52 protein-coding genes and 1 pseudogene (1 of these 53 cut by a window edge) are annotated in these 57145 nt (G+C 64.5%); 33 read left to right on the forward strand and 20 right to left on the reverse strand.

Annotated features, from left to right (window positions below; genetic code table 11):
- A pseudogene (locus M2320_RS12905) lies at positions 1–674 on the forward strand (beta strand repeat-containing protein); the annotation flags it as partial.
- 137 nt (positions 675–811) lie between these two features.
- Positions 812–2881 (forward strand): glycosyl transferase, encoded by a 2070-nt coding sequence (locus M2320_RS12910; RefSeq protein ID WP_425540684.1) that lies wholly within the window; start codon positions 812–814, stop codon positions 2879–2881.
- 69 nt (positions 2882–2950) lie between these two features.
- Here M2320_RS12910 and M2320_RS12915 read toward each other — a convergent pair whose 3' ends face one another.
- Positions 2951–4693: a hypothetical protein gene (locus M2320_RS12915; protein WP_264597631.1), complete on the reverse strand. Its 1743-nt coding sequence runs from the start codon at positions 4691–4693 to the stop codon at positions 2951–2953.
- Between the two features lie 158 nt (positions 4694–4851).
- Here M2320_RS12915 and M2320_RS12920 point away from each other — a divergent pair, with 158 nt between their 5' ends.
- Both M2320_RS12920 and M2320_RS12925 read left to right on the forward strand, forming a co-directional pair.
- A complete protein-coding gene (locus M2320_RS12920; protein ID WP_264597632.1) occupies positions 4852–6777 on the forward strand; it encodes a glycosyltransferase in 1926 nt (641 codons plus the stop codon).
- A gap of 15 nt (positions 6778–6792) precedes the next feature.
- Complete coding sequence (locus M2320_RS12925; protein WP_264597633.1) at positions 6793–7584, forward strand: glycosyltransferase family 2 protein; 792 nt, start codon at positions 6793–6795, stop codon at positions 7582–7584.
- A 38-nt stretch (positions 7585–7622) separates the two neighbouring features.
- Here the strand turns inward: M2320_RS12925 and M2320_RS12930 are convergent, their stop codons facing one another.
- Positions 7623–8498: a radical SAM/SPASM domain-containing protein gene (locus M2320_RS12930; protein WP_264597634.1), complete on the reverse strand. Its 876-nt coding sequence runs from the start codon at positions 8496–8498 to the stop codon at positions 7623–7625.
- A 190-nt stretch (positions 8499–8688) separates the two neighbouring features.
- Here M2320_RS12930 and M2320_RS12935 point away from each other — a divergent pair, with 190 nt between their 5' ends.
- The 4 genes from M2320_RS12935 to M2320_RS12950 all read left to right on the forward strand — a co-directional run bounded on the left by M2320_RS12935 (position 8689) and on the right by M2320_RS12950 (position 11820).
- The gene (locus M2320_RS12935; RefSeq protein ID WP_264597635.1) at positions 8689–8952 is read left to right on the forward strand and encodes a DUF2249 domain-containing protein; all 264 of its coding nucleotides are present in this window, start codon (positions 8689–8691) and stop codon (positions 8950–8952) included.
- Positions 8949–10205 (forward strand): hypothetical protein, encoded by a 1257-nt coding sequence (locus tag M2320_RS12940; protein ID WP_264597636.1) that lies wholly within the window; start codon positions 8949–8951, stop codon positions 10203–10205. The genes M2320_RS12935 and M2320_RS12940 overlap by 4 nt, the downstream gene beginning before the upstream one ends.
- A gap of 10 nt (positions 10206–10215) precedes the next feature.
- The gene (locus tag M2320_RS12945; RefSeq protein ID WP_264597637.1) at positions 10216–10689 is read left to right on the forward strand and encodes a hemerythrin domain-containing protein; all 474 of its coding nucleotides are present in this window, start codon (positions 10216–10218) and stop codon (positions 10687–10689) included.
- A 69-nt stretch (positions 10690–10758) separates the two neighbouring features.
- Positions 10759–11820 (forward strand): DMT family transporter, encoded by a 1062-nt coding sequence (locus tag M2320_RS12950; RefSeq protein WP_264597638.1) that lies wholly within the window; start codon positions 10759–10761, stop codon positions 11818–11820.
- Between the two features lie 2 nt (positions 11821–11822).
- Here the strand turns inward: M2320_RS12950 and M2320_RS12955 are convergent, their stop codons facing one another.
- From M2320_RS12955 to M2320_RS12970, 4 genes are all read right to left on the reverse strand, one after another.
- A complete protein-coding gene (locus tag M2320_RS12955) occupies positions 11823–11969 on the reverse strand; it encodes a hypothetical protein (protein WP_264597639.1) in 147 nt (48 codons plus the stop codon).
- 137 nt (positions 11970–12106) lie between these two features.
- A complete protein-coding gene (locus M2320_RS12960) occupies positions 12107–12886 on the reverse strand; it encodes an energy transducer TonB (protein ID WP_264597640.1) in 780 nt (259 codons plus the stop codon).
- Positions 12883–13338: an ExbD/TolR family protein gene (locus tag M2320_RS12965; protein WP_184430565.1), complete on the reverse strand. Its 456-nt coding sequence runs from the start codon at positions 13336–13338 to the stop codon at positions 12883–12885. The genes M2320_RS12960 and M2320_RS12965 overlap by 4 nt, the downstream gene beginning before the upstream one ends.
- Positions 13339–13349: 11 nt before the next feature.
- On the reverse strand, positions 13350–13952 hold the full coding sequence (locus M2320_RS12970; protein ID WP_264597641.1) for a MotA/TolQ/ExbB proton channel family protein: 603 nt from the start codon (positions 13950–13952) through the stop codon (positions 13350–13352).
- A 235-nt stretch (positions 13953–14187) separates the two neighbouring features.
- Between M2320_RS12970 and M2320_RS12975 the strand changes: the two genes are divergently transcribed.
- The 5 genes from M2320_RS12975 to M2320_RS12995 all read left to right on the forward strand — a co-directional run bounded on the left by M2320_RS12975 (position 14188) and on the right by M2320_RS12995 (position 19901).
- Positions 14188–15411 (forward strand): DUF763 domain-containing protein, encoded by a 1224-nt coding sequence (locus tag M2320_RS12975; RefSeq protein WP_264597642.1) that lies wholly within the window; start codon positions 14188–14190, stop codon positions 15409–15411.
- Between the two features lie 51 nt (positions 15412–15462).
- Positions 15463–16449: an ABC transporter substrate-binding protein gene (locus M2320_RS12980; RefSeq protein WP_264597643.1), complete on the forward strand. Its 987-nt coding sequence runs from the start codon at positions 15463–15465 to the stop codon at positions 16447–16449.
- Positions 16450–16673: 224 nt separating this feature from the next.
- Positions 16674–17417, forward strand: a complete 744-nt coding sequence (locus M2320_RS12985; RefSeq protein ID WP_264597644.1) for an ABC transporter ATP-binding protein — start codon at positions 16674–16676, stop codon at positions 17415–17417.
- A complete protein-coding gene (locus M2320_RS12990; protein WP_264597645.1) occupies positions 17414–18175 on the forward strand; it encodes an ABC transporter permease in 762 nt (253 codons plus the stop codon). Before M2320_RS12985 ends, M2320_RS12990 begins: the two co-directional genes overlap by 4 nt.
- A 517-nt stretch (positions 18176–18692) precedes the next feature.
- On the forward strand, positions 18693–19901 hold the full coding sequence (locus M2320_RS12995) for a DUF2778 domain-containing protein (RefSeq protein WP_264597646.1): 1209 nt from the start codon (positions 18693–18695) through the stop codon (positions 19899–19901).
- Between the two features lie 58 nt (positions 19902–19959).
- Here M2320_RS12995 and M2320_RS13000 read toward each other — a convergent pair whose 3' ends face one another.
- The 4 genes from M2320_RS13000 to M2320_RS13015 all read right to left on the reverse strand — a co-directional run bounded on the left by M2320_RS13000 (position 19960) and on the right by M2320_RS13015 (position 27498).
- Positions 19960–20397 (reverse strand): iron-sulfur cluster assembly scaffold protein, encoded by a 438-nt coding sequence (locus M2320_RS13000; RefSeq protein WP_264597647.1) that lies wholly within the window; start codon positions 20395–20397, stop codon positions 19960–19962.
- A gap of 849 nt (positions 20398–21246) precedes the next feature.
- Positions 21247–24345 (reverse strand): leucine-rich repeat domain-containing protein, encoded by a 3099-nt coding sequence (locus tag M2320_RS13005; protein WP_264597648.1) that lies wholly within the window; start codon positions 24343–24345, stop codon positions 21247–21249.
- 352 nt (positions 24346–24697) lie between these two features.
- A complete protein-coding gene (ligA, locus tag M2320_RS13010) occupies positions 24698–26776 on the reverse strand; it encodes an NAD-dependent DNA ligase LigA (protein ID WP_264597649.1) in 2079 nt (692 codons plus the stop codon).
- On the reverse strand, positions 26773–27498 hold the full coding sequence (locus tag M2320_RS13015) for an NUDIX hydrolase (RefSeq protein WP_264597650.1): 726 nt from the start codon (positions 27496–27498) through the stop codon (positions 26773–26775). The genes ligA and M2320_RS13015 overlap by 4 nt, the downstream gene beginning before the upstream one ends.
- Before the next feature lie 79 nt (positions 27499–27577).
- Here M2320_RS13015 and M2320_RS13020 point away from each other — a divergent pair, with 79 nt between their 5' ends.
- The 5 genes from M2320_RS13020 (at position 27578) to M2320_RS13040 (ending at position 30749) form a co-directional block, all read left to right on the forward strand.
- On the forward strand, positions 27578–29332 hold the full coding sequence (locus M2320_RS13020; RefSeq protein ID WP_264597651.1) for a cation:proton antiporter: 1755 nt from the start codon (positions 27578–27580) through the stop codon (positions 29330–29332).
- Between the two features lie 65 nt (positions 29333–29397).
- Entirely contained in the window at positions 29398–29658 is a 261-nt protein-coding gene (locus M2320_RS13025; protein ID WP_264597652.1) for an antitoxin, read from the forward strand.
- Between the two features lie 8 nt (positions 29659–29666).
- Positions 29667–30077, forward strand: coding sequence for a type II toxin-antitoxin system VapC family toxin (locus M2320_RS13030; RefSeq protein ID WP_264597653.1), 411 nt, complete (start codon positions 29667–29669; stop codon positions 30075–30077).
- Between the two features lie 58 nt (positions 30078–30135).
- Positions 30136–30396 (forward strand): type II toxin-antitoxin system ParD family antitoxin, encoded by a 261-nt coding sequence (locus tag M2320_RS13035; protein WP_264597654.1) that lies wholly within the window; start codon positions 30136–30138, stop codon positions 30394–30396.
- A complete protein-coding gene (locus tag M2320_RS13040; RefSeq protein WP_264597655.1) occupies positions 30393–30749 on the forward strand; it encodes a type II toxin-antitoxin system RelE/ParE family toxin in 357 nt (118 codons plus the stop codon). Before M2320_RS13035 ends, M2320_RS13040 begins: the two co-directional genes overlap by 4 nt.
- On the opposite strand, the gene mfd is transcribed toward M2320_RS13040, so the two are convergent.
- Both mfd and M2320_RS13050 read right to left on the reverse strand, forming a co-directional pair.
- The gene (gene mfd / locus M2320_RS13045) at positions 30750–34262 is read right to left on the reverse strand and encodes a transcription-repair coupling factor (RefSeq protein WP_264597656.1); all 3513 of its coding nucleotides are present in this window, start codon (positions 34260–34262) and stop codon (positions 30750–30752) included.
- Positions 34263–34355: 93 nt separating this feature from the next.
- Positions 34356–34652 (reverse strand): succinate dehydrogenase assembly factor 2, encoded by a 297-nt coding sequence (locus tag M2320_RS13050; RefSeq protein ID WP_184425252.1) that lies wholly within the window; start codon positions 34650–34652, stop codon positions 34356–34358.
- 255 nt (positions 34653–34907) lie between these two features.
- Between M2320_RS13050 and M2320_RS13055 the strand changes: the two genes are divergently transcribed.
- Positions 34908–35402, forward strand: a complete 495-nt coding sequence (locus M2320_RS13055) for an Hsp20/alpha crystallin family protein (protein WP_264597657.1) — start codon at positions 34908–34910, stop codon at positions 35400–35402.
- 60 nt (positions 35403–35462) lie between these two features.
- Here M2320_RS13055 and recG read toward each other — a convergent pair whose 3' ends face one another.
- The gene (gene recG, locus M2320_RS13060) at positions 35463–37556 is read right to left on the reverse strand and encodes an ATP-dependent DNA helicase RecG (protein ID WP_264597658.1); all 2094 of its coding nucleotides are present in this window, start codon (positions 37554–37556) and stop codon (positions 35463–35465) included.
- Positions 37557–37758: 202 nt separating this feature from the next.
- On the opposite strand from recG, the gene M2320_RS13065 reads away from it, so the two are divergent.
- Positions 37759–38547, forward strand: coding sequence for a hypothetical protein (locus M2320_RS13065; RefSeq protein ID WP_264597659.1), 789 nt, complete (start codon positions 37759–37761; stop codon positions 38545–38547).
- Positions 38548–38655: 108 nt separating this feature from the next.
- On the opposite strand, the gene M2320_RS13070 is transcribed toward M2320_RS13065, so the two are convergent.
- Complete coding sequence (locus tag M2320_RS13070; protein WP_264597660.1) at positions 38656–39909, reverse strand: SAM-dependent methyltransferase; 1254 nt, start codon at positions 39907–39909, stop codon at positions 38656–38658.
- A gap of 196 nt (positions 39910–40105) precedes the next feature.
- Here M2320_RS13070 and M2320_RS13075 point away from each other — a divergent pair, with 196 nt between their 5' ends.
- From M2320_RS13075 to M2320_RS13100, 6 genes are all read left to right on the forward strand, one after another.
- The gene (locus M2320_RS13075) at positions 40106–40942 is read left to right on the forward strand and encodes a cytochrome c oxidase subunit II (protein ID WP_264597661.1); all 837 of its coding nucleotides are present in this window, start codon (positions 40106–40108) and stop codon (positions 40940–40942) included.
- A gap of 1 nt (position 40943) precedes the next feature.
- Positions 40944–42695, forward strand: coding sequence for a cytochrome c oxidase subunit I (locus M2320_RS13080; RefSeq protein WP_264597662.1), 1752 nt, complete (start codon positions 40944–40946; stop codon positions 42693–42695).
- Positions 42692–43384, forward strand: a complete 693-nt coding sequence (locus tag M2320_RS13085; RefSeq protein WP_264597663.1) for a cytochrome c oxidase subunit 3 — start codon at positions 42692–42694, stop codon at positions 43382–43384. The genes M2320_RS13080 and M2320_RS13085 overlap by 4 nt, the downstream gene beginning before the upstream one ends.
- Before the next feature lie 11 nt (positions 43385–43395).
- On the forward strand, positions 43396–44100 hold the full coding sequence (locus tag M2320_RS13090) for a cytochrome c oxidase subunit 3 (RefSeq protein WP_264597664.1): 705 nt from the start codon (positions 43396–43398) through the stop codon (positions 44098–44100).
- Positions 44101–44106: 6 nt separating this feature from the next.
- Positions 44107–44442: a cytochrome C oxidase subunit IV family protein gene (locus tag M2320_RS13095; protein ID WP_264597665.1), complete on the forward strand. Its 336-nt coding sequence runs from the start codon at positions 44107–44109 to the stop codon at positions 44440–44442.
- A 207-nt stretch (positions 44443–44649) separates the two neighbouring features.
- Complete coding sequence (locus M2320_RS13100) at positions 44650–45540, forward strand: radical SAM protein (RefSeq protein ID WP_264597666.1); 891 nt, start codon at positions 44650–44652, stop codon at positions 45538–45540.
- Here M2320_RS13100 and M2320_RS13105 read toward each other — a convergent pair whose 3' ends face one another.
- The 5 genes from M2320_RS13105 to hemB form a co-directional block, all read right to left on the reverse strand.
- On the reverse strand, positions 45541–45723 hold the full coding sequence (locus M2320_RS13105; RefSeq protein WP_184425366.1) for a hypothetical protein: 183 nt from the start codon (positions 45721–45723) through the stop codon (positions 45541–45543).
- Between the two features lie 101 nt (positions 45724–45824).
- Positions 45825–46826 carry an NAD(P)H-quinone oxidoreductase gene (locus M2320_RS13110; protein ID WP_264597667.1) on the reverse strand — a complete coding sequence of 334 codons (1002 nt, stop codon included), beginning with the start codon at positions 46824–46826 and terminating at the stop codon, positions 45825–45827.
- 7 nt (positions 46827–46833) lie between these two features.
- On the reverse strand, positions 46834–47580 hold the full coding sequence (locus tag M2320_RS13115; protein WP_184425276.1) for a sulfite exporter TauE/SafE family protein: 747 nt from the start codon (positions 47578–47580) through the stop codon (positions 46834–46836).
- Positions 47581–47831: 251 nt separating this feature from the next.
- Complete coding sequence (locus M2320_RS13120) at positions 47832–48440, reverse strand: GNAT family N-acetyltransferase (RefSeq protein WP_264597668.1); 609 nt, start codon at positions 48438–48440, stop codon at positions 47832–47834.
- Positions 48441–48507: 67 nt separating this feature from the next.
- On the reverse strand, positions 48508–49530 hold the full coding sequence (gene hemB / locus M2320_RS13125; RefSeq protein WP_184425280.1) for a porphobilinogen synthase: 1023 nt from the start codon (positions 49528–49530) through the stop codon (positions 48508–48510).
- Positions 49531–49707: 177 nt separating this feature from the next.
- Between hemB and M2320_RS13130 the strand changes: the two genes are divergently transcribed.
- The 6 genes from M2320_RS13130 (at position 49708) to M2320_RS13155 (ending at position 55374) form a co-directional block, all read left to right on the forward strand.
- Complete coding sequence (locus M2320_RS13130; RefSeq protein ID WP_264597669.1) at positions 49708–50253, forward strand: hypothetical protein; 546 nt, start codon at positions 49708–49710, stop codon at positions 50251–50253.
- Positions 50254–50425: 172 nt separating this feature from the next.
- Positions 50426–50926, forward strand: a complete 501-nt coding sequence (gene ldtR, locus M2320_RS13135; RefSeq protein ID WP_425540685.1) for a transcriptional regulator LdtR — start codon at positions 50426–50428, stop codon at positions 50924–50926.
- Positions 50927–51219: 293 nt separating this feature from the next.
- Complete coding sequence (locus tag M2320_RS13140; RefSeq protein ID WP_264597670.1) at positions 51220–52464, forward strand: L,D-transpeptidase family protein; 1245 nt, start codon at positions 51220–51222, stop codon at positions 52462–52464.
- Between the two features lie 240 nt (positions 52465–52704).
- On the forward strand, positions 52705–53451 hold the full coding sequence (locus M2320_RS13145) for a PAS domain-containing protein (RefSeq protein ID WP_264597671.1): 747 nt from the start codon (positions 52705–52707) through the stop codon (positions 53449–53451).
- Positions 53452–53616: 165 nt separating this feature from the next.
- Positions 53617–54981, forward strand: coding sequence for a TrpB-like pyridoxal phosphate-dependent enzyme (locus M2320_RS13150; protein ID WP_264597672.1), 1365 nt, complete (start codon positions 53617–53619; stop codon positions 54979–54981).
- A gap of 171 nt (positions 54982–55152) precedes the next feature.
- Positions 55153–55374 (forward strand): hypothetical protein, encoded by a 222-nt coding sequence (locus M2320_RS13155; RefSeq protein ID WP_264597729.1) that lies wholly within the window; start codon positions 55153–55155, stop codon positions 55372–55374.
- 30 nt (positions 55375–55404) lie between these two features.
- On the opposite strand, the gene M2320_RS13160 is transcribed toward M2320_RS13155, so the two are convergent.
- Complete coding sequence (locus M2320_RS13160) at positions 55405–55791, reverse strand: protease inhibitor I42 family protein (protein ID WP_264597673.1); 387 nt, start codon at positions 55789–55791, stop codon at positions 55405–55407.
- Between the two features lie 141 nt (positions 55792–55932).
- On the opposite strand from M2320_RS13160, the gene glyA reads away from it, so the two are divergent.
- On the forward strand, positions 55933–57145 hold the 5' portion of the coding sequence (gene glyA, locus M2320_RS13165; protein WP_264597674.1) for a serine hydroxymethyltransferase. The gene runs 65 nt beyond the window's last position; the window shows 1213 of its 1278 coding nt (coding positions 1–1213); it begins with the start codon at positions 55933–55935; the stop codon falls past the right edge of the window.

Genomic DNA, 57145 nt, shown 5'->3' on the forward strand with positions numbered 1-57145 from the left:
TGACCACGGCGCAGGCTGTGGCGCTGAGCACCGACCAGATCGCGGCTTTGACCACGGCGCAGACGGTGGCCCTGAGCACCGACAATATCGCCAAGCTGACGACCACCGAGGTCGTTGCGCTCACGGCGCGGGACATTTCGTCCCTGCTCAGCGCCCAGATCGCCGTGTTGACCACCGCGCAAACCGCGGCGCTGTCGACCGATCAACTGGCGGCCTTGACCTCCTCGCAGGTTTCGGCGCTGTCGACGAGCGATGTTGGAGTTCTCAGCAGCTCCAAGATCACCGCCATCGCGCTGAACGCCATCATCGGCTTGAGTTCATCGCAAATCACCAGCCTGACGACCGCGTCGGTCGCCGCGCTCAGCACGTCGCAAGTCGCCGCGCTGAAGACGGCCGAGATCGCCGCGTTCTCGACCAGCCAGATCAAGGCGCTGACCACGGATCAGTTCGCCGCCTTGACCTCGTCGGAAGTGACCGCGCTGACCACGGATCAGATCGGATCGCTGTCGACCGCCGACATTGCGGCGCTCAGCACGGCGGGTCTGAAGGGTCTCGAAACGGTTGACATCGTGGCGATGACCAGCGCGCAGGCCCACGCGTTCACCACCGATCAGATCCCCTCGCTCAGCAATGCGCAGGTGGATGCGGTGATCGCCGCTTACCAGAACAGCTAAGGCTTACGGCGCCGCCCACGGGCGGCGCCAATCCCGCCGCGGGCCAGCAAGCCCGAGGCAAGCTCGGCGCCCCAGAAAGGGACGAGGCGGCAGGCTCGCGCTTGTGCGCCCGGTTGAAACCCCGACGAGCTTCTGACGTGCCCAAGACAGCGACGCTCAAACTGCAAGAGGCTCCGCCCGCGGCGCAGCCACAGGCGCCCAATTCGCCCTTTCTCGATCTCGACGCGCGGATCAAGCGCCGCGCCTTCTCCCTCGCCGAACTCATCCACGCGACGGAAGGCCTGAAAGCCCTGGGACTGCGGCAACAGGCGGCCGATCTCTACAAGCTCTGGATCGCCTATAACGACCAGGACAAGTTCGTCCACTACGCCTATTTCAACCATGCCGTCGCGTTGCGTGAGCTCGGCGATTTGCCCGGTTCGATCAACGCCCTGCGCGCCTGTGTGCTGATCGAGCCCTCGTTCGGCGCCGCGCATGTCAATCTCGGCCGCGCCTTCGAGGACGCCGGCCAGATCCCGACCGCCGTCGATATCTGGCGGGCCTATCTCGAGGCGACCTCGACGATCACGCCGGAGCGCGCCGCGCACCGGCTGATGACGCTCCAGCATCTTGGCCGCGTCTACGAGAATTCCGAATTGCTGCAGGAATCCGAGACCATCCTGCGCCAGGCCATCGAATTGCGTCCGGACCGCACCGAAGCCGGGCAGCACTGGATCGCGCTGCGCCAGCGCCAGTGCAAATGGCCGGTGCTGGTCCCCTCCGAACATGTCACGCAGCGCCAGCTGATCGAAGCCATGTCGCCGATGGCGCTGGCGGTCTATGCCGACGACCCGATGTTTCAGCTCGCCAAGGCGTATCGGTACAACAAGGCTTTCGTCGGCCGGCCGGAGGAGGCGCCGTTCACCTGCGAGCCGCGGCCAAAATCAGGCGGACGCGGGCGCCTGCGCATCGGCTACGTCTCCTCCGACCTGCGCGCCCACGCCGTCGGTTTCGCCCTGAGCGAAGTCCTCGAACTCCACGACAAGTCGCGCTTCGAGACGTTCGGCTACTATTGCGGCGAGCCGAAAGACGATTGTCCCGTGCAGATCCGCATCCGCGCCGCGCTCGACGGCTGGCGGGACATTTCCGGGCTGACCGACCGCCAGGCGGCAGAGGCCATTTTGCGCGACGAGATCGACATCCTGGTCGATGTGAACGGCTACACCAAGCACGCCCGCACCAAAATCTTCTCCTGGCGTCCCGCGCCGGTGATCGTCAATTGGTGCGGCTATCCCGGTACGATGGGCAGTCCCTATCATCAATATTGCATCACCGACGCGCGCATCGCGCCGCCCGGCTCCGAGCGCTATTTCTCCGAGCGCGTGCTGCATATTCCCTGCAACCAGCCGATCGACCGCAAGCGCCCGATCGATCCGCCGCCGACGCGCGCGCAGGCCGGCCTTCCCGAAGGCGCCTTCGTCTACGCCTGTTTCAACGGCATGCAGAAGCTGACGCGCACCGTGTTCACGCGCTGGATGGCGATCCTCAGGGAGACGCCCGGCAGCGTGCTCTGGCTGCTGACGGGGACGCCCGACACCAACAAGCGCCTTCAGGACGCCGCCGCAGCGGTGGGCGTCGCTCCGGAACGCATCCTGTTCGCGCCGAAGGCGGGGAATTCGGCCCATCTTGCGCGCATCGCGCTCGCCGACCTGTTCCTCGACACCGCGCCCTATGGCGCGCATTCGACCGCCGCGGATTCGCTCACCGTGGGTCTGCCGATCCTGACCCTGCCGGGCCGCGGCTTCGCCGCGCGCTTCTGCGCCAGCGTGGTCGCCGCCGCCGGCCTGGAGGAGCTGATCTGCGCCAGCCCCGAGGACTATGTGCGCCGGGCCATTGAGTTCGGCCGCAATCCGCAAAGCCTCGCGGTCATTCGCGAAAAACTGGCGCGTCATCGCGACGCCAGCGTGCTGCGCGACATCCCCGCTCTGGTGCGTGGGCTCGAGGGCTGTTTCGAGCAGATGCAGATCGAGCGTGAAGCCGGGCTGACGCCCACGCCCGATCTGACCAATCTGGATCTCTATTACGACATCGGCGCCGAATTCGATCTCGAGGCTGTCGATCTGCTCGACGACGCCGCCTATGAGCGCCTTTACCGGGAAAAGCTCGACATGCTCCACCGGCACCAGCCCATTCCCCACGATCGGCGATTCTGGCGCGCGGACAGCTGACGCGCGAGACGCCAAGCAAAAGGGTCGGCCGCCATCGGCAGCCGACCCTTTTTGTGCTTGGTCTTCCGCCTAATGTTTCAGATTTTGCGACTGCTCCTGAACGAGCGGGAAAATGCGCTCCCAATAGTGCGGCGTGAGCGCGATCAGCGCATTGGCGGCCTGACGCAACGCCTCCGCGCCCAGGGCGCGCGGCAGGCGGGCGGCGCTCGCATCGAGCACGCCGGCGGCCTGTTCGACCGCGTGATGCATCTGGGCGATCAGGTTTCGCCCGCGTTCGCTGAACTCATTGGGCGCCAGTTCGATCTCGACGCCGTGAGTCCTGAACGCCGCCGTCAGCGCCGTGCCGTCGAGCGACGTGTTGAGCGCTTCGACGGTCAGGCGCGCCGGCAAGAAATCCTTCTTGATCAGGCTGGCGACTTGAACGGCGCCAAAAGTGTCGATCGCCGGCTCGCCGACGACCAGCACAGGTTTTACGCGCGATTCGAGCTGCGCGGCCTCGATGAAATGCGCCAACGACTGACCCGTCCCCGCCACATCCGCCAGCAGGGTCTTGCCGCTCAGATGCGCGCGGACATAGGCCTCGTATTCGGGCGCGCCCGAAGAGAACAGTTTTCGCGACGCCCGGATGTAGCGCGTCGAAACCGGATTGCCCGACAGCCGCGCCAGAGACGCGATCACGCGCTGCAGCAGGCTGCAGTCCCGGGCGCAAAGCAGCAGCCGGTCGGCGCCGAAGTCTTCGGCCGCCTGAAACAGGAAATAGCTGCCGATGACCAACAGCGGCAGATTCATCTCGAGTTGCGCCGCGCGCACGCCGCGTCCGGCCGCGTCGGCGTCGCCGCGCAGGCGCGCCTCGCGGATCGCCTCGGCGCAGGGGCGCATGCCGATGTCGATCAGCACGCGCTCGCCCTGGGACCAGTTGGACACGGAAATATGTTCGGTGGGAATGCCGAACCGGGCGGGGCTGGCGATGTCGGCATGGACATTGTCGCCGTAATGGCGGGTGATCTCGCATTGCGTCAGCAGCTGCGGCCAGACCACGCCGAGATGCTTGCCATAATTCGACAGGATGATGGTCTTGCCGCGCAGACAGCATTTCTCCTCGACGATCTTTCGGATGAAATCGTAGGGGAGATACATGTCGGAGATGACGATGTCGTTCGGTCCGAAGCGCGCCACCACCTCGGCGATCGGGAACAGATTGTCCCACTCCTCCATGAGTTCCAGCATCTTGAGCTTCGCCACCAGATCGGGCGACCAGCCGAGTTCCGCCGACAGCGCCGCATAGACATCATCGAGGCCATAGAGCGCCCGGCCGAACAGCCTCATCTCGAATGTGTGGCGAAGATGCGCGAATTGCGCCACCCCGGACTTGCGCTCCACCGCCTGGAAGATCGCCGTTGGCTCCTGGCATTTGCGCGCGACCAGCGTGTCGAACAGATCGAACGAGGCGATGCGGGGAACGACGCCGGGGCGCTTTTCCTCGACGTGATGCACGCTCCCGCTGGCGAGGTCGGGGCGCTCGACATTGATGAAGGCGCCGGACAAAGAAACGGCGCCGTCGCTCGCCCCGGAAGGGGAGAGGATGCAGGTGGTCTGGCGCGCCGCGTTCAGGATGTGAAGCGCGCCATCGACGACATCCCAGAAGGATTCATTGGCATGGCTGTAGCCGGCGATCGTGCCGTCGGGCGCAAAGCGCATGGCGCGGCTCAAGACGGCGGCGTTGGCGCGGAAGACGAATTCGCGGGAGGTCAGCCAGTCGCGGCTCAGCGTGAAGGGGGCGTTGTCGTCGAGTGGCGCGGCGGCGTTGTGCATCTGAACTCCTTCGCCGCCAGATCGGTCATGGCGATCAGCGCGGGAGCGTAGGGTTTCGGGCTTGCGTCGGGCTGGCGCGGTCTGCCGCGCGGACCGCCACTTTAGCGCAAGCTTGAGTCGCTAATCCGGATCAACGACAGGTCATAATGGAGAGGCCGATGCGACTGCTGCTCGAAGGCTGGCGCGGATCCAACCAATCTCACGCGCTCGTCAATCAGTTCCAGGCGCTCGCCTTCCTGCGCCGGGGCGATGTGAGCCTTTTCCATTCCGACCCGCCGTTTCCCGACCATTTCGACGTGGCGCGCAACAATGCCGGCCTGTCGCCGGAAGAAACGGCGCTGATCGCGGGCATTCCCTCCTATGCCGGCGAGGAGGTCGACGCGGTCTACCGGATTCTTCCGCCCTATCGCAGCGCGCCGAACGACACGCGCCGCACCCTGACCTTCATGGTCACCGAGGTGGGCTTGGGCGCCGGAACCTTCGCGCCCGAAACGGATATGGGCTTTTTCACCCGCGACGAAAACCTGATCGTCACGCCGACGGTCTGGTCGGCGCAACGGCTGACGGAAGCCGGGTTCGACGCGGATCGCGTCCGCATCGTTCCGCATGGCGTCGACACAAATCTGTTCTTTCCCCTGCCGCCGGACCAGCGCGCGCAGGTGCGCGCGCGCCTCGGCTTCGCGCCGGACGAGACGGTCCTCCTCAACATCGGCGGTCCCTTCTGGAACAAGGGGATCGACCTGCTGCTCGAGGCCTTCGCGCTGCTGCGCGCGCGCGGGCGTCGCGTGCGCCTGGTGTTGAAGGACCAGAGCAATGTTTACGGCGCCTCCATGTCGCACACGATCGCGGCGATCGGGGCCCGGCGTCCGGAACTGGTGACGCCGGAATCGCTTGCCGCGATCAGCGTCATCAGCGGCACGCTCGATTTCGGGCAGGTGCGGGAATTGTTCGCGCTCGCCGACGCCTATGTCTCGCCCTATCGCGCCGAAGGGTTCAATCTTCCCGTGCTCGAGGCGATCGCCTGCGGCCTTCCCGTCATCGTCTCGACCGGCGGGGCGACCGATGATTTCTGCCCCGAGCCGCTGGCTGTCCGCTTGCCGTGCAATGGCGGCGTGCTGCCGGGGGAGGCGGGGTTCCCGCCGCGCCGGTTTGTGCAGCCCAAGCTCGACGCGCTCGTCGAGGCCATGGACGGCGTCTGCCTGGCCGGCGGCGTCCGTCCCGCGGGCTTGGACCTCGCGCGGGCCGCGCTGCTGCAACAATTCTCATGGGATCGCGCCGCCGCCTTGTTGCTGGATTGCGCGGGCGTCAAGGGCGCCTCGGCGGAGCATGCGCCCAGCGCGCGGCCGTTGCCGCCGACGCAGAAGCAGGTGCTGGAGCTGCTGCAGCTCATGCGCCCCTGCGCCATGCAGAACAGCGTCAAGCTGCGCATCGGCAACACCTATGACGGCGGCTATGTGATGCCCGACGCCGCCCTGCAGACCGATGTCCTGCTCTCCATCGGCGTCGGCCATGACGTCAGCTTCGACATGGAATTCGCCCGGCGCGGCGCGGCCGTCCTGCAATTCGACCACACGCTGGAAGGGCCGCCCGAGACGCACGAAAACTTCCGCTTCCACCGTCTCGGCTGGGGCCCGACCTCGGAAGGGCCGCTGCTCAGCCTCGCCGACATGCACGCCCGCGTCGAAGAGGCCAGCAGCGCCGGCCGAAAACTGTTGAAGTTCGATGTCGAAGGCGCGGAATATCAGGCGCTGGAAACGGTCTCGTCCGACCTGCTGCGCGCCTATGATGTCATCGTCTGCGAATTGCACGACCTTTGCCGACTGGGCGACCGGCGGCATTACGATCAGGTTCGTCGCGCCCTGGAGAAACTCACGGAGAGCCATGCGCCCGTGCATCTCCACGCCAACAATTACGGCGGCATGGCGGTGGTGCAGGGCGTGCCGGTGCCGGACGCCGTGGAGCTGACCCTGCTGCGCCGCGACCTCGACGATTTCCCCGGACTGAGCGACGAGCCCATGCCCGGCGCGCTCGACAATCCCAACAATCCGATTGCGCCCGATCTGCGTTTCAGCGCCTTCGCCTGACCGAAAGGACATCAAATGGCCGACGGCGCCGACGAAGGCGTTTCCATCGTCATTCCGACGATGAACTCGCAGAGCTATATTTCCATCATCGCGGATTATTATGAAGGGCTGGGCCTGAACCCGTACTGGTTCGTCGACCAGAAAAGCGCGGACCGGACTTTTGACGTGCTGGCGGCGCGCTCGCAACGGGTGGTCGCCATGCACAACGACACCGCGATCATCGAGGCCATGGTCGAGAAGATGAGCCGCGCGGCGCCGACCGACTGGGTGCTGCGCATCGACGACGACGAACTGCCGACGGCGCAGCTTTTCGCCTTCGCCCGCGCCGTCATGCAGGACGGCCGCTTCGACGCCCTCGGCTTCGTGCGGCATCAATGCGGCGTGACCGCCGACGGCTCTCTCATGGCGCATTCAGGTCATGATCCGAATGTCCACCGCCAATACAGATTGTATCGCAAGGACCGCGTCGCCTATCGCAGCGACGTGCACACGCCCGGATTCCATTTCGACGGCCTGAGCGTGGCGCATGTCGGCGCCGAGCATTGCCTGATCCATCTCGACTGGGCGATCCGCTCCTATGCGGAGCGCAAGCGCAAGGTGATGAATTACAATCAGGCCAGGGAAAATGCCGGGGACGCCTGGAAGGCCTATTACCTGCCCGAGGATGACGCCGCCGCCCCCAACGCTTTCGTCCCTCTGGAAAAGCCTGAATTCGCGCCGGTCGCGCAAGCGCTGGCGCGTCTCTTCCCCGACAACACGATCGAGGGCCAGGCGCGACAATCCGAAGCTTTTAAGCGGATCGCCTGAAGAAACCGGCGGCGCTTTGCGCCGCCGTTTTTTCTACCTCACGTCCACATCAAATGGCTGTCCCCGACCTTCACCAGCGTGGCGCGGTCGCAGGTCTTGCAGAGGGACTCCTTTGAGAACCGCGGCTGCATGTTCTCCGCCTGCAGGGCGCTGAGTCCGCCCGAGGCGAACATCTCGTAATAGCCCTGGGTCAGCAGGTTGCCGACCTTGTGTTGCAGGCCATAATCCATGCAGCAGAGATAGACGTCGCCGTTCGGCAGGCAGACGTTGTTGTCGTAAAAGCGCGCGAACGGACACACGACCGCCGAATGGTGTTCGGGCGTGGCGCAATGGGCCTGCTCGCCGATCTTCTGCTCCTCGACATTGCCCGCGCGGGTGTGGCCGTAGAAGGAGCCGAGCTTGATGCCCAGATGTTGCAAGTCCGGGTGGACCTCGCCGGAGGAATCCATGGTCATGGCCTCGAAGCGGCGCAGCGCGCCGGAGAGGCCGAATTGCACGAAGGCCGTCAGGTTCTGCTCATATTCCTGGCTGTGGCGCCATCCCAGCATGTTGCCCTTAGCGTCTGGCAGATGCAGATTCAGCACCTCCACCTGGGCGACATGGGTCTGCAACAGTGAAATGACTTCGGCGCGGTTTTCCGCGCTCATGCCATAGAGCGTCGTGTAGATCGCGACATTAAAACCTTGTTCGAGGACATGGCGAAGCATTTTGGTCGCATTGGGATTGGCCCAGGGCTCGGCCATGCCCGAGAAATCGATGCGTACATGTTTCGGCACTTTTGAAATGACGGTCTGAAAATTCTCGAGGGTGAAATATTTGGTGTTCTTGCCGTAGAGCCCGCGCAACTTGTCCTGTGGACAGAACGTGCATTTGAGCGGGCACCCGATCATTGCGGTGATTTCGAGGGTAGGCATGGGGGAATCCCTGTGGTCGGGGCGGCAGACTTGCCGAAAGCCGTTTGTCGCAAGACTCGATTGCGCGAGGCTGGCGCCGACCCGCGCCTGATGGTTTTCTGGATATAATCGGCGCGCTGTTTGCCGGGGGGCAAAGAGGCTGACCGACGGTCAGTGTATCCCAGTTGTCCGCGCAACTGGGGAGACGAAATTGGACGCAAACGAAGGCCCCCGCGTCTGGCAGGCCGAAGAAGGGCTCCATGTCGATGTGCGTGGGCTGCCCTGTCCCGAACCGATGGTCACTGTGCTGCAATTGATCGACAGCGGCATGGCCGAGGATTTTTTGGTGGCGCACCTGAGCCAGGAGCCGCTGCTGCTCTATCCCGAATTGAATGAGCGCGGCTGGCGTCATCGGCTGCGGATGACCGATCAGCCCACCCATGTCGCGCTCGAAATGACCCGGCCGCGCGCATGACCGCCTTTCTCGCCTCCGCCAAAAGCCGGCTGTTGCCGGCCTCGGTTCCGTTCCGCTTTTTCGCAGCGGCGAGCGTGCTCCATGTCGCGCTCTGGGTCGCGCTGATTTTTGCCGCCGGCGAATTCACGCAATTTCGCGGCGGGGTGGGAAAATCGCTCGCAGCCGTGCATCTTCTCACCGTCGGCGTGCTGGTGATGACGGCCGCGGGGGCCTCCGTGCAATTGCTGCCGGTTGCGACCTCGCGCCCGCTGGCGGCGGTGGCTCCGATCAAAATCGTGTTCTGGCTGCTCGCGCCCGGCGCACTCGCCCTGGTCGGCGGCATGGGGTTTGGCCATGTCGGCGCGATGATCGTCGGCGCGACCGCCTGCGTCCTGGGATTGCTGCTGTTCGCCGTCCTGTTCGCCGACAATCTAAGGCGCTCCGCGAGCATGCCACTGGTCCAGGCCTATGGCTGGGCGGCTTTTGTCTCACTGATCCTTCTGCTGGCGCTTGGTCTCGCGCTGGCTTTCGACAATTGCATCGGTTTTTTGAGCGACCACGCCGGGCTGGCGCTGCTCCACATGATCTTGGGCGCCTTCGGTTTCATGGGCCTGCTGGCGCTCGGGTTCAGCCACGTCCTCGTGCCGATGTTCGCCCTGGCGAGCGCGCCCAAGGGACGCTTGGCCTGGGTCGGATTTTTCCTCGCTACGGCGACGGTGGCTCTGGCTTCGACGGGCGCCTTTTTCGGAAACGCGCTCGTGCTGTCGGCGTCATGCCTACTCGGCCTCGCGGCGATCGCCGTGCATGTGCAGCTGATGCGCGCGACTTTGAAAAAAGGTATGCGCAAGCGCCTGGGCCTGTCCTTCGTCCTGGTCAAAATCTCCTGGGCGATGCTGGCGCTGACGCCGCTGGTCGGCCTCGCCGCGCTTTACGGGCTGCCAGGCGGCGCCACCCTGTTCGGCCTCGTCGCGCTTGGCGGCTGGCTGATGACCTTTCTCTTCGCCATCCTGCAACGCATCGCGCCATTCCTGGCCTCCATGCATGTCACGCGGGCGAGCGGCGGGCCGGTGCTGCTGTCAGACCTGGGCGCCAGCGCGCCTCTGACTGTCCATGCCTGGTGCCACCTCGCCGCGCTCGCCGGACTGTCGGTCGCGATCGTGCTCGACAACGCCATTCTCGCCGCGCTCGCTTCGGCGGTCGGCCTCGCGAGCTCCCTGGCTTTCGCCACCTTCATCGCCGGAATTGTGAAGCGCGTCGCTTCAGGCACAACTTGAGGAGTTTCAAATGTTCGCCAACCGCATCAGCCAGACTCTTCATGAGGAACACAGCGCCACCATCGAATTAATGGAGCGCCTCGAAGCCATGATCCCGCGCAAAACCCCGCTCGACGCCAAAAACCCGCTGCTGCGCGATCTCGCCGCCGCCATTGAGGCCGACACGATCCGCCATTTCGATTTCGAGGAGCAGCACCTGTTTCCCATGCTCGCCTCGGTCGGCGACCAGTTGATCGGCGACCACCTCACCGAGGAGCACAATTTTATGCGCCCGGTGGCGGAGCGGTTGAAGGGGCTTTGCGATACGGCGCAACAAACCGGCTTCGACGAGGAGAGCTGGAAACAGTTCCAGCGCGCCGGCGCTGAATTCGTGCAGCGCATGTTGATCCATGTGCAGAAAGAGGAAATGGCGCTGCTGCCGCTGATCGACGGCACGATGGACAGCGCGACCGAAGAGCGCCTTTTCGAGGTTTACGCCGGCTGATTTTTTCGCGGCCGCGCTTGCACATGCGGCCGCGACGCGATGTAACCTCCGCTAGGGGAGGCGGCGTCGATGGCGGACAAACTTTCGCATTTGTGGCCGGGCGTTCCGCTGGCCCTTGGCTCCGCGCTGCTGTTCGGCCTCACCGCGCCGATGTCGAAACTTTTGCTGGTCGAGATCGATCCGCAATTGCTGGCGGGGACGCTCTATCTCGGCGCCGGCCTCGGTCTCGCCATCTCTCACCTCGCTTGGCGCGCGTTGAAAAGCGCGCCGGCGGAAGCGCCCTTGAGGTTTCGCGATCTTCCCTGGCTCGCGGCGATCATTGTGGCGGGCGGGCTGCTTGGCCCCTTGCTGCTGATGCTCGGCCTGAGCGAGACGAGCGCGGCCAACGCCTCGCTGCTGCTCAATCTCGAAGGGCTCGCCACCATGGCGATCGCCTGGATCGTTTTTCGCGAAAATTTTGACGCGCGGCTGCTGACGGGGGCTTTCGCCATTCTCCTCGGCGCTGTCGTCTTGTCGTGGCGGGGGAGCAGCGTGGCCTTGGACCAGGGCGCGCTGCTGGTCGCCGGCGCCTGTCTGTGCTGGGGCGTGGACAACAATTTGACGCGAAAACTGTCGTTCGCCAATCCCGTCGTCATCGCCGGGGTCAAGGGCCTCGTCGCCGGCGGCGTCAATGTCGCCGCAGCCTTCTATTATCGCGGCGCGGGGGCGCCGGCCGACGTCCTGTTCTCCGCGGCGATGCTCGGTTTCTTTGGCGTCGGCGTCAGCCTCGTCCTGTTCATCCTGGCGTTGCGCCATCTCGGGACGGCGCGGACCGGCGCCTATTTTTCATTGGCCCCCTTCATCGGCGCGCTCGCCGCCGTCGCAGTTCTGCACGAGGATTTTTCGGTCCGCCTGCTTGGCGCGGGCGCACTGATGGCCTTGGGCGTCTGGCTGCATCTGTCCGAACGCCACGATCACGAACATGTCCATGATGCGCTGGAGCATGACCATGCCCATGTGCATGACGAACATCACCGGCACGCGCACGAAGGCCCCGTGGTTGAGCCGCACGCGCATCGCCACCGTCACGAAGGTTTAGTCCACGCGCATCCGCACTATCCCGACCTGCACCATCGCCACCGCCACGATTGACGCTATTTCGCATCGCGGACATGGACGACGGCGAATTCGTCGGCGTAGAGCCGCCGCCAGCCGTCGAGCCGGTCAAAGGCCGCGATGGCGGGGGCGTCGGGCTGAAGCAGGGTCCAGGTAAAATCGTTATCGCTGGGGAAGCGGCGCATCTTTTCGGGGGCGTCCGAGTCGATGGCCGCATGACAGGCGGCCGTCGATGAATGTCGGCGCGAACGTCGCCTGCCTAGCGGGTAGCGGTTGATTTCGCGTCAGCCCGCCAACCGGATCGCCGGCGCGCGGGGTGGGTTCAGCGCAGGTTGAACCTGATGCTGGTCGCGGTGGAAAAACGCCCGCCGGGCGGGGGCGGGGTGTGCAGTGAACTCAAAATGGCGTGCGCCGCCCCGTCGAGCGCGCCATTCCCGGAGGAGTGGGTGATGGATTGGCTGATCACCCGGCCCGAGGGTCCGATGGTGAAGGCGACGCCGACCGAGCCCGTGACCCCGGCCGCCCGCGCTGCGGCGGGGAAGAATTTCTTGCGGTTCAGCTCGGCCACCACCAGGCCGGCATAGGCGCTGGGGGACATGCCGTTTGCGTGCTGCGCGCCATGGGCCGCGCCGCGCCGGGCTTCCGCGCGCGCCTGCTGGGCCTTGCGCCGCTCAAGCGCTTCTTCGCGCTCTTCCTCGCGCTCCTGCCGGCGCTTTTCCGCCAATTCGCGCTTGCGGCGCTCGGCCGCCGGGTCCGGCTGATCTTCCAGCTTGGCGACGGGCTTGGGCGGCGTCGGCTTGGCGACCGGCAACGGCGGCGCCTCGGGCGCGACGGTCTGCGGCGGCGGCGCGGTCAATTCGGGGGGCGCGGCGGCTGCGGCGGCTTCCGTGGGCGGCGGCGCCGCGGGCGCGATCTCTTCTTGCGGCTTCTGGTCCGCGTCGGATTCGCCGAGCGCGACCAGCCCGACTTCCATCGATTCCAGCGGCGGCGCGGGGACCACGTCGGGGTTGAAGGTGATGAAGGCCGCGGAATGGGCCGCCACGATCAGCGCCAGGGCGGTGGGGCGCAGCCAGACCGGTCTGATCGCGGGCGCGACCGTCATTGTCGCAGCTCGGTCGACGCCGCCTTGTCCTTGCGGCTGTCGGTGACGATCGCGATATGGGTGAGGCCGTTGGCGGCGAGTTCGTCCATCAGCGCGACGATCTGCCCGAAGGCGGCGTCCTTGTCGCCGCGCAGGTGAATGGTGCGGCCGAGATCGTCGCCGATTTTCAGCTTGATCCGTTCGATCAGATCGGCGCGGTCCACCTGTTCCGACCCGAGCGACACTTTTCCGTCGCGGTCGATGGCCACCACCATCGGTTCCTTGGGATCGAGCGGTTTCGCCGCCTTGGCCTGGGGCAGGTCCACCTTGACGCCGGTGGCGAGCAGCGGCGCGGTGACCATGAAGATGATCAGCAGCACCAGCATGACGTCGACCAGCGGCGTCACGTTGATATCGGCCTGGGGCCGGAAAAATCCGGGCCGTCCATTGGGGTTGGGGGCTCCGCCGGCCATGGACAAACTCCTCAGGCGAAGTCGCGGCAGAATTGCGAGGCGCGATCGGCGGCGCGGTGGGTCATGCGCTGGCCTATGCGGCTGAAGGCGGCCCCCAGGCGGTTGTAGGCGATCGAGGCGGGAATGGCGGCGGCCAGACCATAGGCGGTGGCGGCCAGGGCCTCGGCGATGCCGGGCGCGACCACGGCGAGCGAGGTGTCGTGCGCCGCCGCTATGCCGGCGAAGCTCGCCATAATGCCCCAGACCGTGCCGAACAGGCCGATGAACGGCGCGACCGAAGAGATGACGGCGAGATTGGCGAGCCCGCCTTCGGCCTTCATCAGCACCTCGATATGGCCGCGCGTCAGTTTCTCGGTCACGCGGGCGCGGCGCTCGGACACGGTTTCGCCGGCGATGCGGATCTTTGCCTCCTCATGGCCTTCGAGGTCGGAGGGTTCGAGCAGGGGGGAGCTGGTGAAGCGCAAGGCGCGCGACAGCCGCGCCAGGCCGAACAGGGCCTCGACGATCAGCAGCCAGCACCAGATGGAGGCGAGGCCGAGCACGACCATGACGATCTTGCCGACAAGACCCGCCTGCATGAACAGGGCGAGCGGGGAGAGGGAAAGGGCGTCCATGATGATTCCTTGGGCCGGGCGGCCGGCTTGTCGCATGTTTCCGCCGTATTTACGACAGATTAACGGTGGCCGCCGCGCGAAGCCAGCGTGGGCGTTCGGGAAAAATTCCCGATTCCGTCCGGGGTTGCGCGGGCGCAAGCGCCGGGAAAATTCGGGGGCGCTCCCCGGCGGCGCCGAACTGTGGTTTGCTGCGGCGACAGGGTGAGGCAATGGCGGGCGAAGGACGGCAGCACTGATGGCGCGGCGCGCGGGCGGGGCCGATCTTCCCCTGCATGGTGGACGCGTTCCCGCCTGGCTCGGCCAACGCATGACCCGGCTCGGGGCGGTGATCGCGGAAACCATTGTCCATCATTACGGCCGCGACGAATTTTTAAGGCGTCTCGCTCATCCCTTCTGGTTCCAGTCCTTCGGCGCCGTCATGGGCATGGACTGGCATTCCTCGGGAATCACCACCAGCGTGATCGGCGCGCTGAAACGGGGCTTGGAGCCGCTTTCGGGCGAACTGGGGCTTCACGTCTGCGGCGGTCGGGGAAAACATTCGCGGAAAACCCCGCTCGAATTGCAGGAGATCGGCGCCCGCGTCGGTTTTGACGGCGCGGCGCTGGCCCAGGCCAGCCGCATGGTCGCCAAGGTCGACAGCGCCGCCGTGCAGGACGGTTTTGACCTCTATCTCCACGGTTTTGTCGTCGCCGACGACGGCAAATGGGTGGTGGTGCAGCAGGGCATGAACGGCGAAGCCCGCACCGCGCGCCGCTACCATTGGCTCTCCGAGGGTTTGGAGGATTTTGTCGATGCGCCCCACGCCGCCATCGACGGCCGGAACCAGGGCGAAATCGTCAATCTGACGGACCGCCGCGCTGAAAAATCGCGGGCGCGGCAACTGGACCTTTTGCGCGACCTCGGCCCCGACGGCTGCGCGCGCGAATTTGCGGCGCTGGCGCCCAGGCCTGAGCCGATCCAGATGATGTTGCCGCATTTGATCATGCCCGCGCATCACGATGTCAGGTCCGACAATGTGGTGATGCGCCGTCTGCAGGGCGCGCTGGCCGCGGCGGCGGATGCGGGTCCAAAAGATTTTTCCGAATTGCTGATGGTCCCGGGCGTCGGCGCGCGCACCGTGCTGTCGCTGGCGATGGTCGCGGAGGTGGTGCATGGCGCGCCCTGCCGCTTTTCCGATCCCGCGCGGTTTTCCCTGGCGCATGGCGGCAAGGACCGACACCCCTTTCCGGTCGCGACGAAGGTTTTTGACCAGACGATCGGCGTGCTGAAAAGCGCCGTCGCCAAAGCGAAGCTCGGCAATGACGACAGGCTCGAAGCCCTGCGCCGCCTGGACGCGCAGGCGCGTCGGCTGGAGACTGCGGGCGGCAAGACGTTTGAAGCGGTCGTCGGCGAGGAGCGCCGCCGCTCCGAGGAATTCGGCGGCAGGAGCGTGTTCGGCTGGGAAAAAGGTGAGGCTTGACCCCCGCGCGCCAATGGCTTCTGCTGCGGGGAGTTTTGACGGAGCGCGCCCTTGTTCCGAACTTCCTTCCTGGTTTGCCTGCTTCTCCTCCAATCCCTGGCGGCGCAAGCGGCTGACAAAGTGATCTTCGCCGCCAATTGGCTGGCCCAGCCCGAGCATGGCGGCTTTTATCAGGCGCTGGCCGACGGCACTTATGCGAAATACGGCCTCGACGTCACCATCCTCCCCGGCGGCCCCCAAAAAAACAACCGTCTGCTGCTCGCGGCGGGAAAAGTCGATTTCTACATGGGCGACAACATTATCGGCCAGTTTTCGGCTCTGGCGGAGGACATTCCGATCGTCACGCTGGCCGCGATCTTCCAGAAAGACCCGCTGATCTTCATGTCGCATCCGGGCGCGGGTTTCGACCGGTTCGAGGATTTGCCCAAGGCCAAGGCTTTTGTTGGCCTGGCGACGCTGACCACGGTCTGGCCGTGGATGGAGAAGAAATGGGGTTTTTCGCGGAAAAACGTCGCGCCCTATAATTTCAATTCCGCGCCTTTTATCGCCGATAAAGCCTCGATCCAGCAGGGCTATGTCACCTCCGAACCCTTCGCCATCGCGCGCGACGGCGGGTTCAAGCCGAACGTCTTCCTGCTCGCCGACCACGGCTTCGAAACCTATTCGACCACCATCGAGACGCGCCGCGACTTTTTGGAGAAGAACCCGGATGTTGCGCGGCGGTTTGTCGAAGCTTCGATCCTCGGCTGGGTCCATTATCTCCATGGCGACAATGCCGCGGCCAATGCCGCGATCAAGGCGCAGAACCCGGATATCGACGACGCGCAGATCGCCTTTTCTATCGCGCAGATGAAGGCGTTCGGCATTGTCGAATCCGGCGATGCGCTGACCAAGGGGATCGGCGCGATCGACCTGGCGCGCGTCCAGCGCCATTACGCCGAAATGGTGGAGGCGGGCGCGGCGGCAAAAGGGCTCGATGTCGCCAAGGGGCTCGACCTGCGCTTCGTCAATCACGGTCTTGGGCTGGACGGCAAGTGATGCGAGCGGTCAAATGCAGGGCCTCCCTTGCTCCCCTTGCGGGAGAAGGTGGATCGCGGCGAAGGCGCGAGACGGATGAGGGGGTTATCCACGATGGGACGTGCTGAGCGGTGGCGGGCGCCCCCTCGTCCGGCGCCAAAGCCCGTCCGGAAGGACGGGCGCCGTTTGACGCCCTATGGCGCCACCTTCTCCCGCAAGGGGAGAAGGCAGGCCCCTTCACGCCGATGAGCCCCCTTCTCTCCCTCCAAAACCTGTCCCTCACCTTTCCCGGTCGCACGGCCCCGGCTCTGGACGGCGTCGACCTCACCGTCCGGCGCGGCGAAACCCTTTGTTTGCTCGGCCCCTCCGGTTGCGGCAAGAGCACGCTGCTGCGTCTGGTCGCCGGGCTCGAAACCCCGAGCGGCGGCGTCATCGACTGGTCCGACAAAAGGCCTGAGATCGGCTTCGTCTTCCAGGAGCCCAACCTTATGCCCTGGGCCGATGTCGCCGCCAATGTCGCCTTGCCCTTGCGACTGGCCGGCGTGAGCCGGTGCGAAGCGGCGTCGCGCGTCGAGGCGGCGCTGGAGCGGGTCGGGCTGAAAGGGCTGGCGAAAGTTTTGCCGCGCGAATTGTCCGGGGGCATGAAGATGCGCGTTTCTCTGGCGCGCGCGCTGGTGGACGGGCCGGACCTGCTGCTGCTTGACGAGCCCTTCGCCGCGCTGGACGAAATCACCCGCTGGGAGCTGAACGACGCGCTGCAAAACCTGCGCGCCGGCGTCACCATCCTGTTCGTCACCCATTCGGTCTATGAGGCCGCCTATCTCGCCGACCGCGTCTGCATCCTGCGCGCCAACCCGGGCCGCGTCCACGCCCTGGTCGCGCTGGAGGAGGCGCGGGCGAAAGGGGCGGCGCTGCGCGCCAGCCCGGCCTATGCGCAAACCTGCGTGCGCCTCAGCGAAGGCCTGCGGCAGGCGATGGAGGCCGCATGATCGCGCGCCTGATCCCCGTTATCGCGCTCGCGGCCCTGATCGGCTTCTGGGAGGCCCTGGTCGTCCTGTACAAAATTCCGCCGGCGCAACTGCCGGCGCCGAGCCTGATCGTCTCGACCCTGCTCGCCAACGCGCCGCAGCTGCTCAGCGCCGCCGCGACCACGCTTGCCGAAGCCTTGCAGGCGTTGGCGTTGGCGACGGCGGGCGGCGTGGCGCTGGCGCTGCTGTTCGCCTGGTCGCCGCTGTTGGAGCGCGCCTTCCTGCCCGTCGCCGTGGTCTTGCAGGTCACGCCGCTGATCGCGGTCGCGCCGCTGCTGCTGATCTACCTGGAGCCCCATGCGGCGGTGCTGGCCTGCGCCGCGCTGGTCGCCTTCTTTCCCATTCTGTCCAATGCCAGCGCCGGCCTGAGCGGCGCCGACCGGGGTCTGGTCGAACTGTTCCGCCTCAAGGGCGCGTCGCGGACCAAAATCCTGTTCGGGCTGCGGCTGCCCTCGGCGCTGCCGTCGATTTTCGTCGGATTGCGAATCGGCGCCGGTCTGTCGCTGGTCGGCGTGGTGGCGGCGGAACTGGCCGCGGGAGCGGCGGGGCAGGGGGAGGGATTGGCCTTCCGCATCGTCGAGGCGGGCTACCGGCTCAAAATTCCGGTGATGTACGCCGCCGTATTTTTGCTTTGTCTTTGTGGCCTCGCGCTCTATGGCGCATTCGCCGGACTCGACCGGATTCTCTTGCGTCGCTGGCGCGATCGGCCTGAAATTTAAGACCGAAACGGGGCCGTGTGGCTTACCTGAAACTGGTGTGGCTTCCGTGTAACTGTCAAATAAATTTCTCGTGATCCTCATTTTCGCCTTTTTTCAGGTCTTTTTTGACTGGGGCTGGGGCGTTGACCAATGGCGTCGGCGCCGCCGGTCCTGATGGAAGAGAGTTCGCTGTAGGCGGCGCGGCGATGCGCCTCTGAGCGGCAATCCTTGTGTTCTGTTGGCTAATGGACCCGAAAAGCGGCGCTTTTCGGGACGGGAGAAATTTGCGCTCGACCGCGACCCGCCGGTCACTGAAAGCGCAAGGGGGACGTCCGGCGGGCGGAGCAGGCAAACGACATGCAAGACAACCGCGACACATTTAATCGAATTTTAGGCATGTTTTGCTCAAATGGGCAAACGGGCGCCGACCGGACCGCAATGTCGGACGGCTCTCGCCCCCGCGCCGCGCACCAGCCGAATCATCGCGCGGCGGGCGTAGACCCGGCGTCACGTTATGTCAGTTTGTGAGAGTAGGCGGATGACCGACTGGAGTTTCGAAGCCACCGCGCTGGACGCCATGGAAAAAGCCAGCCTGCCGCGCAAAATCTTCACCCGGACCGTCCCGGTCCTGGCCGCCATGTCGTTTTCGGCGCTGGTCGCCCTGCGCGTCGCCGGCGGCCTGGCCAACCAGGCGATCGCCCCTGAGCCGCCGCACGGCGCAACCGCCGCCAAACCCGCGCCAGCCGCAGACGCGCCCATGCAGGCCGCCGTCGTCCCGCAACCGACCCCGCGCCTCGCCGCCGCGGAGATTCGCCCGGCGGTCAGCCCCTTCGGCGAATTGTTCGACCCCGATTACGCCAGCGGCGGCAATATCGTCGCCGACGGGCGCCCCTTCGCCTTGGACCGGTCGCTGTTCCAGTCCGACCCGATGTATACCCCCGAGCCCGAGGCGCAACAGCAACAGCAGGTCGCCGAGGCCGAGGCTCAGCCCGCCCCCGCGCCGGCCGCGCCGCTGACCGAACCGCAAAAGGGCGCCGCCGATCTCGGCCTGCGCCTCGCCGAGGAGGAGACGGTGGTCCCGCAGCCTCCCTCCCGCCCGAGCGATCTCGCCCCCGCGCGCGTCGCCAAGGTCGAGGACAAGGCGACCCCGGCCCCCGCCGTCACGGAACCCCGCATGTCCCCGCGCGTCGCCGCCCGCCGCCTGCGCGCGCAGCCGCAGATGCAAGCGGAAACCGACACCCGCAGCTTCTTCGACAAACTGTTCGGCAGCAGCGACAAGCCCAGGGAAAAGGGCCCGCAGCTCGCCTATGCCTCGCCCGATGGCGGCAGCGCGCTGAAAATGTCGAGCGGCCTGTTTTCCGCCGCCCGTCCCACCGAAGGCGTGGCCGTCTACAACATTTCGGCGCACACCGTCACCCTGCCGAGCGGCAAGCAACTCGAAGCCCATTCCGGCCTCGGCCCCTATTTCGACAATCCCAATGGCGTGCATCTGCGCATGAAGGGGTCGACCCCGCCGGCGACCTATCGACTGTCCCTGCGTGAAACCCTGTTCCACGGCGTCCAGGCGATCCGCCTCACCCCCCTCGACAGCAGCGTCCACGGCCGCAACGGCCTGCTGGCCCACACCTTCATGCTTGGCCCGCGCGGCGATTCCAACGGCTGCGTCTCCTTCCGCAACTATCGCGATTTTCTCGAAGCCTATCGCAACGGCGAAATCCGCCACCTGAAAGTGGTGAGCGGCGGCTGATTTTTCCAGAGCCCCAAAATCCCAGCCCTCGTCCGCAGCGGACGGGGGCTTTTTTTCGTCAGCTCTCCGCGCCGACCTCGATCTGATCCAGCGCCTTCACCACCGCGTCGAAAATCAGCAGGATCGAGGCGTGCCGCGCCTTGTAGTCGCGCGCGCCCTCCAAAACCCCGGCGTCGGCGAACTTGCCCTGCGGCGGCGGCCCGTTCTCCTTCAGCATTTTGCGCATGGTCTCGCGCAACGCGCGTAATTCCTCCGGCGTCGAGCCGATGACGTGCCGGCCCATGGCGGCGCAGGAAGCCTGCCCCAGCGCGCAGGCCTTCACGTCCTGGGCGAACTCGGCCACCTTTCCGTCCACCAGCGACAGATCGGCGGTGACGCTCGATCCGCACAGCCGCGAATGCGCGCTGGCCGAAGCCTGCGGCGCGGGCAGGCGGCCGAGATGCGGAATGTTCGCCGCAAGCGCCAAAATTTTGGTGGAATAGACGTCGTCGATCATGACGACTTCACATAGGAAGCGGCCGGCGGCGTGTCCAGCGCATTCAGGAGCGCGCGAATGTCAAAGCGGTTCTCGACGGGTTTCCACGAGGTCTCCACCGTCATTGCGAGCGCAGCGAAGCAATCCACGCCTCCGCGTGACGAATGCGACGCGAGGGGGGAATTTTGAGGCCTGGATGGCGCCAACGTGCGAAACCGACTTTTTCGCGAAAAGTGAAAACGGCAAAACCCGCGAAAACCGTCAATGAGGCGAAAATTTGTTCACGTTTTGTTTCACGTGAAACGATTCGGTCGAGGTCGAACGCCCCTCACAACCATCTGTAAAGAAAAGAGAAACAGCCGCCCATTCCGCCGACAGGGATCAGGACGAACACTGATCACCCCCGTCATCGCCGCCACAACCCAGAACGAGTGCTCCTAAAAATCGCATGTTTTTCGTCAAAAAACGCGTGTTTTTTGCACAAACGCGCGTGTTTTGCACGATTTTGCGCGGTTACGTTTCAACCAGGAATAGAATTTTTCGAAAAATGCGCTCTCAGGGGCGGTCGAGGCGGCGCCAAAAAAAGCTCACCGCGACGCGTCTGGGCGAGCATAGAGATGTGAGGCGAGCCAGATCAAAGCTGCTGACTGGTCTGCAATCGGCGGAAAGCGGAAGTTTGCAAGCGCTGCCCGCGAAGTCGCCTTGGTGCCGCAACGCGGACATTGGTTGAAACTTGCAGCTAAGGTGTTCGGCCTTTATGCGCGGAAATCGAAAAAGATCGCGCCAATTCCTCTGTTTCTTCGTCTTTGAATTCGACCCATCTCTATTTGTCGCGAATGCCGGTCAACTCACCCACAGTTTCGTCGCGCATCATGGCGAAACTGTCGGATCGTCAAACCCCCATCTGAGAAACTCGTCAAAATTCTTTACCTGCACCCGGCTGGCGAAAGCCTCCAGAATGTCGCCGATCTGGGTCGCGAACTCGCCCATGCGGCGATAAGCTTCGTAGTCATTCTTGCTGAGCAAGTCCGGGCCGCTCGTCTTGAGTTCCTCGCCAAGCTCTTGAGATTCCGCCCGCCAATATTTCGCGTGAGCGAGCCGGTCTTTCAATGACCATATTTTTGCATCGTCCAGCACAAACAGCCTCACCCGCCGCCGAAACTCCTCGTCGTCGCGCCGGCTCTGCCGCCAAACCTCGAACAGCTCAAACATGCAAAACGGCGAGCGCAAATATTTATGGCTCAAAAACACAAACACCCGCTCCCCCGCGCCGATTTCGCGCATGAAATCCGAAATGCTGTCCGCGCGCGTCAGCACATTTTTATCCCGCCGCACCTCCCACTTCCGCTTGTCCGCCGCCTCGCACAGGGCATCCACCTTCTCCTCGCGCCTCCGGTCGCTCTCGTCGGCCCAGGCATAGGAGACATAGGCGCGCGGCGGCGCTTTGGGGTCGCGGCCAAAGCGGGTTTCCTCCGGTGCCGTCTCGCGCGCTGGTTCGGCCGGCGCCAATACCTCGCCCTTCAGTCCGAAACGCTCTTGCATCCGCTCCAACTCCTTGCAAACGCTCGCCAGCAAAGCATCCGCCTGTCCGCCGCGCGTAGAAATGCGGATTTCGCCACTCCAGTCCGCGCCCCGGTTCTGCTCGATCAAAACCCGCGCGCCCGTTCCCGTCTCGAAGGCGCTGACGCCGTCGCGCCAATAGGTCCCGTTCGCCCGCGCCTCGCGCCCGATTTTTGCGATCACCGCGCGGATCAGCCCGTCGTGCAGGAACGGAAATTTGTAAGTCCGCGCGCGAATCTCCTGGCCGGTCTCCCAGTCTCGTCGGATCGCCGCCTCCACCGCCGCGCGCTCCGGCAGCAGTTCCGGCGCCACCAATTCCAGCTCGCCGTCGTCCTCCCAAATCTCGAAACACACGCCGCAGGCGCGCATCATGTCGAGGAACAGCGAGCGATCGCCGTCGCTCCGGTCGGACCAAGCCGAAACGGCGAGTTCGCTCGGCCTGAACCGTCCGTTCTGCCGCAGGATGCGCGCATGCGTCCCCTTTGCGCGGTCGAACACGGCATAGATCGCCTCCAGCGCCCAGCTCTGGTCCAGCACGATGCGGTCCGTCAGATCGGGCCGATGGAACACCACGCCGGTGCGGTGCAGATAGGAGAGCAGATGCGTGGGCTCGCTCTTCACGCCGAGCCGCCGGCACAGCCGCGCAAAAATTTTTGTTGTCAGCACTCGATGCCGACGCCGCGCCACCGGCCGCAAGGCGTCGGCGTCTTCCGCCCCCTCCAGCGCCCGCTTCACCCGCGCCCACGCCTCTGGAATTTTTGGCGCGCCCTCCTGCTCCAGCGCGTACTCCGCCGCCTCGCTCAGCGCGTCGCTCAAGGCGGCGACCCCGCGTGGTTTTGCGGCGGAAAAATTGACGCGGTTGAAATAGCCGAACTCCTGCTTCAACGCCTCCTCGTCCACCGGCCATTTCGCTTCATCTCTCGGCGCGTCGCAGCGCGTCTGCACGGCGACCACGGCATTGTCCGTTCCGCTGGCGTGTCGGACATAGTCGAGCCAATAGGGCAGGGGACGGTTGCCGAACCGCGCGTCCTTCGGGTCCGCCGCCGCCGTCTCTAATTTTTCGGCCCACACCAGCGCGAAAATCGCGTGATCCCTGAGGAACAGCGCATGCGTGCCGTGAAAAATATCCTGGCCACCGAAATCCCAGATATGCAGCGGCAACGGCGCGCCGCCCCTGCGTTTCAGTTCGTGGCGCGCGACCACGACGCCATGGGTCGAGTCGGAATCCGGCTGGTAGGGCTTGTCCATCAGCACATTGCAAAGCTGCGTCTTGCCCACCCGGCCGTTGCCGAGCACCATCAGCTTGACATCCTCCAATACCGCGTCGCAGGGACCGGACTCAGCGAAATAGGCGCGAAGCGCCGGCAGGCAGTTTTCGTCATCGTTTGCCGATAGAATCGCCGTGGGGATATCGGGCGCGCGCGACCTCCACAGTTTGAGGTTTTCCAGGGACGGCGCTTCGCACGCAATTCGCCTCAGCTCCGCAAGGCGGCAGCCGTTGGCTTCCAGTTGGGAAAGCTCCGCCAGGCCGGTCAGCGGCGCGAGATCGGCCACTTGCGTATCCGAGCAATTTAGCGTCTGCAGGGTTTTCAGGCGCGCCAGCGGCGCGAGATCGGCCACTTGCGTATCCGAGCAATTTAGCGTCTGCAGGGTTTTCAGGCGCGCCAGCGGCGCGAGGTCGGCCACTTGCGTATCCGAGCAATTTAGCGTCTGCAGGGTTTTCAGGCGCGCCAGCGGCGCGAGGTTGGCCACTTGCGTATACGAACAATTGAGCGTCTGCAGGGCTTTCAGGCGCGCCAGCGGCGCGAGGTCGGCCACTTGCGTATACGAGCAATCGAGCGACTTCAGGGCATTCATGCGCGCCAACGGCGCGAGGTCGGCCACTTGCCCAGACGAGCAATCGAGCGTCTGCAGGGCTTTCAGGCGCGCCAGCGGCGCGAGATCTGCAACATGCGTGCCCCAGCATTTGAGGTACTGCAGGGCGATCAAGCCTGCCAGCGGCGTTAGGTCGGCGACCTTCGTGTCCCAGCATCTTAGCGACTGCAGGGTGGTCAGTCCCGTCAACGGCGCGAGGTTTGCGACTTGCGTAGACGAGCAGTCAAGTGACCGCAGGGCGGTCAGTCCCGCCAGCGGCGCGAGGTCGACCACTTGAGTTGACCAGCAGTCGAGCGACTGCAGAGTGGTCAGCCGCGAAAGCGGCGCAAGGTCTGATATATTACTCTCGTGGTAATCGTCGTTCTCACCGACTATTGCGCCGATATCCAGCTCCCGCAAATGCGTGAGCCCCCCAATTTCCGCCGGAATCTCCGTGAGCCCAAGCCCGGCGAGATCAAGCGTCCCGGTGCGCGCCTCCGCTTCGCGCGCGATCCGTTCGCGCGCGATCTCCCGGCCATCGACACCATCCCTCATAGCGCAATTCCATTGCTGAAAACGCGCCAACCTATACCATTCACGGGCGCGCAGGGAACACCTGCACGGCAGCCGATGACCGGCCAATGCCGCCCAATGCGCCAAGACGTCAGGGCGACATCCTTTCTCAACATTCCGAACGTCGGAAACGGGCAAAAGAAGGGACCGTCGCCAGCCCGATCGGTAACAGCTGCTTTGAGCCGCTTCCTAATATTCCCCAAGCGCGCGACCCCTCCACATGCAGGGGATAACTTAGCCGGATAAGCGAGCAGCCATCGTCCGGCGCTTGGGGACACGCCGAATTCAACGAGTCTTGAGGCCCCGCTTAAGCATGTGAGCGACCGCGCGCCCCTCAACCCTCATCCACCCCCGCCAGCCGCAACCACCCGTCCTCATCAATCGTCTCGACCCCCAGCTCCCGCGCCTTGGCGAGTTTTGATCCGGCATCGGCGCCGGCGACCAGCAGGTCGGTCTTTTTCGAAATCGACCCCGACACTTTTGCGCCCAACCGCTCGGCCAAAGCCTTGGCCTCGTCCCGCGTCATTTTTTGCAGCGATCCCGTGAACACAACGGTTTTGCCCGCGACCGGCGAATCGCTCTTCACCGCCTCCATGGGGAACGGGGTGACCTGCGCCAGCAGCGCATCCAGCGCCGCTTCATTGTGCGGTTCGATGAAAAAGTCGGCCACGGCCTCCGCCACCACATCGCCAATCCCGTCAATGGCGTTGAGATGGTCGCGCTCGGGCGTTCCCGGCGCCGCTTTTCGCGCGACCTCGCGGAAAGCCTCGAAATTTTCGAAGGCGCGGGCGAAGCGGATGGCGTTGGTCTCGCCGACATGGCGGATGCCCAGCCCAAAGATGAACCGGTTGAGAACGATGCTTTTCCGCGCCGCGATGGCGGCAAAAAGCTTTCGCGTCGAGACCTTTCCAAATCCCTCGAAATTCTCGATCTTGGTCAGGCTCGCTCTGTCGCGCTCTTCAAGCGTGAAAATATCGGCGGCGGTCCGGATCAGCCCCTTTTCAAAGAAGAAGGCGATTTGTTTGTCGCCGAGCCCCTCAATGTCAAAAGCGTTGCGCGAACAGAAATGCCGCAGTTTTTCGATCGCCTGCGCGGGGCAGGCGAGACTGCCGGTGCAGCGGCGCACCGCATCGGCCTCTCCCGTCTTCGGATCGATCTCGCGCAGCGCCGCCGAGCCGCAGGCGGGGCAGGTCTGGGGAAAGACATAGGGGGGCGCCCCCTCTTGATGCGACACGACGGAAACAATCTGCGGGATCACATCGCCAGCCCGTTGCACGACAACCGTGTCGCCGACGCGAATATCCTTGCGCGCGATTTCATCCTCGTTGTGCAAAGTGGCGTTGGAGACCACCACGCCGCCGACGGTCACCGGCTTCAGCTTGGCGACGGGGGTGAGCGCGCCGGTGCGCCCCACCTGAATATCGATCGCCAACAGTTCGGTGGTCGCCTGTTCCGCCGGAAATTTATGCGCCACGGCCCAGCGCGGCGCGCGCGCCACAAACCCTAGACGCCCCTGCAAGGCGAGCTCGTTGACCTTGTAGACGACCCCGTCAATGTCATAGTCGAGCGTCGCGCGTTGCGCCTCGATGGCGCGGAAATGCGCCAGCATGGCCTCCGGCGTCTCGCAAAGACTGGTCAGCGGATTCGTCGGAAATCCCAGCCCGGCAAAGCAGGCGATCATGCCGGCCTGGGTGTCGGCGGGCATGGCGGAAACCTCGCCCCAGGCATAGGCGAAAAATCTTAAGGGCCGCCGCGCGGTGATCGACGGATCGAGCTGACGCAGCGATCCGGCGGCGGCGTTGCGCGGATTGGCGAAAATCTTTTCGCCCGCCTCGGCCTGCCGCGCGTTGAGGGCGGCAAAATCCGCCTTGCTCATAAAGATTTCGCCGCGCACCTCGAGCACATCAGGCGCATCCAAAAGCTTTTGCGGGATCGCCGCGATCGTGCGCACATTGGCGGTGACATCCTCGCCCACGGAGCCGTCGCCGCGCGTGGCGGCGCTGACCAGATGGCCGCGCTCATAGCGCAGCGAGCAGGAGAGGCCGTCGATCTTCGGCTCTGCCGTAAAGGCGATGTCGGCGCTGCTCCCCAAAAACCGTTTCACCCGCGCCACGAATTCAAAAATGTCCTCGTCGGCGAAAATATTGCCGAGCGAGAGCATGGGAATGGCGTGGGTAATCTTGGCGAATTTTTCCGCCGGCGCCGCGCCGACTTTTTTCGTCAGCGAACCGGCGCCGCCAAGCTCGGGAAATTCGGCCTCCAGCGCCTCATAGCGCCGCCGCAGGGCGTCATAATCCGCGTCCGAAATTTTCGGCGCGTCCTCCTGATAATAGGCGCGGTCATGCTCGGTGAGCGCCGCGCCAAGCCGTTCGTGCTCGGCGCGGGCGGCGGCGAGATCAGCTTTGCGGCTCATGCGCCAGACCCCGCCGTGGCGAAGGCGTCGCGCAAATAGGTCAGGATGAACCCGGGCATGGCGCCAGGATTGAGATCGCCCGCGTCACGCACCGCCACCAGCCGCGTCAGCTCGGGGTCGGGATCGCGCGCCAGAAAATCCGCCACCCGCGCCAAAGCCTCGTCGGCGGTCAGGGCCAGCCGGCGCTGCTGGATGCAGGCGATTTGCTGCTTTTCGACCACCACGCGAAAATCCCCGCCCGGCGCCTCATCGGCGGCAAACCCGGTCTCCTCTTGCATTTCGCGGGCGACGCTGCGGACGAGGTCGACGCGGTCGCCGACAATGTCGCTGCGATCCGGCGTGCCCGCGGGAAAGTAGATTTTTCCGGAATTCATGGTGTGCGCGCCCATCTCGCCCAACAGCCAGGCCCCGTCGGACGAACGCAGCGCCGCCATGGAAAAACAGTTGAACACGCTGTCGTCGGGACAGCCAAAATCGCGCCAGGCCATGAAGTTGCGGAAGGGGGTGAGGAAAAACCGCCCGCGCAACACCTTTCCCTCAAGCGTGTCGACAACGGCGGGGTCGCGCAGCAATAGCACCTGCCCGTCGAACATTTTGGGTTTTTCGGCGAGCCGCGCCCGCCAATGGGCGCTGATCCGCGCCGCCTCCGCCTCCGCCCAGGGCCAGGGCGCCGGCGCAAAACCTGTGTCCAGCCCCGCTGCTTCAAAAATTCCGTTTCGCATGTTCATCCTGGCGTAAGGATTGCTGGACGTTGGCGCCCGCCCCGAATCTTATATCCTGATCCCCCGGAGGAAAAAGCCTTTGCCCGCACATTTGGATCTCGCCCCCTATCAAGCGCCGCTGTTGTTCCTGGTCGCGGCGGGCGTGGTCGTGCCGCTGTTCAAGAAATTGCGGCTGTCGCCGGTGCTCGGCTTTCTTCTCGCCGGCATGCTGATCGGCCCCCACGGCCTCGGCCGCATCAACGAGGTTTTGGGCGTCGGCATTCCCTTTCTTGCAAAAAGCGACCAGATCGCCACGCTGGCCGAATTCGGCGTGGTCTTCCTCATGTTCAACATGGGTCTGGAGCTGTCGCTGGAGCGTTTGATCCTGCTGCGCCGCTACGTGTTCGGGCTCGGCGCGGCGCAGGCGGCGGCCTGCGGCCTGGCGCTGATGATCTGCGCCCACCTGTTCGGCCAGGACTGGGCGGCCTCGGCCACGCTCGGCATTGCGCTGGCCCTGTCGTCCACCGCCATTGTCGTCCCGGTTCTGGCGGAGAAAAAGCGGCTCAACAGTTTTTCCGGCCGCGCCATCTTCTCCGTGCTGCTGTTCCAGGACCTGCTGGTCGCGCCGCTGCTGCTGGTGATGTCGATGTCGGCCGAAAGCGGCCACGACCTGCTCCTGACCCTCGGCTACGCCTTCGCCGCCCTCGGCCTGATCGCCGGCGTCGGCCGCGTCGTGCTGCGGCCGTTCTTCCAATTGGTGGCGGCGGCGCGCTCGAACGACCTGTTCATCGCCGCCTGCCTGCTGGTGGTGATCGCGACCGCCGTGGCGGCGGCCTCGGCCGGCCTGTCCATGGCGCTCGGCGCCTTCATCGCCGGCCTGCTGCTGGCGGAAACCGAATATCGCCGCGCCGTGGAGCTGACCATCGCGCCGTTCCAGGGCCTGCTGCTCGGCCTGTTCTTCGTTTCGGTCGGCGCGGACCTCGATCCGCTGCGCGTCATCGCGCATCCCGTGACGACGCTGGGTCTGGCGCTCGGCCTGACCGCGCTCAAGGCGCCGATCGTCGCGGGCCTGGCGCGCGCCTTCGGCGCCAAGGGGCAAAAGGCCAGGGAAATCGGGCTGCTGCTGGCGCCCGGCGGCGAATTCGCCTTCCTGATCCTCGCAGCGGCGGTTCTGGCGGGCATCGTCTCCAAGCAATTGGCGGATGACGCGATGATCGCCGTCACCCTGTCGATGACCTTCATTCCGCTGATCGCCAATTTCGCCTCGCGCAAGCCGAAAGCCGGGGTGGTCGAAATCGCCGCCCCCGAGCTGGCGGCGGCGGAGCGCGTGCTGATCATCGGCTATGGCCGCGTCGGCCAGATCGTCGCCGAACTGATGCGCGCGCACCAGCTCGACTACATCTGCATCGACGCCGACCCCGGCGTGGCGGCGGCGGCCCGCGAAAAGGGCGAGCCGGTCTATTGGGGCGAGGCGACCCGTCCGGATTTTCTGGCCAATTGCGGTTTGGCCACGGCCAAGGCGGTGGTGATCACCATGCACACGCCCAGCGCCGTGGACGAAGTGGTGCGGATCGCCCGCGCCGCCCGCCCGGACCTCACCATTGTCGCGCGCGCCCGCGACGCCCTCCACGCCCGCCATCTCTACGCGCTCGGCGCGACCGACGCGGTGCCGGAGACGACGGAAGCCAGCCTGCAATTGTCGGAAGCGGCGCTGGTGGACATTGGCGTGCCCATGGGCCTGGTGATCGCCTCGATCCACGAGCAGCGCGATCTTTATCGAAAGGCGCTGATCGCCGAAGGCGATGTCGCTGCAACGGCGCCCCGGCCATTCTCGGCGCGACGGAAAAAGCGGTGACCCTTGCGGGGCGCCTTGCAAGTTGATATATATCACGCGATATACATCAAGCCTCCGAGGCTGCAATGAGCGACACCGCGACCGCAAAAATTTTCATGCATGGCCGCAGCCAGGCGGTGCGGCTGCCAAAGGAGTTCCGCCTTACCGGAACGGAAGTGCGGGTGAGTCGGATTGGCGACAAGGTGATTCTGGAGCCGATCGCCGAAACCTCTTTTGATCCAGACAAATTCTGGACGTCGTTGGATGCCTTGCGCGAGGGCGACTTCCCCCAAATCCGCGACGATGATCTGCGGCCAGAACGCGACACCGACATTGCGTTCGACTGAGGTCGGCCGTGCTCAGTCTGGACACCAATGTCATCATTGGCTTGCTGAACGGCCGGCCACCGATCCTCCGCCGACGTTTTGCAGCGGAGCGGCTAGCGCGCTCGCGTCTGACCCTGTCGTCCATCGCGCTGTTCGAACTGCGGTTCGGCGCCGCCAACAGCGCGCGCCCCGAGGCAAACATGCGGGCGCTGGACGCCTTGCTGTCCGAAGGTTTTGATCTTCTCGACTTCGATGCGGACGACGCGGCCGAGGCGGGCAAGCTTCGCGCGCATTTCAAGCGCGCGGGAACGCCGATCGGCCCCTACGATCTTCTCATCGCCGCACAGGCGCGCCGGCGCGGCGCCACGCTGGTGACGGCGAATGTCGGAGAATTTTCACGCACCCCCGGCCTGCTCGTCGTCGATTGGTCCGGCGACTGAAAGGGATGAATTGACAATTCTTGCCAATATCGGATGATCCTGCCCAGGGAGCCTCGACATGCCGACCATGAACGTCAACCTGACCCCGGAAATGGCGCAATTTGTCAGCGAGGAAATCGCGTCCGGCGACTATGCCTCCGCCAGCGAACTGGTGCGCGACGCGCTGCGCTTGCTCAAGCGCGACCGAGACATGGAAAAGGAAAAGCTCGAAATTCTCCGCCGCGAGATCAATCTGGGCATGGAACAGGCGCGGCGCGGCGAATTTTCAGACAGGTCGATAGAGGATATCGTCGCCGACGTGCTCAGAGATGATGCTTGAGGCTCCGCCTCTCGGCGCTCGCGGACGCTGACATCGTCCAAATCCTGCAGCAGACGCGACGATTGTTCGGTCCGCTCCAGGTCCGCGCCTATGCCGACCTCATCAAGGCGGGTTTGCAGATGATCGCTGCCGATCCGGCGCGCGCGTCCATTCAGGATCGCAGCGAAATTTTTCCGGGGCTGCGATCCTTCCATCTCGAACTTGCCGGAAGAAAGCGTGGGAGCGCCGCGCACCTGCTGTATTTCGGCGTCGTCAATGAAGAAGAGGTCGTCGTTTACCGCGTCTTGCATGAAGCCATGGCGCCGAAACGGCGTCTGGCGGTGGCGCTGAGGTCTGAGAGAAGCGACAATTGATCAAACCTTCTCCGCGATCTTCACCAATTCCCGCAAAATCTTCCGCGCCTCCTTCAGCCGGCTCTCGGCCTTCGCGTAATCCCCGCCGGTGAACACCACTTTCATGTCGGGCCGCACCTTGGCGTCCGGTCCCTGCTTGGAAATATAGCGCACCAGACCGGTCGGATTGGCGAAGGAATTGTGGCGGAAGCCGATAATAATCCCCTTCGGCCCAGCCTCCACCTTGTCCACATGCGCATGGCGGCAAAGCGCTTTCACGCCCACCAATTGCATCAACTGCTTGACCTCATCAGGCATAGGCCCGAACCGGTCGATCATCTCGGCCGCAAAAGCCTCGATCTCCGCCTCGTCGTCGAGCGTCGCCAACCGCCGATAAAGATTGAGCCGCAGATCCAAATCCTCGACATAATGCTCGGGGATGGTGACCGGCGTGCCCAAAGTGATCAGCGGCGACCACGCCTCTTCCTCCTCCTTGCCGCCGCCCGCCTTGAGCGCGGCAATGGTCTCGTTCAGCATCTGCTGGTAAAGCTCGTAGCCGACCTCCCGGATATGACCGGATTGTTCGTCGCCCAACAAATTGCCGGCGCCGCGCAGGTCGAGGTCGTGGCTGGCGAGCTGAAAACCGGCGCCGAGCGTGTCCAGCGAGCACAAAACTTCCAGACGTTTTTCGGCTTGCGGCGTAATGGTGCGGTTCACCGGCGTGGTGAACAGCGCATAGGCTCGGGTTTTCGAACGCCCGACGCGCCCGCGCAATTGATAAAGCTGCGCCAAGCCAAACATATCGGCGCGCCACACGATCAAAGTGTTGGCGGTCGGAATATCCAGCCCGGATTCGACAATATTGGTCGACAGCAAAATATCGTATTTGCCGTCATAAAAGGCGCCGACGCGGTCTTCCAATTCGGTCGCCGAAAGCTGGCCATGGGCGATGGTGAATTTCGCCTCAGGCACGTTCTGCCGCAGCCAGGCCGAGGCCTCATCCAAATCCTCAAGACGCGGGCAAACAAAGAAGCTCTGGCCGCCACGGAATCTTTCGCGCAACAGCGCCTCGCGCACGATGAGATCATCAAAGGGGGTCACAAACGTGCGCACGGCGAGGCGGTCCACCGGCGGCGTGGCGATGATCGACAATTCGCGCACCCCGGTCAGCGCCAGTTGCAGCGTGCGCGGAATCGGCGTCGCGGACAGCGTCAAAACGTGCACCTCCGCCCGCAACTGCTTTAAACGCTCCTTGTGCCCGACGCCAAAATGCTGCTCCTCGTCGATCACCACGAGGCCGAGGTTTTTGAACGACACGGTCTTGCCCAGCACCGCATGGGTGCCGACGACAATATCGACGGAGCCCTCGGCAATGCCTTTTTTCGCCTCGCGCTGGTCGGCGGCGGACACCATGCGCGACATTTGTGCGACCCGCACCGGCAGGCCGGCGAAGCGCTGCGAAAAATTCTTGTAGTGCTGGCGAGCGAGCAAAGTGGTCGGCACGACCACGGCCACCTGCACGCCGTTCAAAGCAGCGGCGAAGGCGGCGCGCAGGGCGACTTCGGTCTTGCCAAACCCGACGTCGCCGCAGATGAGCCGGTCCATCGGCCGGCCCGACGCCATATCGTCGAGCGTCGCCTCGATGGCGGAGAGCTGGTCGTCGGTCTCGTCATAGGGAAAGCGCGCGCAGAATTCGGCATACAGGCCTTCGGCGGGCGGGAGTTTGGGCGCCTCGTGCAGCATGCGCGCCGCCGCGATTTTGATCAGCCCCTGCGCCATCTGGCGGATGCGCAGTTTCAGCCGCGCTTTGCGCTCACGCCAGGCCGTGTGCCCCAATTTGTCGAGCGAAACCTCGGCGTCTTCAGAACCGAAGCGCGACAACAGCTCGATGTTTTCGACGGGGACAAAAAGCTTGTCGCCGCCATGGTAGTGGATTTCGAGACAATCGTGGGGCGCGCCCGCGGCTGAAATGTTCTTCAGGCCGATGAAGCGGCCGATGCCGTGATCGACGTGGACGACGACATCGCCCGCGCCCAAGGCCGAGACTTCGGCGAGAAAATTTTCGGCGCGTTTTTTGCGGCGGCGCTGCGGGGCGATGCGGTCGCCCAAAATATCCTGCTCGCCGATCACCGCGAGATCGCCGGCGACAAAACCGGCTTCGACGCCGATCACCGCCAGCGCCGCCTTGGCGTCGCGCAACCCCTGCGCTTGCGACAGCGACGACACGGTTTCGAGTTTTTTCAATCCATGTTCGGCGAGCACCGAACCGAGACGCTCGCGCGAGCCATCGGTCCAACCGGCGACGATGACTTTTTTGCCCTCGCCCTGAAGCGCGCGAATGTGGTCGATGGCCGCTTCAAACACATTGACGTTTTCGTCGGCCCGCTCGGGCGCGAAATTACGTCCGGGAACGCCGCCGCAGTCGATCACTTTCGGGCCGCCATCCGGAACGGCGAAGGGGGAAAAATGCCCCGTCGGCGCCCGGTCCAAAAACGTCTTGAACTCGTCCGGCGTGAGATAAAGTTCGTCGGGCGGCAGCGGCTTGTAATTGGCGGTCGCCGGATTTTGCGCAAAGGCGTCGCGGCGCGCGGCATAATAATCGGCGATCTGCTCGAAACGCTCATGCGTCGCGGCGTCCGCCTGATGGTCGAACAGGATGGGGGCGTCGTCGACATAGTCGAACAATGTGTCCATCTTGCCGTAGAGCAGCGGCAGCCAATGCTCGAGTCCGCCGGGCCGGCGCCCCTCGCTCACCGCGTCATAAAGCGCATCGCCGCGGGTTTGCGCGCCGAAATGGGCGATATAGCTCTGCCGGAACCGCTTGATTGTTTCCGTGGTGATCGGCGCCTCATTGACCGGCACGAGGTCGAGCGCGCGCAATTGCGCGGTGGTGCGCTGGGATTCCGGATCGAAGGCGCGGATGGTTTCGAGCACGTCGCCGAAAAAGTCGAGCCGCACCGGGCCGGGCAGGCTGGGCGGGAAAAGATCGACAATGCCGCCGCGCAAAGCATATTCGCCGGATTCGCGCACGGTGGAGGCGCGAACAAATCCATTGGCTTCGAGCCAGCCGCAGAGCTCATGGAGATCGACCGCGGCGCCGGGCGCGGCGGAAAAACTTTTGGCGGCGAGGTCGCGCCGGGGCGGCACCCGCTGCGCCAGAGCGGGGGCGCTGGTCAGCAGCAGCCGCGGTTTTTCCAGCGAGGAGCGCGTGCGCGCAAGCCGCGCCAGCGCCGTCATGCGCTGCGCGGCGACGGCGGAGGTCGGCGACACCCGGTCGTAAGGCTGGCAGTCCCAGGCCGGAAACTCCAAAATTTCCGCTTCCGGCGCGGCGAAGGCAAAAGCTTCGGCGAAAGCGCGCTGGCGCTGCGGATCGCGGGCGACATGGACGAGGGCGACCGAACGCCCCTCGCCGGATTTGGCGAGTGCGCGCAAAAGGTCGGCGGCGACAAAGGCGTCAAACCCCTCTGGCGCGCGCGAAAGGATCAGCGAGCGGCCTTGCAAAAATTCATCGCGGGCGCGGAGGAGATCGGTCATGTCGGGGAAGCCGTTTGAAGTTAAAAAAGCTCCTCTCCCCCGTCCTTGCGAGCGGAGCGAAGCAATCCAGGAATCTTGCCGACGCGCAAAGCCTCACACGTTGATCGGCCCGTTATGGGTATGAAACGCCTTGATCGTCTCGAAGATCGGCCTGGAATAGGCGGGATCGACAGGTTTGGACCCGGCGAACCAGGAAAAAATATCCACGTCCTGCGCGTCCATGAAATGTTCGAGCTGGTCGAGTTCGTCTTCGCTCAAGCTGTCGATGCGGGCGTCGGCGAATTGGCCGAGCAGCAAATCGACCTCGCGCATGCCGCGATGCCAGCAGCGGAACAGGATTCTGCGCCGGCGCGGGTCCAGCCCCTCGCTCGATCTGGTCGTGCCCGACATTTTCCCTCCGGAATCAACACAAAAAGCGCCGGAGCGGATTCCGCCGGCGCAAAACCTCTTATAGGCGCGCAGGCCGGGCTTGTCAGCCGCGCCGGCGGCCAAATATGACAATGACCGGGATCAATGCGCCCAGCACAAAAGTTGATAGGATGTCAACTGTGGCGAGAGGCTCTCGCCTGAGACCGGCGAGACCTCCGCCGACGCGCCGCGCGACCCCCCTGTTCAGGGGGCCTGCGCGGCGGACAGGAGGATGTCATGAAAACCATGCTCCCGGATTTGTGGACCCGCGACTTCATGGCCGATCCCTTCCGCGCTCTTGAAAGGGATTTTTTCGGACGCGAACGTCCAAACATGTTCGACACGCCCAAGGCCATGAATATGGCGCCGATGCCGGCGATGAACATCGCCGAGACAGACAAGACCATTGAGGCGACGCTGGAAATCCCCGGCGTCGAGGAAAAGGACATCAAGGTGCGCGTCGAGGGCGACCGCCTCATCGTCTCCGGCGAAAAAACCATCGAAACCAGGAAGGATGAGAAGGACTGGCATGTGATGGAGCGTCGCTTCGGCGCGTTCAACCGCTCGATCATACTGCCGTTCGAACCGGCCGCCGACGCCATCGCCGCCCATTATGACAAGGGCGTGCTGCATCTGACCGTGCAGAAGCCCGCGGCGAAGGAGATGGCCGCCAAGACCATCCCGGTGATGACTGGCGCGCCCAAGGCGCAAGACCCGCCCGTCTCGCATTGAGGCGCCAGCCGGGCGCGGCGAAAGCCGCGCCCTTTTATTTGTCGCCGTCCCCTCTCGCCTTCACCCCGCCCGCAAAAGCTTGAGCGCCGTCTCGCGCTCGAACAGATAGAGCAGCAGCCGCAGTTTTTCTCCGCGCTCGCCCTGCAGGTCGGGGTCGCACGCCAAAATCTTTTCCGCGTCATCGCGGGCGGCGCGCAACAAATCGGCGTGGATATCCAGCCGCGCGATCTTGAACCCGGGCGCCCCAGACTGGCGCAATCCCAAAATCTCACCCTCGCCGCGCAGGCGCAAATCCTCCTCGGCGATGCGAAAACCGTCCTCGGTCTGGCGAAGAATCTCCAGCCGCGCCTTGGCGGTTTCGCCGAGCGGCCCGGAATAAAGCAGGATGCACGACGATTTCTTGTCGCCGCGCCCGACGCGCCCGCGCAATTGATGCAATTGCGCCAACCCGAAGCGTTCCGCGTGCTCGATCACCATGATCGTCGCCTCCGGCACATTCACCCCGACCTCGATGACCGTGGTCGCCACCAAAATTTGTGTCTCGCCGCAGGCGAAAGCCTCCATGGCGGCGTCCTTGTCGCGCCCCTTCATCTGCCCATGGACAAGCCCGACCTTGTCCCCAAAAAATTTCCTCAAATCCTCGGCGCGGTCCTGCGCGGCGGCGAGATCGCTCTCCTCGCTCTCCGCCACCAGCGGGCAAACCCAATAGGCGCGCGCCCCCTCCTTTAGCGCGCGCCCAAGGCCCGCAACCACCTCATCGATGCGCTCGGCGCTGATGGTCCGCGTCGTGATCGGCTGCCGCCCCGGCGGCTTTTCGCGCAAGGCGGAAAAATCCATATCTCCAAAATAGGCCAGCGCCAGGCTGCGCGGGATCGGCGTCGCGGTCATGGCCAGCACGTCGACGCCCGCCCCCTTTTCACCCAAAGCCAGACGCTGCTGCACGCCAAAGCGATGCTGTTCGTCGATCACGGCGAGGCCGAGGTCGCGATAGACAAAATCGTCCTGCACCAGCGCGTGGGTGCCGACCACAATATTCATTGCGCCCGACCCCAGCGCGAAAAGAGTGGCGCGCCGCTCGCTCGCCTTGTCCCGCCCCGTCGCCAGCGCCACGCTCAGACCGGCGGCCTCCGCCAGCGGTTTTATGGTCTCGAAATGCTGGCGCGCCAAAATCTCGGTGGGCGCCATCAGCGCCGCCTGGCGCCCCGCCTCGATCGCCTGCGCCATGGCCAGCAGCGCGACCACGGTTTTCCCGGAGCCGACATCGCCTTGCAGCAGCCGCAACATGCGTTTTTCCGACGCCAGATCGGCGGAAATCTCTTCCAGAGCCTTGCTCTGGTCGCCGGTGAGGGCGAAGGGCAGGGCGGCCAAAATTTTCGCGCGCAAAGCCCCGTCGCCCCGCTGCGGGCGCCCGGAAAGCACCTGCATCTTGCTGCGCACCAGCCGCAGCGCCAGTTGATGCGACAGCAATTCGTCATAGGCGAGCCGCGCGAAAAACCTGCTCTCCGGCTTCAGATCGGCCGGCGCCTGCGGCCCATGCACGCGCGCCAGCGCCTCGCCAAACCGCGCCCAACCGTTGGAGCGGACAAAACCCGCATCCAGCCATTCCGGCAGGTCCGGCAGCCGCGCCAGCGCCCCCGCCGCCGCCTTGGCCATGACGCGTGGAAAAAGCCCCTCGGTGAGCCCATAGACCGGCTCGACCGGCGGCAGGCTTTTCAGCCCCTCCTCGTCGATGATGCGGTCTGGATGGACCATCTGCTTGTAAAAATCGAAAATCTCGACCAGGCCCGACACCCAGCGCGTCGCGCCGACCGGCAGCGCCTTTTCCACCCAGCCGGCATTGGCGCGGAAGAAGATCAGGGTGAGGTCGCCGGTCCCATCCTCGGCGAGCACCCGATACGGCCCTTTTCCGCGGGGCGGCCGATGCTCGCTCACCCGCACCTTTATGGTCGAAACCGCCCCCAAAGGCGCCTGCGCAATGGTCGGCCGGTTGCGGCGATCCACCCCGTCATGGGGCAGATGCATCAGCACATCGAGCACCCGCGCCGGATGCTCCGCGCTCCCCAGCAGGCGGTCGAGCAATTGCGCGTTTTTCGGCCCGATTCCCGGCAGAGACGAGGGGCTGGCGAACAGGGGATCGAGAAGCGAGGGCCGCATGCCCCTATCTAGCGGCGCAAAAGCAGGCGAACAAGCGCGCCGACGTTCACCCAATCTTAACCCCATGCTGAACCAGGCCGGCGCGACTCACCAAGGATTCACCAATGCAACCTTAGATTGTTTCCGCACGTAACGTTTGGGGGCGGATTTGTTCGAATTGACCCGAAGACGAGCGCAGGCTCCCGTCTCTTTTCTGACGGGGATGCGCAGCATTCTCGGCCGCGCGTCGCCGGCCGAGCCGATCGCGCCGCCGCCGCCGAAACCCGAACTGACCTCCGAAGAGTGCGAAAGGTTTCGCGCGCTCGGCTTCTTCTGCGGCGCGCTGACAAGGGACGACAGCCTCTACGCCGAGGCCAGCGCCGGCGCGGCGGCCTTCGCACATTTCGCCGGTCTGGCGCAAAAGCGCGACGAGCTGCGCGCCGAGCTGCGCGACATTTTCGCCAAGGCCTGCCTCGACGGCGCCCATATCAGGCACGTGCGCGACCTCGACGCCTTCATCAACGCCTCGCTGCTCGCCGACCATGAGCTGGCGCTGGAGCTGACCCACGCGCTGCGCATCGTGCTGGCGCGCGAGCTGCGCGACGGCCGGTTCGAATTCGAAATGGGCACCGACCGCAGCATCGCCATCTTCCGGCATTTGCTGTCGCTGGTGCGCCGCGCGCCCGATGTGTTCGCCACGCTCGCCTCGCCCGAAGGCGCGAGTTTTTGCCAGCGCGCCATCGAACATCGCCTGCTCGACGAGCGCCTCGACCATGCCGATCACAAGGCGCCGCATCGCCCTGTGACGGTGAGCCCGAGCTCCGCCGAGATCGCGCGCAAGATCGGCCTGCACGCGCCCTATACGCTGGAGGCGGTCCATGCGGCGCGCCGTGATTTCGCCGCGCGCCACCATCCGGATCGCGCGCCCGCGCACAAGCGCCAGCAGGCGACGGAGGCTTTGGCGGTGGTGAATGCGGCCCTGGACGAAATCGCCGCGAAACTCGCGGTTTAGAAGTCTTTTGAACCAATGTATTGGCCCTCACCCTGAGGAGCCCGCGTCAGCGGGCGTCTCGAAGGGCGAGGGCGGTCCACGGGTCTTTCACCAGCCGCCCGCCAGCGATCACTCCGCGGCCAGCGGCGCGCGCCCGGCCTCGATGCGCTTCAGCCGCGCCTCGGCCTGGGCGATATAGGCGCGCGTGATCGGCACGACATCGTTGCGGCGGGTGATCTGCACCTGAAACACCACGGCGTCGAGCTGGCGAAACGCGGCCTCGCAGACAGCAAGATAAAAGTCCCACATGCGGCAAAACCGCTCGTCGTAAAGCGCGCGCGCCTCGTCGCGCCGCGCCAGAAAACGCCGGCGCCATTCGCGCAGCGTGTCGGCGTAATGATGCCGCAAAACCTCGACATCGGCGACCCGCAGTCTGGCTCTTTCCACCGCGGCGGAAATTTCGGACAGCGCGGGAAGATAGCCGCCGGGAAAGATATATTTCACGATCCACGGATTGGTGACGCCCGGCGTCGAGGTGTGGCCGATGGTGTGCAACAGCATCACCCCGTCCTCGGCGAGCAGCCGCGCGCATGTGCGGAAGAACGCATCATAATGCCGGGGGCCGACATGTTCGAACATGCCGACCGAAACGATGCGGTCATAGACGCCGTCGACATCGCGATAGTCGCGCAGATCGAAGCGCACATGCTTGAGGCCGCGTTTTTTTGCGCGCTGGCGCGCCACCTCGATCTGCGTTTGCGACAGCGTGACGCCTTCGACCGCTCCGGCCTCGCCGATCCCCGCGAGATAGAGCGCCAGCCCGCCGAAACCGCAGCCGATGTCGAGCACGCGCAGGCCCGGCGCCAGCAACAATTTCGCGGCGATATGCCGACGCTTGGCGCGCTGCGCCTCCTCCAGACTTAAACCCGGCGTTTCGAAATAGGCGCAGGAATAGTGCCGGTCCTCGTCGAGGAACAGGTCGTAGAATCGCGCGCTCAAATCATAGTGGCGCGCCACATTGCGGCGCGCTCGCCAAACGCCATTCGCCCCATTGACGCGGTGTCGGATGCGGCGCAGCAAATCGAAAGCCCTGCGCGCGGCGCCGCGCCGCATTGCAACGCCATGCTGGAAGACCAGCGCGAACACGGTCGGCAAATCGCCTTCGACGATGGTCAGACGCCCCTCCACATAGAGCTCGCCGAATTTGAGATCGGGGTCGCGCAAAAGCTCCGCCACGGCGGCGTCGTCGGTGAGCCGAACCGCCGCATGCGGCCCGGCTCCGTCGCCGATCGAAACTTTTCCTGAGGGCAACAAAAGGTCGAGCGCGCCACGCGTCACCAGCCGCTCGAAGAAAGCGCACAACAAGCGCTCCGTCCATTTCATGCGCGTCTCCAGTCCGCCGAGTCAACGGAATGAAGCCGAATTTTGTTTCGCCGCGGCAATTTTCGCCGTCGCGCGCGTCACACCGGAACCGCGTCCCGCGGCGCACGTTTCTCCTGCGCCGCCACGCAAGCCGTCGGCGCAATGTTGTCTCGTAACTCTTTATGGACGGGAGGCGTCGGGCTGCCGGCGACTGCTGATGATCGTTGCCGGAGTCATTCTCGTCATCCTTGTCGCCTCGGTTCTGTTTCACCTCTTCACCCCCTGGTGGATGACGCCGATCGCGGCCGACTGGAGCACAATCGATCACACCCTGCGCCTGACCTTTTGGGTCACCGGCGCCGCCTTTGTCGCGGTCATCGCCTTCCTCGGCTGGTGCGTGTATCGCTATCGCCATTCGGAAACGCGGCGCGCGCATTACGAGCCGGAGAGCGGTAAGCTCGAAACTTACCTTGGCATCGCCACGACCATTGGCGTGGTGTTCCTGCTGGCGCCCGGCCTCGTCGTCTGGAACAGCTACATCCATCCGCCCGCCGATGCGGCGGAAGTCGAGATCGTCGGCCAGCAATGGAACTGGTTTTATCGCCTGCCCGCGGAAGGCGGAAAACTCGGCCGCGCCGACGCGCGTTTCGTCACCGCGGAAAATCCGCTCGGCGTCAATCCCTACGATCCCAATTCAAAGGGCAATCTGATCGTCAACGGCGGCGACCTGCATCTGCGCGTCAACAAGCCGGTCAAGATTCTGCTGCGCTCGATCGACGTCATCCACAATTTCTACATCCCGGAATTCCGCGCCAAAATGGATATGCTGCCGGGCTCGGAATCCTTCTTCTGGGTGACGCCGACGCGAACCGGAACGTTTGAAATTCTGTGCGCCGCCTATTGCGGCACCGGCCACCCGTTTATGCGCGGGACGTTGGTCGTTGAAAGCGACGCCGACTACGAAAAGTGGATCGCGCAACAGCAAAAATTCACCGCCATGAACGAGCAGAAGCGCGGCTTCGCCGCTCTGCCCGCGACCGGCCAGGAGAAATGAAATGGTGGAAGTGCGCGCCGGCGAAGAGGGATTCCATCCCGACGATTTTGAAGACGAGGAGGTCCCGCATCCGCGCAGCTGGTGGACCAAATATGTGTTCTCGCAGGACGCCAAAGTGGTGGCGCTGCAATATGCGGGCACGGCGATTTTCGTCGGCTTCATCGCATTGGTCATGTCCTGGCTGATGCGCATCCAGCTCGCCTTCCCGGGCGCGCTCTCCTTCATCGACCAGGACCATTATTATCAGTTCATCACCATGCACGGCATGATGATGGTGGTCTATGTGCTCACCGCGGTTTTTCTCGGCGGCTTCGGCAACTACCTGATCCCATTGATGATCGGCGCGCGCGACATGGCGTTCCCCTTCATCAACATGCTCAGCTACTGGTTCTATCTGCTCGCCGTGCTGATCCTGCTCTCGGGCTTTTTCCTGCCCGGCGGTCCCACAGGCGCAGGCTGGACGCTCTATCCGCCGCAAGCTTTGCTTCAGGGAACGCCCGGAAGCCAATACGGCATTGTGGTGATGTTTGCCTCGCTGTGCGTGTTCATCGCCGGCTTCACCATGGGCGGATTGAACTATGTGGTGACGGTGCTGCAATTGCGCGCGCCCGGCATGACGATGATGCGCCTGCCCATGACCATCTGGGGCCTGTTCATCGCCACCATCATGGCTCTGCTCGCGTTCCCCGGCCTGTTCGTGGCCTCGCTGATGATGCTGTGCGACCGCCTGCTCGGCACGAGTTTCTTCATGCCGGCCATCGTGCAGAACGGTGAGCAACTCGCCCATGTCGGCGGCAGCCCGATCCTCTACCAGCACCTGTTCTGGTTTTTTGGCCACCCGGAAGTCTATATCGTCGCGGTGCCGGCCTTCGGCATCGTCGCCGACCTGCTCAGCACCCATGCGCGCAAAAACCTGTTCGGCTATCGCATGATGGTCTGGGCGACCATTGCGATTGGCGTGTTGAGTTTTGTCGTCTGGGGCCACCACATGTTCATCAGCGGCATGAATCCGCTGTTCGGCTTCTTCTTCGCCACGAGCACGCTGATCATCGCCATTCCGACGGCCATAAAAGTCTACAACTGGATTTTCACCATCTGGCGCGGCGACATCCATCTCAACGTGCCCATGCTCTATTCCTTGAGCTTCATCGTCACTTTTGTCGTCGGCGGTTTGAGCGGGCTGTTCCTCGGCAATGTCGCCGTGGATGTGCCGCTGAACAGCACCTATTTCGTCGTCGCGCATTTCCACATGGTGATGGGCATCGCGCCGCTGCTGGTGATTTTCGGCGCGATCTACCACTGGTTCCCGCTGATCTCCGGCCGGATGATGAACGAGAAACTGGCGCTGGCGCATTTCTGGATCACCTTCCTCGGCACCTACGCCATGTTCTTCACCATGCATTATCTCGGCGTGCTCGGCGTGCCCCGGCGCTATTACGAACTGGGCCAGACCGCCTTCATTCCGCCATCGGTGACCAGCCTCAACATCTTCATCACCGTGCTCGCCCTGATCGTCGGCGCCGCCCAACTGGTGCTGGTCTATAATTTCATCCGCTCCTGGCGCCATGGCGAAGTCGCCGCGCGCAATCCGTGGCGGGCGACGACGCTGGAATGGCAGACGCCCGACATGCCGCCGCCGCACGACAATTGGGGCCCGCAGGCGCCAAAAGTTTATCGCTGGGCCTATGACTACAGCGTGCCCGGCGCCCCGCGCGATTACATCCCGCAGAATCAGCCGGAGGCGCGCGCATGATTGTCGCCGTGCTGTTCATCTGGCTGCTGGCTGTGGGCGCCGCCTTCTATCTCGTGCGTCACGATCTCGCGCAAAAACCCTGGCTGGAGCCCGGGGGCGGAACGCTGACCGCCGACGAGCGCGAGCCGACCTCGGCCACCGGTCTGGTGATGGTTTTGGCGGTGGTCGGCGTGGTTTTCGCACTGGTCATAAGCGCGTTCCTGATGCGCGCCGGCGATGCCGATTGGGTGACGCCGCCGGCGCCGCCGCTGCTGTGGTTCAACACCGGCTTGCTCATCGTCAGCAGCCTCGGTCTCGAGGGCGCGGCGCGCGCGTCCGCAAGGCGGCAAGCGGGCAGGGCGGAAGCGCTGCTGCTGCTCGGCGCGGTCACCGCCTGCGCCTTCATCCTCGCGCAAATCTTCGCCTGGCGCGAAATGACCGCAGCCGGCTTCGGAGTAGGCTCCAACGTCGGCGCCGCCTTCTTCTATCTGATGACCGGCCTGCATGGCGCGCATCTGCTCGGCGGACTGGTCGCGCTGGCGATCACGCTGGCCCAGACTCGTGGCGACATCCTCGGCCAGACCGCGCGCACCCGCGTAAAATTCTGCGCGATGTACTGGCATTTTTTGCTGCTGGTCTGGCTGTTCCTGTTCGCATTGTTGCAAGGCTGGGGCGGCGGGCTGGTGGCGCTCTGTCGCGGCCTGATCTGAGGAGGTTTTTCATGCCCACGGATCTGACGGTCGCCAAAAAAAGCGCCTTGCGGCAAATGACCGACGACTGGTCGGCGGATCAACGCGTGTTCCGGGGCGTGACCTGGGGCAAGGCGATGATGTGGGTGTTCATCCTCGGCGACGCCTTCATCTTCGCCTGTTTCCTGCTCGGCTATCTCGCCGTGCGCCACACCACCACCGAGGCCTGGCCCAATACGGCGGAGGTTTTCACGATCCACGTCGGCGGCAAGCCGATCCCGTTTCTGCTGATCATCGTCATGACGCTCATTCTCGATTCAAGTTCGGGCACGATGGCGCTGGCGATCAACGCCGCCCATCGCCGCGAGCGCAAGAAATGCGCGGCGCTGCTGTTCGCCACAGTTCTGCTCGGCCTCACCTTTGTCGGCTTGCAGGCGATGGAATGGCGCAACCTGATCGCCGAGGGCCTGCGGCCCGCGCACAATGAATGGGGCGCGGCGCAATTCGGCTCCTGCTTCTTCCTCATCACCGGTTTTCACGGGTTGCACGTGTCTTTCGGCCTGCTGTTCATGGCGAATATCGCGCGAAAAGTGGCGCGCGGCGATTTCGACGACGGCCGTCGCGGCTTTTTCACGGGCCGCCGGGGCCGTTACGAAGCGGTCGAGATCATGGGCCTCTACTGGCATTTTGTTGATCTCGTCTGGGTGTTCATCTTCGCTCTGTTCTATCTGTGGTGAGGCGCCATGACTCCTGCGACCCCGGCGGTCGACCGCCAGCATTCAGGCCGATTGTTCTTCGTGGTCTGGGCGTGGCTGTTCGCGCTCAGTTTTTTGTCCTGGCTGGTCGCCTATTTCGGCATTGCCGGAATTCCGCGCTGGTCGCTGATTTCGGTGTTCATGCTCGCCAAGGCGGCGCTGATCGTCGCGGTGTTCATGCGCCTGGCCTGGGAGCGGCTGGCCCTGGTGTTCGCGATCGTCGCGCCGCTGCTCGCCCTAGTCGCCTTCATCTCGGCGCTGAATTTTGAAGCGGTGTACATCCATTCGCAACGCGAAAACTATCAGGGCGTGAAGGCGCCTTGACCGCGACCCCTTCTCCCCTTGCGGGAGAAGGTGGCCCCGAAGGGGCCGGATGAGGGGTTCGTTCGTCATTGTCCTGGTACCCTCATCCGTCTCGCGGCTGTCGTCGCGATCCACTTTCTCCCCATAGCCCGTCTACCGAAGGGCTAGGGGAGAAGGGGTCGCCCGGCGCGGCAGGTTCAGCTAAACTGCGGCAAGGAGTCTTGCCGCATGAATCCCATCCGTTACGTCGAGCCCGTCTTCCGCCCGCCAAGCGAAGCGGAATCGCTGATCCTGCCCGTGACCGACGGCTGCTCGTGGAACCGCTGCACCTTCTGCGAAATGTACACCGCGCCGCAGAAGAAATTCCGCCCCCGCGACGAAGACGAAATCTTGGAGACCATCAAGCGTTGCGCCGATGTCTATGTCGGCGATGTCAGGCGCGTGTTTCTCGCCGACGGCGACGCCATGACGCTGTCGACGCGCCGGCTGGTCACCATCCTGGACGCGATCAAGCGCGACATGCCCGCGGTGCGGCGCGTCTCCAGCTATTGCCTGCCGCGCAATGTGAAAAAGAAATCGGTGGAGGAATTGCGCGAACTCGCCGAGCTCGGCCTGAGCATGGTCTATGTCGGCGCGGAATCCGGCGACGATCTCGTGCTGGAAAAGATCAACAAGGGCGAGACGTTCGACACGACCCGCGACGCCCTGCTCAAGCTCGGCGAGGCCGGGATCAAGCGCTCGGTAATGATCCTCAACGGCCTCGGCGGCGAAGTTTTTTCGGATCAGCACGCCAAAAATTCCGCGCGCCTCGCCAATGAAACGCAACCGGAATTTTTAGCAACCCTGGTGGTCAGCTTCCCCAAAGGCGATGCGCGCCTGCGCGCAAACTATCCCGAATTCACGCCGCTCGGCATCCAAGGCCTCATGCGCGAGATGGAGCTGTTCGTCGACACGCTCGATCTGCGCCGCACCGTGTTCCGCAGCGACCACGCCTCGAACTGGCTGGTGCTCAAGGGCACGCTCGGCGCCGACAAGGCGAAGCTCTTGGAGCAGTTGCGCGCGGCCATCGCCGCGCCCGACCGGGCGCCTTTGCGTCCGGCCTGGGCGCGGGGACTGTAATCAGGGCTGGTGCGGGCCGCGCATCAGCTTGATGGCGTCCTCGATATGGCGCCAGGTCCGCGACTGGTCCTGGTCGCCCTTTTCCTCGAAGGCCTGCGCCTTCTGCGCCGCCTCGGCGGCGGCCTTGGGCCCGCGCGCTTCAAAAAGCTGGCGCGCGTAAGCGTGGATCTCGGCTTCCTGCATGCTGGTTTGCATGATCGGTCCTCCCACTGGGCGCCGGCCGCAGCCGGCGTTCAAGGAACGAGGATCGGCAGGGAAAGTTCAGCGCAGTTCGAGCGGGGTTTTTAGCGCCCCGTCGCCAGCACGATCTTTCCAAGATGCGCCGAGCTTTCCATGAGCTCATGCGCCTGCCGCGCCTGTTCCAAGGGGAAGGTCGCATGCAACTTGGGCATTACGGCGCCGGAGTCGAGCAGAGGCCAGACTTTTTCACGCAAGGCGGAGGCGATCGCGGCTTTTGCGGCGAGCGGACGCGAGCGCAGGGTGGCGCCGGTGATGGTCAGCCGCTTCAACATCACGCTCATGAAGTCAAAATCCTTGACCTTCGACCCCTGCAGGAAGGCGATCTGCACCAGCCGCCCGTCGGGCGCCAAGGCCTGGACATTGCGCTGCAAATAGGGGCCGCCGACCATGTCGAGGATGACGTTGGCCCCCTTCTTGCCGGTCTTTTCTTTCACCACCGCGACAAAATCCTCGTCGCGGTAATTGATGGCGACATCCGCGCCAAGCTCCAGGCAGAACGCGCATTTTTCCGCCGAGCCCGCAGTGGCGAAAACCTTGGCGCCGAACTTTTTGGCCAGCTGGATGGCGGTGGAGCCAATGCCGCTGGAGCCGCCATGGACGAGAAAAACCTCGCCGGGCTGAAGTGCGCCGCGGGTAAAAACATTGTCATAGACGGTGAAAAAGGTTTCAGGGACGCCCGCCGCCTCGACCAGCGACAGCGGCGCCGGCTTTTTCAGGCACAGCGCGGCCTCGGCCACGCAAAATTCCGCATAGCCGCCGGACCCGACCAAAGCGCAGATCTCGTCGCCGATCTTCAGCCCCGCGCCGTCGCCAAGCGCCACCACCCGGCCGGCGATTTCCAGGCCGGGAATCTGCGTCTCGCCGGGCGGCGGCGGATAGAGCCCGGCGCGCTGGATGCAATCCGGACGATTGACCCCCGCCGCGACCACTTCCACCAGCACCTGTCCGGGGCCGGGCGCGGGAACCGGGGCCTCGCGCCCTTTGATGACCTCCGGTCCGCCGGCGCCGTCAAAAAAGATTTCACGCATCTGAGCGGGCAGGGACATCACGACCTCACAGGGTTTGGTAAAAATGCAGGCTGAGCAGCAGCCCGATGCAGATGACGAAAATCTTGACGTAGAGCGGTTTGATGCGCGAGCCCGCATGGGCGCCGATAAAACCGCCGGCGATCGAGCCGACCGCCATGACAAGCGCCTCCAGCCAATAGATTTTTCCCGAAAACAGGAAGACGACCGTCGCCGTGAGGTTCATCAGCGTGGCCAGCGCGATCTTCAGGCTGTTCATCAGCACGATGTCGCGCAGGCCGTAGAGGGTCAGCGCCGCCAGCATCAAAATGCCGATGCCGCCGCCGAAATAGCCGCCATAGATCGCCACGAACACTTGGGCGGTGAGCACGCCGGTCGGGCCAAGCCAATGCTTGTCGGTCTGCTTGGGCATGACCATGCCGAAGGCGAACACGGCGGTTGCGCCGAGCAGCAGGAACGGCACCAGTTTGGCGAAAACCTGCTCCGACGTCGACAGCAGCAGCACCGCGCCGAACAACCCGCCGACCAGCGAGATCAGCGCGAGCTTGTGGCCGTCGATGCGGGGATCGTCGAGCGATTTTCGCAGCCCGTCGCGGTAGGCGAAGGTCGTGGCGACCTGGGCCGGAAACAAAGCGATGGTGCTGGTGGCGTTGGCGGCGATCGGCGACAGGCCGGCGGCGATCAGCGAGGGGAAGGTGAGGAACGACCCGCCGCCCGCGAGCGCATTGATGAAACCGGCGGCAAGGCCGGCGAGAAAGATCAGCAGCAGAGACATTTACGCACAGGCTCAGTCAGGCACAGCGCGGCTTGTAGGCCGCGCAAGCTTGTCCGCGCAAGTGCGGTTTCCGATTTAGGCGACGCGACGAAACAGGGGGGCGCGACAGGGCGCGACGGATCGGCTCCTTCTCCCCGTTTACGGGGAGAAGGCGGGGGATGAGGGGCTGGGGCGTTGGCTTCAATGTCATCGTGACGAAAAAGCTTTCATGGCGCCGAGGCCAGTCGCGTCGCCTTGGAGCGGCCGCCCCGTCACGCCTCCGCCTCGGCCTCCGCGCGCCACGCCAATAATTCCGCGTTCTTTCGGCTGCCCTTGCCGGCGCCGGGTTCAAAACCCATGCGCCGCAGCAGACGCCAGGAGGCGTAGTTTTCCGGCGGGCATTCGACCACGATGCGGGCGCGCGGAAACGCCCGGTGCGTCCGTTCCAACATGGCTTGCGCCGCCTCGGCGCCGTAATGGCGGCCGTGATGGGGCGCGCCCAGCCAGAACCCGAGTTCGAGATCGCCGAGATCGCCCCGTTCCGGCTCGCGGACGAGAATGCCGGCGCAGCCGATCATCTCGCCGGCGCCCCGACCCATTTCTCTGGCGCCGCCGGTTTGGCGCACCCGCAGAGCGGCAAAACAGCCGCCGCCGCTGCGGGGCAGGGCGATCAGGGCGCGGGCGTCATCCATGGTGAAAGGCTGCGGCAGCGTCGAGGCGCCGTGGGCGACCAGCGGATCGTTGGTCAGAATGACGAGGCCGAACGCGTCGGCCGGCTGCAAGGGCTCCAGCAGCAGACGCTCGGTCTGGCCGAAACCGTCGGGAAAGAGTTTTTTCCGGACATCCGCGCGAGCGGTTCCGGCATCCTTGGGCGCGCTCATACCTCTCCTCCTCCGAGGGCGGAAAGGCTGGGGCGCGCCCGCGTCGCGTATCGAGCCCCGAGGGTTTTTACCCTTTCCTGAGCATTTCCGCCACTCTCGGCGCGAAATAGGTGAGAACGCCGCTGGCGCCAGCCCGCTTGAACGCCAAAAGGCTTTCAAGCATGGCCTTGTCGCCGTCGAGCCACCCATTCTGCGCCGCCGCGGTGATCATGGCATATTCCCCGGAGACTTGATAGGCGAAGGTGGGGACGCCAAAAGTATCTTTTACGCGACGAATGATGTCGAGATAGGGCATGCCGGGCTTGACCATGACCATATCCGCGCCTTCGTCGAGGTCCATTTCCACTTCGCGCAGCGCTTCATCGGTGTTGGCGGGGTCCATTTGATAGGTGCGCTTGTCGCCGGTGAGCGCCGCCTTGGTGCCGATGGCGTCGCGGAACGGGCCGTAGAAGGCGGAGGCGTATTTGGCCGCATAGGCCATGATCTGCACATCCGTGAATCCTTCGGCGTCCAGCGCCTCGCGGATGGCGCCGACGCGGCCGTCCATCATGTCGGAGGGTGCGATGACATCGGCGCCGGCGCGGGCCTGGTTCAGCGCCTGCTGGACGAGCACCGCGACGGTCTCGTCGTTGAGAATGGTTTCGCCGTCCATCAGACCGTCATGGCCGTGGCTGGTGTAGGGGTCGAGCGCGGCGTCGGTGACCACGCCGATCTGCGGCACTTCCTTCTTGATGGCGCGCACGGAGCGGCAGACCAGGTTGTTCTCGTTGAGCGCCTCGGAGCCGTTCGGGTCCTTGAGCGCCGGATCGGTGAAGGGGAACAGAGCGATGGCGGGAATGCCGAGTTCGGCGGCCTTTTTCGCGGCGACGACGGTCTGGTCCACCGACAGGCGCTCGACGCCCGGCATGGAGGCGACCGGCGTGCGCAGATTCTCGCCCTCGACGACAAAGAGCGGCCAGATCAGGTCGTCGACCGTCAAGACGTTCTCGCGCACCAGGCGGCGCACCCAGTCGGACTTGCGGTTGCGGCGGGGGCGGCGGGAGAGATTGAGAGCCAGGTCAAAACCGGAGGGAAGGGGCGCTTTGTTCATGTCGGGGTCCTTGTCAGGTTCCAGCTTCCTCTTGGGGGGCCTTGGGCCTTCGCTTAGCACATTCCCGGCGGCGCCTCGAAAAATTTTGCGGCCCGGCCGCAAATCGATTAACGATGCTTGCCTTGGCTCCAATCCGAAGAGCGCGGCGCGAATAAAACGCGCGGCCGGAAAGCTTGAATGAAGACTTACGCGCCCAATACTTCGACGGAAGCCGACTATGCCGCCGCCATCCAGGTCGGGGCGAAGCGCGACGCGGATGCCGATCAGGCGCGTTGGACCTTTATGCTCACGCTGTTCTTCCGCGTGGTGGCGCTGCTCTGGATCGCCGAAGGCCTGGACCAGTGGCGGCGCATTCTCAGCCCCGCCGAGGGCTTTCTCGACGCCTCCGCGGCGGTGATGGCCGCCGTGATCTTTTTCGCGGTGATGGACCTCGTCGCCGCCGTCGGCCTGTGGATGGTCGCGCCCTGGGGCGGCGTGGTCTGGCTGCTCACCCTGATCGCGCAGATTTTCGTTTCGGCGATGAAGCCCGGCTTCTTCACCGGCGGCGGCGTGCTGATGAAGGGCGTCGATGTCGTCCTGCTGACCCTCTATCTGTTCCTGTCCTGGCGGGTGAACCGGGCCAATGGCGAAACAGGCGCGCTGGATCGTCTGGTTGACGCTGCGCTGGCGCGAGTCAAGGGCAAAGGAAAACCTGTTCCCGCCGATAACGAATACTCAAGGTAAACGGACCCTGGATTCAAAAAGGATTCACTTCAATTCATCCAAACCGCGTTCATTTTCGATTCAGACTGTTGTTTAAACTCGTTTTCATCCCCGCCCCCTATGTTGCATCCATCAAGGGGCGCCGAACACAAGGCGCGCGACGAACCGAGGGGCCGACACCATGAACAACGCTATGAAGACGGACATCTCCGCCCTCCGCGCCGAGCGCGGCGCCGAAGTCCGCCCGGTCTATCTGGAGGCGCTGACGCTGATCGAGCGTCTGCATCGCCGCCTGCTCGACGTCATCAAGGACGAGTTCGACCGCCGCGGCCGTTCCGACATCAACGCCGTCCAGGCGCTGCTGCTGCACAATATCGGCGATTCCGAACTGACCGCCGGCGAATTGCGCACCCGCGGCTATTATCTCGGCTCGAACGTCTCCTATAATGTCAAGAAGCTGGTCGAGATGGGCTATCTGCATCACGCCCGCTCGCGCGTCGACCGCCGCTCGGTGCGCATCAGCCTGACCAAGGAAGGCAAGGACATCCGCGACATCGTCGCCGGCCTCTACGAAAAGCATGTGGTCACGGTCGAGCAGATCGGCGGCGTCTCGGTCGACGAATTCCGCACCGTCAATAACGCGCTCATTCGCCTGGAGCGTTTCTGGACCGACCAGATCAAGTATCGCCTGTGATGCGCGAAAGCCGCGCCTGCGGGTTCCGTCACGAAAATCCCTGACTGCGCCGGGCGTCACAGCCCGGCTTTTTCGTTGCTTGAGCCCGGCTTTTTTCGCCGCCTTCCCCCGCGTCGCCTTAAAATCGCCGCGCTATTTGCGCTCTGTTAACGGCAATCGAAGACTGTTTTCGCAAATTCAGCAGCGGCGGCCAACCGTTCCGGGGGGCGCCCGCCCAAGGAGTTCAGAACTTGTTCGCGATTCCAAACCTTTCCGCATGCTTTGGGAGCAAGCTTGGCCGTGCGGGAGCGCTTATGTCCGTCCTGCTCGCGGGCCCGGCCGTCGCCATGGACTCCGGCCAGGCCGAATGGGCGCAGACCTATGATTCGGTTGCGCGCCTGAGCGTCACGCGCTCCACCACCCCGCTTCTGTCGCCGCGCACTTTGTCCGCCACCGAACAGGCCATCGAGCAATATCGCCGCATCGTCGCCAATGGCGGCTGGGGCCGGGTGCCCGGCGCCGCCGGCAGCCTGAAGCTCGGCGCGAGCGGACCGGCGGTCGCGGCGCTGCGCAAGCGCCTGATCGTCACCGGCGACCTCGACCCCGCGGCCACCACCTCGGGCGTCTATGATTCCTATGTCGAGGCGGCGGTGCGCCGCTTCCAGGCGCGCCACGGCCTGATCGAAACCGGCGTGGTCAACCAGTCGACGCTCGACGCCATGAACGTCCCGGCCGACTACCGCCTGAAGCAGCTCGAAACCAATATCGTCCGCCTGCGCAGCTTTTCCGCGAATCTGGGCGACCGCTTCGTCACCGCCAACATTCCCGCCGCTCTGGTGGAAACGGTCGAAAACGACACTGTGGCGACGCGCCATATCGCCGGGGTGGGAAAAATCGACCGCCAGTCGCCGGTCATGCAGACCCGCGCGCTCGACGTCGACTTCAATCCCTATTGGACGGTGCCCGCCTCGATCATCCGCAAGGATCTGATTCCGAAGATGCAGCAGGACCCCAATTACCTGCGCGACAACCACATCCACATCTTCGACAAGAACAACCAGGAAGTTCAGCCGGAGCAGATCAACTGGCATTCGCTGGAGGCGACCAATTACCGCTTCCGCGAGGACCCGAGCACGGAAAACTCGCTCGGCGTGGTGCGCATCAACATCAACAATCCCTATGGCGTCTACATGCACGACACCCCGGCCAAGGGCGTGTTCGGCGACGATTTCCGCTTCGTCTCCTCGGGCTGCATGCGCTTGCAGAACGTCCGCGACTATGTCGCGTGGCTTTTGAAGAACCAGCCGGGCTGGGACCGCGACCGCATCGACGCCACCATCGCCTCGGGCGAGCGCCTGGATGTGAAGATCGAGCCGCCGGTCAATGTCTACTGGGTCTACATCACCGCCTGGGGCACGCCGGAAGGCGTGGTGCAGTTCCGCGAGGACATTTATCAGCGCGACGGCTTTTCGCCGACGGCGGCCCGCGCCGCGCCGGCCCCGACCTCGGCGGTCCGGGCGCAGGCCGAACGCTTCGACGCCGCGCCCGACGACCAATAGGGCGATTTCTGCTCGCATGATGCGGCTCCGGACCTCGCGGTCCGGGGCCGTTTTGTTTTTCAGGCCAGCGCCTGGTTCCGAACAGTCTGATCTATCGCCAAAAAAAGCGAAACAGCGTGGCGACGGCGCCGTGGCTGCGCCAAAGTCCTCCCTAAAAACAATTGCGCAAAATGACGCAAGGCGATAAGCGATTGATTCAAATCAAGTCTTGAGACTTCTTGCATCAAAAGTGGAGTGTTCATGTCGCATGCGCCGGGAATGAGCGGGGCAAGCCTCGGCATCGGGGAAATCGAAGCGGGTGACCTCGACGGCTTGAGAACTTTGTCCGCGCATGTCGCGGTGGTCGACGGGGCGGGAACCGTCAAGCTGGTCAATCCCGCCTGGGAAGCCTTCGCCAGGGACAATGGCGGCCGGGCCGGCGCCTATATCGGCGAAAACTATCTCGACGTCTGCAGAAAGTGGGCGGAACAAGACGCCGACGGCGAAGCCGCGCTGGAGGGCGTCCGCGCCGTTCTCAACGGCGACAGGTCGGAATTTGCGCTGGACTATCCGTGCCACAGCCCCTCGGAGCGACGCTGGTTCCGCATGGAGATCACCCCGTTCGATCCTCGGCAAGGCTCCGGCTTCATCGTCTCTCACATTGATATCACCCAGGTCACGCTGCAGCGCCTGGCGCTGCGAAAGATTGCGGAGCGCGTGCGCTCGTCGCTGGCCAGCCTCGGCTTCAATGTGACCGAACCGCGCGCGCCCGAACCCGCGCCGACGAAAGCGGCGGCGCAATCCGACGAGAGGGCGGCGCTGCTCGGCGAGGCGGTGGCGGAGGCGCATTATCTCGCCGCGAAGCTTTCGATGCTGGCCCGGCGCGCCGACTTCCGCGCCAAGGAGGAGACGCGATTCGCCGCGCTCATGCTCAACCAATGGGCGACGGTGACCGGCACGGAGATGTTCGAGGGAAAGATTTTCTTCGAGGATGAGAGCGGCGCATGACGCCACGGGCGCCGCATTCTTATGCAGTCTGCCCAGCGGACTAGAATTTAATCACCAAAATCAAGCCTTCAGCGGCGTCATGCCGCCTGCATGCCTGACATAGGTCAAGGACGGGTCAAACCGCTTGCTCTTGACTGCCGGCCTGAGGAAACCACGGGGTACGTCATGTCCGCGCAAGTGAAATATACGCTCGAGGAAAGCCAGATTCCGAAGTTCTGGTACAATATCGCCGCCGACCTGCCGACCCCGCCGGCGGTGCTGCACCCCGGCACCAAGCAGCCGGTCGGCCCCGCCGACCTCGAGCCGCTGTTTCCGATGGAGCTGATTCTCCAGGAAGTCTCGACCGAGCGCGAAATCGAAATCCCCGAACCCGTCCGTGACATTCTTCGTCTGTGGCGTCCGTCGCCGCTGATCCGCGCCCGCCGGCTCGAGCAGAAGCTGGGAACGCCGGCAAAAATCTATTTCAAATATGAGGGCGTCTCGCCCGCCGGCTCCCACAAGCCCAACAGCGCCGTGCCGCAGGCCTGGTTCAACAAGCAGGCGGGCATCAAAAAGCTGACGACCGAGACCGGCGCGGGTCAATGGGGCTCCTCGCTCGCCTTCGCCGGTTCGCTGTTCGACATCGACGTCACCGTCTATCAGGTGCGCTGCTCCTACGACCAAAAACCGTATCGTCGCGCGCTGATGGAGACCTATGGCGCGAAATGCATTTCTTCACCCTCGATGGAGACCGAATCGGGCCGCGCCGCGCTCGCGGAAAACCCGGACACCCCCGGCTCGCTCGGCATCGCCATTTCGGAAGCCGTGGAAGTCGCGGTCAAGAATCCCGACGTGAAATATGCCTTGGGTTCGGTGCTGAACCACGTGCTGCTGCACCAGACCGTCATCGGCCAGGAGGCGATCAAGCAATTTGAACTGGCGGGCGACGATCCCGACGTGGTGATCGCCTGCGCCGGCGGCGGCTCGAATTTCGCCGGCCTCGCCTTCCCGTTCCTCGGTCTGCAGCTGCGCGGCGGCCGCCAGCGCCGCATCATCGCGGTCGAGCCGGCGGCCTGCCCGTCGCTGACCCGCGGCAAATACGCCTATGATTACGGCGACACCGCGCATCTCACCCCGCTGGTCAAGATGCACACGCTGGGCTCGACCTTCATTCCCCCGGGCTTCCATGCCGGCGGTCTGCGCTATCACGGCATGGCCGCGCAAGTGTCGCAGGCTTACGAACTCGGCCTGATCGAGGCGCGGGCCATCGAGCAGACCGCCTGCTTCGAAGCCGGCGTGCTGTTTGCTCGTGCGGAAGGCATTGTTCCCGCGCCGGAATCCACCCATGCGGTGCGCTGCGCCATCGAAGAGGCGCTGCGCTGCAAGGCGGAAGGCAAGGCGGAAACTATCGTCTTCGGCCTCTCGGGCCACGGCCATTTCGACATGGGCGCCTACATCAACTATTTCGCCGGCAATCTCGTCGACGTTCATTACGACGAGGGCGAACTCGCCATGGCGCTCTCCGGCCTGCCCCTAGTGGCCGCGCAGTAACCCCTTCTCCCCTTGCGGGAGAAGGTGGATCGCGCTGAAGGCGCGAGACGGATGAGGGGTTCCGGCCGGCGCTTGAATTTTTCAAGCGCCGGCCCTTATCATTTGGAAATTTTTTCGGGGAGGCCGCCAATGAAGAAGATCATGGTCGCGACGACGGTTTTGCTGCTCGCAATGGGCGGCGCCTTATCCACAATGGGTGGCGCCTTTGCGCAGGAGGCGTGCGAAGCCAAGGCCGTGAGCAAGGACGGCAAGCCGCTGGCCGGCGCCGCCAAGACGTCGTTCCTGAAAAAGTGCAAGACCGACGCCTGCGAGGAAAAAGCGGTCGGCAGCGACGGCCGGAAATTGTCGGGCGCCGCCAAAACCAGCTTCATGAAGAAGTGTCAGGCCAGCTGAATGAAGAAGTGTCAGGCCAGCTGATCTTTTTCAGGGCCTGACGTCGAAACGCAGCGAAAATTCTTTGACAGGCGCCGGCTCCCAGTCGCGCGCCAGCTTCAGGCTGACCACGGCCGCGCCTTCGGCCTGGGCGCGATAGCGAAAAATCGCCGCGCCCGGCGCGCCAGGCATGGCGGCGGCGGAATAATCCGAACTCTTGCCCAACGCCTGGAGCGCCGGCGCGCCATTGGACTGTTCCGTCCAGACATAGCCGGTCGAGGCGGTCTCGCTCAGCCGCAGCTCCACCTGATCGCCGACGCGCAGCTGAAAATTTTTTCCCGCATCGGCCTCGGTCAGGTTTAAAGCCGCCGCGTGGGCGGGCGCGACCAGCGCGAGCGTCAGCGTCACGGCGGCGAGGGCTTGGACAACACTGGGCATGGCGGACCCCTTTGAACGGCGCCGCTTCACAATGCATGACCTCGCGGCCAAGTCCAACGCCTTTGCGCCCGCGCGTTTCGCGTGCTATTGGCCCGCTCAATCCCCCCGGCCTTGCCCGCCTGCCGCCCGAAAGGAGCCTCCATGAGCCATTCCAACAGCTTTTTCAGCGCCTCGCTGGCCGAATCCGATCCCGAAATCTTCAAGGCCGTCGAGCTCGAGCTGGGCCGCCAGCGCAAGGAAATCGAGCTGATCGCCTCGGAAAACATCGTGTCGCGCGCGGTGCTGGAAGCGCAGGGCTCGGTGCTCACCAACAAATATGCGGAGGGCTATCCGGGCAAGCGCTATTACGGCGGCTGCCATTTCGTCGATATCGCCGAAAACCTCGCCATCGAGCGGGTCACAAAACTTTTTGGCTGCCGCTTCGCCAATGTGCAGCCCAATTCCGGCTCGCAGGCCAACCAGTCGGTGTTTTTGGCGCTGCTGCAGCCCGGCGACGTCTTCATGGGCCTCGACCTCGCCGCTGGCGGCCATTTGACGCACGGTTCGCCGGTCAACATGTCCGGCCGCTGGTTCAAGCCGGTCTCCTATGGCGTGAACAAGGAAACCGGCCGCATTGACATGGCCGAGGTGGAAAAGCTCGCCAAGGAGCACAAGCCGAAGCTGATCATCGCCGGCGGCTCGGCCTATGCCCGCGTCTGGGACTTCGCAAAATTCCGCGAGATCGCCGACAGCATCGGCGCCTATCTGTTCGTCGACATGGCGCATTTCGCCGGCCTGGTCGCGGGCGGCGCTCATCCCTCGCCGTTCCCCCACGCCCATGTCGTGACCTCCACCACGCACAAAACTTTGCGCGGCCCGCGCGGCGGCCTCGTCCTCACCGATGACGAGGAGATCGCCAAAAAGATCAACTCGGCGATTTTCCCCGGCCTGCAGGGCGGCCCGCTGATGCATGTCATCGCCGGCAAGGCGGTCGCCTTCGGCGAGGCGCTGCGTCCCGAATTCAAGGCCTACGCGCATCAGGTCGTCGAAAACGCCGCTGCGCTGGCGGACGTCCTGCTCAAGGGCGGGTTCGACCTCGTCACCGGCGGCACCGACAACCATCTGATGCTGGTCGACCTGCGCCCGAAGAAGCTGACCGGCAAGGCGGCGGAAATCGCGCTCGGCCGCGCCGAAATCACCTGCAACAAGAACGGCGTGCCCTTCGACCCGGAAAAGCCGTGGATCACCTCCGGCATTCGCCTCGGCGCCCCCGCCGCGACCTCGCGCGGCTTCGGCGTCGACGAATTCAAACAGGTCGGCGCGCTGATCGTCGAGGTTTTGGACGGTCTGGCGGCGCATGGCGAGGCCGGCAATG

The organism is Rhodoblastus acidophilus (genome assembly GCF_025961575.1).
In the GTDB taxonomy this organism is placed as follows: domain Bacteria; phylum Pseudomonadota; class Alphaproteobacteria; order Rhizobiales; family Beijerinckiaceae; genus Rhodoblastus; species Rhodoblastus acidophilus_C.

Coding starts and splice junctions, on each gene's coding strand:
- M2320_RS13090 (WP_264597664.1), top strand. CDS start 43,396: ATGCCCACGGATCTGACGGTCGCCAAAAAAAGCGCCTTGCGGCAAATG.
- M2320_RS13035 (WP_264597654.1), top strand. CDS start 30,136: ATGCCGACCATGAACGTCAACCTGACCCCGGAAATGGCGCAATTTGTC.
- M2320_RS12945 (WP_264597637.1), top strand. CDS start 10,216: ATGTTCGCCAACCGCATCAGCCAGACTCTTCATGAGGAACACAGCGCC.
- M2320_RS13140 (WP_264597670.1), top strand. CDS start 51,220: ATGTCCGTCCTGCTCGCGGGCCCGGCCGTCGCCATGGACTCCGGCCAG.
- M2320_RS12985 (WP_264597644.1), top strand. CDS start 16,674: ATGAGCCCCCTTCTCTCCCTCCAAAACCTGTCCCTCACCTTTCCCGGT.
- M2320_RS13115 (WP_184425276.1), bottom strand. CDS start 47,580: ATGTCTCTGCTGCTGATCTTTCTCGCCGGCCTTGCCGCCGGTTTCATC.
- M2320_RS12970 (WP_264597641.1), bottom strand. CDS start 13,952: ATGGACGCCCTTTCCCTCTCCCCGCTCGCCCTGTTCATGCAGGCGGGT.
- M2320_RS13110 (WP_264597667.1), bottom strand. CDS start 46,826: ATGTCCCTGCCCGCTCAGATGCGTGAAATCTTTTTTGACGGCGCCGGC.
- M2320_RS12920 (WP_264597632.1), top strand. CDS start 4,852: ATGCGACTGCTGCTCGAAGGCTGGCGCGGATCCAACCAATCTCACGCG.
- M2320_RS13070 (WP_264597660.1), bottom strand. CDS start 39,909: ATGAAATGGACGGAGCGCTTGTTGTGCGCTTTCTTCGAGCGGCTGGTG.
- M2320_RS13080 (WP_264597662.1), top strand. CDS start 40,944: ATGGTGGAAGTGCGCGCCGGCGAAGAGGGATTCCATCCCGACGATTTT.
- ligA (WP_264597649.1), bottom strand. CDS start 26,776: ATGAGCCGCAAAGCTGATCTCGCCGCCGCCCGCGCCGAGCACGAACGG.
- M2320_RS12975 (WP_264597642.1), top strand. CDS start 14,188: ATGGCGCGGCGCGCGGGCGGGGCCGATCTTCCCCTGCATGGTGGACGC.
- M2320_RS12955 (WP_264597639.1), bottom strand. CDS start 11,969: ATGCGCCGCTTCCCCAGCGATAACGATTTTACCTGGACCCTGCTTCAG.
- M2320_RS12915 (WP_264597631.1), bottom strand. CDS start 4,693: ATGCACAACGCCGCCGCGCCACTCGACGACAACGCCCCCTTCACGCTG.
- M2320_RS12925 (WP_264597633.1), top strand. CDS start 6,793: ATGGCCGACGGCGCCGACGAAGGCGTTTCCATCGTCATTCCGACGATG.
- M2320_RS13095 (WP_264597665.1), top strand. CDS start 44,107: ATGACTCCTGCGACCCCGGCGGTCGACCGCCAGCATTCAGGCCGATTG.
- M2320_RS13150 (WP_264597672.1), top strand. CDS start 53,617: ATGTCCGCGCAAGTGAAATATACGCTCGAGGAAAGCCAGATTCCGAAG.
- M2320_RS13145 (WP_264597671.1), top strand. CDS start 52,705: ATGTCGCATGCGCCGGGAATGAGCGGGGCAAGCCTCGGCATCGGGGAA.
- M2320_RS13015 (WP_264597650.1), bottom strand. CDS start 27,498: ATGCGAAACGGAATTTTTGAAGCAGCGGGGCTGGACACAGGTTTTGCG.
- M2320_RS13000 (WP_264597647.1), bottom strand. CDS start 20,397: ATGATCGACGACGTCTATTCCACCAAAATTTTGGCGCTTGCGGCGAAC.
- M2320_RS13005 (WP_264597648.1), bottom strand. CDS start 24,345: ATGAGGGATGGTGTCGATGGCCGGGAGATCGCGCGCGAACGGATCGCG.
- M2320_RS12995 (WP_264597646.1), top strand. CDS start 18,693: ATGACCGACTGGAGTTTCGAAGCCACCGCGCTGGACGCCATGGAAAAA.
- M2320_RS13085 (WP_264597663.1), top strand. CDS start 42,692: ATGATTGTCGCCGTGCTGTTCATCTGGCTGCTGGCTGTGGGCGCCGCC.
- mfd (WP_264597656.1), bottom strand. CDS start 34,262: ATGACCGATCTCCTCCGCGCCCGCGATGAATTTTTGCAAGGCCGCTCG.
- M2320_RS12965 (WP_184430565.1), bottom strand. CDS start 13,338: ATGGCCGGCGGAGCCCCCAACCCCAATGGACGGCCCGGATTTTTCCGG.
- ldtR (WP_425540685.1), top strand. CDS start 50,426: ATGAAGACGGACATCTCCGCCCTCCGCGCCGAGCGCGGCGCCGAAGTC.
- recG (WP_264597658.1), bottom strand. CDS start 37,556: ATGCGGCCCTCGCTTCTCGATCCCCTGTTCGCCAGCCCCTCGTCTCTG.
- M2320_RS12950 (WP_264597638.1), top strand. CDS start 10,759: ATGGCGGACAAACTTTCGCATTTGTGGCCGGGCGTTCCGCTGGCCCTT.
- M2320_RS13100 (WP_264597666.1), top strand. CDS start 44,650: ATGAATCCCATCCGTTACGTCGAGCCCGTCTTCCGCCCGCCAAGCGAA.
- M2320_RS12990 (WP_264597645.1), top strand. CDS start 17,414: ATGATCGCGCGCCTGATCCCCGTTATCGCGCTCGCGGCCCTGATCGGC.
- M2320_RS12960 (WP_264597640.1), bottom strand. CDS start 12,886: ATGACGGTCGCGCCCGCGATCAGACCGGTCTGGCTGCGCCCCACCGCC.
- M2320_RS13105 (WP_184425366.1), bottom strand. CDS start 45,723: ATGCAGGAAGCCGAGATCCACGCTTACGCGCGCCAGCTTTTTGAAGCG.
- M2320_RS13155 (WP_264597729.1), top strand. CDS start 55,153: ATGGGCGGCGCCTTATCCACAATGGGTGGCGCCTTTGCGCAGGAGGCG.
- M2320_RS13120 (WP_264597668.1), bottom strand. CDS start 48,440: ATGAGCGCGCCCAAGGATGCCGGAACCGCTCGCGCGGATGTCCGGAAA.
- M2320_RS12930 (WP_264597634.1), bottom strand. CDS start 8,498: ATGCCTACCCTCGAAATCACCGCAATGATCGGGTGCCCGCTCAAATGC.
- M2320_RS13025 (WP_264597652.1), top strand. CDS start 29,398: ATGAGCGACACCGCGACCGCAAAAATTTTCATGCATGGCCGCAGCCAG.
- M2320_RS13160 (WP_264597673.1), bottom strand. CDS start 55,791: ATGCCCAGTGTTGTCCAAGCCCTCGCCGCCGTGACGCTGACGCTCGCG.
- M2320_RS13065 (WP_264597659.1), top strand. CDS start 37,759: ATGCGCAGCATTCTCGGCCGCGCGTCGCCGGCCGAGCCGATCGCGCCG.
- M2320_RS13075 (WP_264597661.1), top strand. CDS start 40,106: ATGATCGTTGCCGGAGTCATTCTCGTCATCCTTGTCGCCTCGGTTCTG.
- M2320_RS13130 (WP_264597669.1), top strand. CDS start 49,708: ATGAAGACTTACGCGCCCAATACTTCGACGGAAGCCGACTATGCCGCC.
- hemB (WP_184425280.1), bottom strand. CDS start 49,530: ATGAACAAAGCGCCCCTTCCCTCCGGTTTTGACCTGGCTCTCAATCTC.
- M2320_RS12940 (WP_264597636.1), top strand. CDS start 8,949: ATGACCGCCTTTCTCGCCTCCGCCAAAAGCCGGCTGTTGCCGGCCTCG.
- M2320_RS13050 (WP_184425252.1), bottom strand. CDS start 34,652: ATGTCGGGCACGACCAGATCGAGCGAGGGGCTGGACCCGCGCCGGCGC.
- M2320_RS13055 (WP_264597657.1), top strand. CDS start 34,908: ATGAAAACCATGCTCCCGGATTTGTGGACCCGCGACTTCATGGCCGAT.